Below are 57,671 nucleotides of genomic sequence, written 5' to 3'. Positions count from 1 at the left end.
GCGTCGTAGGTACAGCTATAGATGAACTGAGCACTTTTATCTCCAAGAACAGTGTTTGTACCTTTAGGGAGTGACTCAATAATATAGTCTTTGGGTACTTCGAGTTTCAAGATATACACGCTCTCCGTACTATAACCAAAGTCTACAGGATATGACCTCTCGGGTTGTTTAAAAGGATTTTCTGTTACTTTGTTGCTAAAATTTGGATTAATATAAAGCATATCCTCGTCTGTAACATCCTCGGTCGTTTCAAAATTGAAAGTAACTAGATTTGTTTTTTCTTGGTCTTCAAGGTTAGAAAAGTTTAAATTGGTAATGTTGAAGTCAGAATATTCTTTTTTGAAATCTTCTTTCATTTTTTCTAAGCCATTGTTTTTGAAGTCGTTGCGGTTAGTATAGCCGGCATAGCCAAAATGGTTTTGTTCAATTTTGCCCGTGATCTTGTTTTTTGTAAAGTCTATTTTTGCATCGACGGTTTCATTTATCCGTTGTTTTTCTGTTGGAGTGAGATCTACGAACTGGCCGCTGAACGAATTTATTTCAAAACCTTGCCCGTTGAGGCATTCGAACGGTAACATGCCCATTTTAAGGTTTTTGTCGCTTATATCCAGATTTATAAATTTTCCGTCAATTTCTACACGGCACACGACATAGTTGAAGCGATCTAAAAGCGGAAACGCCTCATTGATTTTTCCATGATTTCTTGTACTTAGTATTACAGGGTTAGCCTTTATGTCAAGTTCTCTTAGCAAGGCAGTGAACAAAAGATTCTGCTCACTGGAGCTTCCTCTTTTATTTTCCCAGACTTTCTTCAGGTCTTCACAATAAATGCTGTTGTATTCGTCGTCATTGGTAAATTGACGGTTTAAATAGTAATAAACTTTTTCTAGTCTTTCTTTTTGGTCGGTAAAAACGCCAAATTTTTCTTTTAAATCTTTAAGATAGTTGCTTTTTCTTAATCGAATACCGAAATATTCACTATCCAATAAGTATCTATTGATATCCGGCCATGTCATAGATTTTTTAACCGTGACTTGTTCAGGTAAAGAAACACTTGAGAGCTCAAAGTCAACTTTAGAAATATAATTCATTTTACTGCTAATAAATGCTTCTTCTTTAAATGCTGGGGCATTTTTAACTGCAAAATTGTATTTTATTCCGTATGTGTTTAGTTTGGTATGTCCAAAATTTACCTCAACCTTTTCCTGCTCATTCATGGCGAGTTCTAGATATCCACCCAGATTGACCTGATAATAGAAATGCGATGGTATCGTAATCATGTATTCACTCCAAAGTGCTGGTGTTGAACCCTGGAAATACCATGTGTCGGGTTTATTACTGACGGCCAAAGGTGAGGTAATAGTGTAGCTGTATTCTATTATAGCTCCTTCTTTTATTTTCGGGAAAGATATTTTGGTTTGAAAGTATTTTTCTTTCATCTTTTCTTCAAAGTAGTCTTTTTTTGTGAGTTCTAGTTTGCTTATTCCACCGTTTTCAAGCCAATAGGTTGCCCCTTTTATTTTTTCTAGTATTTGGCTGGACTCATGCGTGTTTCTATACGTTTGGATAGCTACCGTGCCAGCAGATAGTGCTGATGCTTTTAGAATTTTTTTTCGAATATGAACTGTTGATTCTAAATAAAATCCATAGTTCTCGTCGTAGTGAAATTCAACTTCACATTTTTCGAATAGAATAATCTGATCCGCAGTAGAATCAATCTCATACTTTGACTTTTTTAGTTCGTCTACTGTGACGCTCCCGAATTTTACATTGGGTTTTTGAGCTTGAACAGTTGCTATGGTCAGGGTCCAAATCAGGACAAAGAGTGCTTTGGGATAATTGAGCATGGAATACTTGAATTTTATTTGGGATTTTAAAACACAAAAAACTCCAGCAAAAATTTTACCAGAGTTTTTCAGTGAAAGAAATATATTTTTTCTAGATTTTTAAACCTTTCATGAAGGCAGCATCGTTTTTCATGGATGTGATAGAATCTACCGGATATTGCTCTTGTTCCACCAAATAGTATTTCATTCCGTTGTCTTTGGCGGCTCTTAAAAGTTTGGCGTAGTCTATAATACCATCGGCCAAGTCGGTTTGCTTAGGTTTCGGGTCTTTTTCTACCAATTGTTTTACATGGCAAAGCTCATATCTGTTGCCATATTGTTTGAGATGTTCTATGGTATTCTCGCCAGCGGCTTCACTCCAACACATGTCCAGCTCGTAACAAACAAGATTTGGATCGGTGTTGTCCAATAGTACTTTTTGCCCTTTCAGGCCATTTACAAAAGCAAAAGAGTAGGAGTGGTTGTGATAACCAAATTTCAAGCCGTATTTTTTGCATAATTCACCTTTCATATTAAACTCTGAGGCCTTTTGTTTCCATGAGTCAAGGTCTTTTTGAGGGCCAATGGCTGGGCAAATGATATATTCTAAACCCACTTTTGCAGCTTTTTCTACCAAAGCTTCATTAATATCTGCTAAACCCATGTGGGTGCTTATCATTCTTACGTCAATGTCTTTTAGAAAACGTACCGCCTCGTCGGCCGACATTCCCCAAAAAGGGTCTTTGGAGTAAGACTCAAACAGCTCATAACCCATTTTTGCCAAGGCCTCCATAGTTCCTTTGGCATCTTTGGGCATCAAATCTCTCACACTATAAAGTTGGCAGCCAAAAGTTTTAAGTTTTTTGGCAGCGAAAATATCGGTGCCAACCATAGTGGCTGCACTTAAAGCGATTGTTTTCTGTAAAAAATCTCTTCTATTCATCTTGTAAGGTTGAAATTTTGTTGGTTAATAATTATCTCAGTGTTCAAACAGATTCCCAAGACCACCTAATACGGAGCCGCTTTCTTTGCTTGCATTTCCGCCATAAGGAGAGAGCCTTTGAATGAGTTTCGATATTGGAAGGGATTGAATCCAGACTTTGCCCGTTCCGCTTAAAGTAGCCAAAAACATGCCTTCGCCACCAAATATAATCGAACGAAGCCCTCCGGCACTCTGAATGTCGAAGTTGAGCTGCGGTTCATAGGCAACCAAACAACCTGTGTCTAATCTTAGCACTTCGTTGTTGAGCGTTTTTTCAATAACCACACCGCCAGAATGGATGAAAGCTAGACCATCGCCTTGGATTCTTTCCAAAATAAATCCTTCACCACCAAACAAGCCAGCACCGAATCTTTTGTTAAAATGTATAGAGATACTCGTTCCCATGGCTGCACAAAGGAATGCGTCTTTCTGAACAATGAGTGTGTTTTGATTGATGCTAGCCAAGTCAACAGCTTTAATGGTACCTGGGTAAGGTGCTGCAAATGCTACTTTTCTTTTGCCCACGCCTCGGTTGGTAAAGTGTGTCATAAATAATGATTCGCCCATCAAAAGCCTAGAACCAGCCTGAAACATTTTGCCCAAAATGCTCTGATTTGCTTGTGAGCCATCGCCCATTTTGGTTTCAAAGCTTATGCCGTCTTCCATAAAAAGCATCGAGCCGGCCTCAGCTATTACGGTTTCGTTAGGGTCAAGTTCTATTTCTACCACTTGTATGTCCTCACCCAAAATCTTGTAGTCTATTTCATGACTTCTCATCTTCTTTCAAATGTTTTAGTTTTTTATCTTCTACTTTATTATTCAAAAAATCATTGATTTTCTCAATGTTATAGGACATCTGGATTTCTCCGAATGAGTTTATGGTGACGTCGAAACCTTCAAGGTCTTTGTGTACTTTTGGTAGGTCTACCTTTTCTTTAATTTTTTTTGCCATTTTAGCTTTCTAATTTGAAACAAAAATACAAGATTTCTCTATTTAGAGTTCTTAAAGCTATTTTTTCTTTTGAATTAAAATTCTGTTAAGTTTATTAAAATATTTTAAAAATTTAATTCAGAAATAAAGTTTTGTGCTTAATATTATAGTTTGAAATACTGAGACAATTTTTTGGGTGTAATCTAGATTCATTGTTTCGGAAATTCTTTAACAAAATACTATTCAATCAAACAAATATGGAAAAAAAGATTCTTGAGAATGGAAGGCGGGATTTCTTGAAAACTGGCTTAATGGCTGCAAGTTCATTTTTTATTGTACCAAGGCATGTTTTGGGCAAAGGCTTCAAAGCTCCTAGCGATAAGTTAAATCTGGCTGCGATTGGTGCTGGTGGTAAGGGCCGCTCGGATATTTTTAATGCCTACAACAACGGTGCTGAAAATGTTGTAGCACTATGTGATGTTGATCCGGGTCAATGCAAAGCGGCCATTGAGAAGTTTCCAAAGGCCAAGCTTTATGCCGACTTTAGGGTAATGCTGGAGCAAATGAAAGGAGAAATAGATGCGGTAACTATCTCAACCCCAGACCACATACACGGTGTGGCAGCCATGGCAGCTATGCAGATGGGCAAGCATGTGTATGTTCAAAAACCATTGACACATAATATTTACGAAACTCGTATGCTTACCGAAGCTGCCCGAAAATACAAAGTAGTCAGCCAGATGGGTAACCAAGGGGCTTCCAATCCTGGTCAGCAACAGATGATAGAATGGCACAAAAAAGGACTGATAGGTACCGTTGATACGGTGTATGTTTGGACCAACCGACCAGTTTGGCCGCAAGGGATTCCGGTGCCAACTACCAAACCCGAGCTGCCAGATACGATGAGCAGGGCCAATTGGGATTTGTTCATAGGGCCTGCAGATTATGTTGACTATCACCCGCTTTATCATCCATTCAAATGGAGGGGTTGGTGGAACTTTGGAACAGGAGCCTTGGGCGACATGGGATGTCACCTAATTGACCCTCCTTTCAGGGTTCTAGAATTGGGCTACCCAACCGAAGTTGAATGTAGTGTTGGGCAGGTATTCCTGAAAGACTGGACACCAGAATATATTCCAGAAGGTTGTCCGCCGTCGTCACATGTACAGTTGAAGTTTCCGGCATCTAAGAAAAACAAGAAGGATATCAAGATGATTTGGACAGATGGTGGCGTAAGGCCATTCCACCCAGATTTGATTCCGGCGAATGATTCTATTGGAGAAAATGGAAGTGCCAATGGTGTTATGATTGTGGGTTCAAAAGGAATTATGACTTGCGGAACATACGGACTTGTACCAAAAGTTTACAAAAATAATGGAGATGTTTTGGAAATGCCTAAGGATTACAAAACCTCGAATCCGAATGAGAAATTGCCAGAATATGGCCATCAAGTTTCATGGTGTGATGCCATCAAGGACGGTTTTGGTGGTAAAAAACACCAAGCTTTGACTTCGTCATTTGATTATTCTGGACCATTGACAGAGACTGTTTTGATGGGTAACTTGGCCATAAGAAGTTATCAATTAGGTAAAAAGAAAACGGGCGGTGGTGCTGGATTGGATTTTGACGGCCGCAAGAAATTACTTTGGGATGGTAACAATATGAAAATTACCAACTACGATGAGGCCAACCAATTTGTTTCTCGTAACTACCGCGAAGGTTGGAAGACGATTTGATTTTTGGGGATTGGTAATTGGTTTACTGGTTAATTAGTTATTGGTTTACTGGTTATTTAGTTACTGGACACTGAGCACAATGAAATTCAGATGATAATCTGAATGTAGTTGCGACCGTTAGGTCTCGAAGTGTGTATCAAGTTAATCTTTTCTGGACACTGAGCACAATGAAATTCAGATGATAATCTCAATGAAATTGCGACCGTTAGGTCTCGAAGTGTTACTGGTTATTGGACACTGAGCGTAGCCGAAGTGTGTATCTGGTTACTGGTTTACTGGACACTGAGCGAAGTCGAAGTCTTACTGGTTACTGGACACTGAGCGTAGCCGAAGTGTGTTACTGGTTACTGGACACTAAGCGTAGCCGAAGTGTGTATCTGGTTAATGTTTACTGGACACTGAGCGTAGCCGAAGTGTGTATCTGGTTATTTAGTTAGCGGACACTGAGCGTAGCCGAAGTGTGTTACTGGTTTAGCGGACACTGAGCGTAGCCGAAGTGTCATTAGTATTAAAATTTAGAAATTGGAAGCAGCAATGCTTCCTTTTTTTATACTTCTCCGAATTGTTCTCTTTTAAAACCTCTTTTAGTGATTTCTTTTAAAACGTCGAGGTTGATATCGCTGAGTTTTTTTACGTAGAGACACGATTTTCCTGTTTTGTATTTTCCGAGATTTGAAATAATATCCAAGTTTTCTTCGGAATTGGCACCAATGTAAAGAGCCAAGGCGTCTTTTCTGGGTGAAAAACCTACCCTTAACATATCGGCTTCTCGGCCGCTGTCGTATTTGTAATGGTATTTTCCGAAACCTATGATGGCTGGTCCCCACATTTTTGCAGGAGCTTGGGTTATTTCCTCCATTATTTTTACCAGTTCTAGGCTATCTTTTCTTTTAGATTCGTCGTCAACTGCGTTAATGAAGTCCGAGACAGAAACTTCATTTTCGGTTGTTTTCATTTCAACTTTTGCCATTTCCTATCTTTTTTAAAATGTGACAATCTGCATCATGAGCTCCAGAAAGATAACCTGTGCTCATCAGGAATTCGTTAACTATCTCTCCACCAGTAAATTTAAAAGTTTTTTTGAATATTTTCACCCATTCTTCTTTGGTTTTGGGGTGGTGGTGTTCTATCCAGTTTTTGAACGAACCATGCTCTTTTTGAAGTTTCTGAATCTCTTTTGCATTGTGTATGGCAGCATTGATTTTCAGTTTATTACGAATCACCCCAGCGTCACCGAGTAAGCGTTCAATCTCCACTTCGTCATAACTGGCCACCACATCAATATCAAATCTATGATAAGCTGCTCTAAAAGTTTCTTGTTTTTTCAATATCAAATCCCATGAAAGGCCGGCCTGATTAATTTCAAAAACAAATCTTTCGAAAAGCTCGTTGTCTCCATCAATAGGGAATCCGTAATGATTATCGTGGTAAATTCGGTGGTGATTATCTTCGGGAAGGGTTTTACAGTAAGTGCAATAGCTCATTTCTGGTGTTTTTTCTCAAAATTAAAAATTAATTCAACAAAAAGCGTGTTAGTATTTTAAATGATAAATAATTAAGCAAAATGATTTCAAACTTCACATTCAGGAATCCAGTAAAAATAATATTTGGAAAAGATACTATCTCACAACTGTCAAAAAACATACCTGCTGGTGCCAAAGTGTTGGTTACCTACGGCGGAGGGAGCATTTTTAAAAACGGCGTTTATGATCAAGTAGTGGCCGCTCTTGCTGGTTTTGAAATGATTGAATTTGGAGGAATTGAACCTAATCCCACTTTTGAGACATTGATGAAAGCTGTTGAATTGGGAAGAGCCGAGAAAATTGACTTTATACTATCGGTAGGTGGAGGTTCAGTGTTAGATGGCACAAAGTTTATCTCGGCTGCCATACCTTTTGAGGGCGGAAATGAATGGGAAAACATCGTTTTGGGTAAATCGAGATATAAAACAGCAACTCCTTTTGGTGCTGTCCTAACCCTACCAGCCACAGGGTCAGAAATGAACTCAGGTGGTGTAATTTCTAGAAAAGAAACCCATGAAAAGTATGGAATGGGGAGTCCATTATTGTATCCGCAGTTTTCAATTTTAGATCCTACTACTACCTATTCTTTGCCCAAAGTACAAATAGCCAATGGTTTAGCTGATGCTTTTACCCACGTGATGGAACAGTATTTGACCTACCCAGTCAATGCCCTTATTCAAGATAAATTTGCAGAAGGTGTTTTGAAAACATTGATAGAAGTTGCCCCAAAAGTGATGCACGATCAGACCAACTACGAAGATATGTCCAATTTTATGTGGGCGGCTACGGTAGCTCTGAATGGCTGGATTTCGCTGGGTGTACCGAGCGATTGGGCTACACATCAGATTGGTCACGAACTTACTGCTTTGCACGGAATCGATCATGCTCGTACCTTGGCAGTCGTACTGCCACATTTGATGAGATACAAAATGGATAATAAAAAGGCCAAAATGATCCAATATGCCAAGGAAGTTTGGGCTTTGAATGGAACGGATGATGAACTGGTGGAGGCCGCAATTCAAAAGACCACAGAATTTTATGAATCGCTGGGCATACCTACAAAAGCCTCAGCTTATGGAATAGGAGAGGAGACAGTTCAAGAAATAAAGAAAAGATTCACAGACAGAAAAGTGAAGTATGGTGAAAAATCTGATATTGATGCAGCGGCAACTGAGGCCATTTTGAGAATGAGTATTGCCTAGGTTTTGGCTAAAAAGAAAATAGAATTAAATTCACTGTACGCCAATTGGTTGACGAAGGAATTTAATTCTATTTTAACTAAAAAAGCGATTTTATAATTGCTTCTATCTCAATCTTTTAAATGAATTGATGATTTTAAAGGCTTCCTCCTCGGCATTTTCATCGTCATCGGCAAAGGTGATTGCTACAAACAAGGTAGTTTTTGTTCTTGGATCCATAAGTCCTGCAAACATAACCCGGCTACCATCTAAAAAACCTTCAACATAATATCCCTCCAGTTGATTGATTTTGGTTTCGTGTGCTTGGTCGATTTCGGTCATTTTAATTGCTTTAGCTCCAGCCACAGTGGCTTCTTCTAAGTCTTCCATGGTAATTTTTTCGGAGAAAATACTAATGGCCAAATCCATTCCATCACCTTCCATTTCAAACTCCTCATTGGTATTTTTAACGACCTCAAAATCATCTGGAACGGTTATTTGAAGTTTGTATTTGTCCCAAACATATACTTTGTCAAAAGTAAAAGAGCAAAGTGTGAGTGCAGTGAGCACGAATAATAATTTAGTTTTCATAATTTATTGGTTTAATTGGCTATAATTTTAATAAAAATAGTAGTTCGTTTTATAAATTCCAAATTAGACTTATTTAAATATCTTGAGTTCGATTTGTGTTATTAAAAAGTTGTTTAGACCTATTTATACCTTTTTAATAACAATTATTTCATTCAATAAGCCTTCAATTCCGTTGTCGCGGTCTTCCCAAGTTTGAATGTAAGGCTTTACGCCTGTACTTTTTTCAATCATCTCAACGATGTCGTATCCGTAGTGCCAAAAAACAGGCGACCCTTCTTCATTGACTGGGTTTCCGTGATATTCTGGGGTAAACAAGAATATGAGATTTCCCTTAGAGTCCAACTCTGCCCAACGAACAGTTGGATCAAATCTGTTTTCAATTGGGACTGTCAGGATATGTGCTCCACCTTTTTTTAATGTTCGGTGGATTTCTGCAAAGGCTTTTTCGGGTTGGTTTAGGTGTTCAAAAACATCTTGCGTTATTACCAAATCGAAAACCTCTTTTTGGAACTTTTGATTCTCCAGATTTTCATTTCTGACACCATTTACCAACTCTCCAAATGGATGATTTGGGAAAAATTGAGAGGCCGTATAGTTTTTATTTCCTTTATTTATTTTTACGCTTGCCCCTCTTTCAATAGGCGAAGACTCGTGAATATTTAGATTCCTCCAGTTGGGGTAAAAACGTTCAATCGCCTGCATTAAAGCTCTTTCTCTAGGTAATGAATTGCAGTTTTGACAAATATAATTACTACGGAGATAATCATTGTAGGAATAAAAAATAACCTTTTTTTCGCAACAAGAGCAGGTTCCTCTTCTTGAATAAAAGTAAGCATTGGGAAGCAGAAAACTAAGAAATGGTACTCCGAGGGTGGATTTTATCTTATTACCTATTTTTTTGTAAAGACTCATTGGGAAATGTTTAAGAGTTTTGGTGTATGGTCACCAACTCTGTGTTTAAATTTATTTTTGAGTACAATACATCAACTCAGATTTTAGAATCACCACTTCATAGAAATCAAGGAAAATAGACAAACATAAATTTTAACAAATGTAAATAAAAAATCAAGCTATTGAGCCTATATTTAGGTATTGCTGTTTTTTGCTTAAAAATATCTAATTTTACACTGCTAAGTCATCAGATAAACTTTGGATGCTTTGTAATAAAAATAGGTAGTTTGGTGTGATTGATTATATAAGGAGTCAGATAAAATAGAAGATAGAGAGAAAGTATGAGTAAAAAACAAAATCTGATCCCATGGCTTTTGGCACTTGTTCCGATTGTAGTTCACTTGGTGGTTTTGAAGTCCCAAGCGATTAATTTTCCATTCGAAGATGACCACCGAGTTTTTATGGATTTTTTCTACAATTATCTCAATGCGAGTAGTTTTGGCGAGAAGGTAATGGTTTTGTTAACACCGGATAATGAAAGTCGACCGTTTCTTATTCGCTTATCAATGTTGATTCCGATAGGCATTTTTGGAAGGATTGACTTCGGGATAATTCTCTATTTTGTAAATCTCTACACCCTTGTTTTGGTTTTGGTTTTTTATAAAAAATACAAGCATCTTCCTGTTTTTTTGTTGCTTTTGAGTTTTTTGTTGCTCAGTCATTGTAATTGGGAGATGTTTTATAGAAATGATGTAGCCTCTTATCAGTTAGCTACTGTTTCTTTTTCTTTGGTATTATTTTACTTAATAGCAAAGAGGAATTCGCTAACTAGCACTGCCCAAAGATTACTTTTTTATACTTTTCTATTTATTGTACCATTTGGTAGTGCCTTGGGGTTTATGACCGTTTTCTTGGTGTTAGGTTATGCACTTTTTAGAAAAAAGCATCCACACAGTTATATTATCTTGTCTGTTTTCGTACTACAGTTAGTCATTTATTTGAGTTCGGGAGTTAGTGGTAGCTCAAGTATTAGTATGTTCGGCAACTTGTTTAAATATAATATTGAACTGGTTTGGGGCTTTTTTATAGCTGTAGGAGGCCAGTTTAGGTTTGTTTATACCAATCTTGGCTTTTTCATATCAGGATTTTTGGGATTTATTACGTTCATTTTCAGTACTTACTTATTACTGAAAAATTGGAAGTCTGAAGATTATGATTTCGAGAAACTCATTTACCTTTTCGGTGCGGCTTCGCTAGGTATAATTGTGGTGAGTCGGTACAATTACTGGATTGTAGGATATGAAAGTGTATTAGGCCCAAGGTATAAAATCTACGGTATTTTGATTTTCTTATCTGGGATTTCGTTCGTTTTTCAGAATAATTTGTTCAAAAAGGTTCAGTGGGGGCTTTCGATTTTGTTTATGGTGTTCTATGTTGGTTGGTATCTAAAGTCGAGCGATTATCTTATTCTAAAACATGAAACCTTGATGATGGACGCCTATAATCTGGAGAATGACATGGTCCATAACGAGCGTCAGACGGTGGCTTTTGAGGCCAAAGACAAATATGATTATCTAAAAAATAGTGGTTTTTTTAATGCAAACGACTTTTATCGGACTGTTTTGGACAAGATCAAAAATGGAGTAATTGTTTCGCCCAAAACAGCTGTTTTGACCCAAGTGGATTTTGATCCTGCCTACGAGTCTGACTGGGGAGGTAAAGAGAGTAGGCTTTATAAGATTAGTTTAACTGGCGATTTTCCTCCTTCGAGTAATTATTTTATCAGATTGACGGGAGCAGACCATAAATCGGTTATTCTGAATGGACTCAGGAAGCCTTTGTCAATCGCAAAACGACTTTTCTTAAAAAAAGAACCCCTTTATTATCTTTCAAAAGAATTTGAAATGAGTCATTTCAAACTTCAAAAACCGCTAAGGTGTGAGGTGATTTGTGTAAAATCAAAATAATATATTCTGCACATTTTGTCATTTTAATAAGCCAGGATCTATTTCTACCACATTAATTGACTTCGAATCTTTAGCTAGGTGATAAGAATAACTGACAAGGATATTTCCATTTGGAGCCTGTAATAAACTTGGGTAAGAAAAGCTCATTTTCTTAGTGCTGTCGTTTTCTAGATACAAGCTGTGCTCCCAGGTTTCGCCTTCGTCTTTGGAAACATACAGGCTCAGTTTGTATCTGCCATCATCTATATCATTTCCTACAAAAATCCAACGACCATCTTGAAAAGTTAATAGTTCAACACTGGCAGTGTTGGGTAGTTTTGTTTTGGTAGCAACGGACCATGTTTCGCCGCCGTCAATGGACTCGCTCTTTTGTACCCGAGAGGGCTCATCACCACTGTCTCTCAATAATGCCATGAGATTTCCATTCTTTTTCTTACCCAGGGCAGGTTGTATGGGACCTCTTCCAACCAGCGGAGAGCCTGCTCGCCAAGTTTTACCATCATTTTCAGAAATGGCCATCAGCGACATGTTAAAACCATCAGAATAGAGAGGTAGAATGATTTTCCCATTTTTAAATACCATGGGTTTGATTCTGGTCATCCATCCGAAACTTCTTTTTGCTGGGTCTTTACTGGCTTCAATTATCATATCGTCGTATTTGGCGGCATATCCTGCCCATCCGTTGTCGGAGGCGGGCAATTCTTTGAGTTTTTTTTCTACCTCTTTAGCAAAGGATTCATCGGGTTTCAAAAGTATATTGTCTTGCCATTCCCATATTGGTGGTCCTGGGTTTAAATAGTTCGACGAGGTTCGAAATCTTAAAATGGATTGCTCCCACCTGTTGGCTTGCACGGCTATCCAAACAAGAAAGAGTTGATTTTTAGTATTTAAAAACATGACTGGGTTACAATCTGGGATATTTGGTGTGTCGGCCATTAAGAAAGGCTCGCTCCATTTGTCCTGACCTTTTGCGAGTCGGGCTCCCATAAGTTTTACATCGTCAGATGTTCTTTCTCCGCTACCTTCAAACCAAACAATCAGATTGTCCTCATTCGGTAGGACCACCAAGCTACTCGCATGAACGTGTTTTTCTTGCAATGGAAATACCAATGAACTATGTAGGATTGGTGATTTTTGAGCAAATGTCTGAATGGAAAATAAAACAAAATAGAAGATTTTAGGTCTAGCGAGTTTCATTTGATGGTTTTTGGTTGAAAAAAGGCTTACCAAACATACAAAATTTATTCTTCTTTTAGAAATATTGATTTAGCTAAGCATTTAAGATAGCTAGTTGTTATAAATAAACCTGTCCGAATGAGGCAGCAAGTCTTTGCCTGTACTCGTATTGTTTATAAACAAAACGAAAATTTAAAATTTATGATGAAGTTTAAAAGTCTATTAATCTGCATGTTTGGTCTAGTTTCTATCAACGTGAAGGCACAAAGTGAAATGCAGACCTTGTTTGGGAAATCTAAGAACAAAATTCAGTCTGTGGGATTCTATATTGCTCCAGAGTTGTCTTATGGTCAGTTAAGTGGCACATTTGCACCTATTGCTGGCAACAGCTTTATGCTAACCGTGAACAAGAAATTTGCCATTGGTGCTTCGGTTTTAGGTACAGTTCGGGATAGAAATTCAACAACGACAAGAGGGCATTTTGGAGGTTTAAAGATGGAATACACACCAAAACCCGATGCTTTGGTACATGTTTCTTTTCCTTTGCTGATAGGTGCAGGAAGTATGTCTAACAACTATGGCTTTGAAGGTTTTGACCGACGTGGAAGATATGACAATAGGTTTGAAATCGACAGAAATGGAAGTTTCGTTCTACAGCCAGGCGTAAATGTAGAAGCGAACATGTTTAAATACGCCAAAGTTTTCTTGGGAGCTAATTATCGCTTAGCAGCAAACAAAAGTGGTTATTATACTGATTTGAGTGGATTTTCAAGTTCTTTAGGTCTTAAGTTTGGCGTGTTTGATTATAAATTGAAGAAGAAAATCAAAGAAACTGTTGAACCCGTTGAAGAGGTAAAATAGTTTTTGCGTAAATGAATGAGGTCATAGTTTAAATACGTTATGACCTCATTTTTTTATTTCAATATTTTTATTTCTACCAAGTTGTTACTAGTTCTTTCTTCATAGAAAACTGTAATGGTTTTTCCATTAAATTTAACCATATCTTCGGTTACATAATATTCAAAGTCAAGGGTTTGCTCGGCATTAGAAACCGAGATTTTGTTTGGCAAATCACCTCCCGTAACTTCGTTGGCTCCATTTAAGACCCCAGTTATACTTTTCATTTCTTTGGTTACAGGAATGGCATCTGTTTTAAAAATAGACTTTCCATTGCTCTGGATGTCCATCAAAGCATTTTCAAAATTGCTTACATAAGAAAAATCCAAGTATTTGCCGATGGATTTTGAAAGTGTTTCTTGATTGATATCTTTTACTTCCTCCAAGTTAAGACTGAAAGTCTCTTCAATTTTACGTTCTGGAAATTCGATGTTCAAAGTAGCAAAAGGATAACCGCCATCTTCGTAATTCTTTAAAATTCCTGTTTCATGGACAAGCTCGCCATTTGGAAAGGACGACGCTTCGAGGTTTTCAGGATATACTGTGGTGTCTGCGGTTGCCAAAGAATCAATTTTTTCGGCGGAATTATTTTGCCCTGCGTTTTGATTACAAGCTACTAGCCCCATCAGAGCCATCATGGCTACAACATGTTTCATTTTTGTTATCATTAAATTATAGTTTTAGGTTTAAATTTTTTGCAATGTATCGAAGTCTTCTACGGCAGACAAATATAAATAATTGAGCAAGAGCCCATTGCTATTGTTTATTTTATGATGCCCTTCTATGAATGGATAAACATGTGTTGTTATTCGTTCAAATTCGTATTCCGTTCCCATTTGTTTGTTTTCAAACGATTCGATTTCAGTTTTGTCCAATTCTATTTCGCAAAAGTAAAAATACATGGCTTCGTCCGAGGTTCCCGTGCTAGGAAAAAGCCTTTTGTTAGGCGAAAGATTGATTAGGTCTTCTTCAGACACCGTAATGCCTGTTTCTTCCTTGACCTCCATTACAGCTATTTCGAGTGGTGTTTTGATGCCATCCACCATTCCGGCTGGATGCTCGTAGGTAAATCCGCCTTCGGCTATTCGTCTTTGTTTAACCAAAAGCAGGTATTTTTCTTTGGTTTCTTTATCAATCAAAACTATGCAAACACACACCACTTCGCCTTTTATGAAACATATGGGTGGAATTTTGTCGCCTTCCGGTGTTTCGGCGTCGAGCATAACCAAAGAAAAAAGTGCTTCGCCATTATAACGATGTCTGGTATAAACTTCCTCTATATTATTTATTTTTAGTCCATTAGTTTGTAAGTTGGCTTTCCAGATTTTAAATTTATGGGCATTTTCGAGCGATTCTTTCATTCTTGAAATTAATAAATTGAAAACAAAACTACTTACTCCTGCTTTTATTCTTCTCCTTTTTGGTGGTTTTTATTTCTATGGTTCGAGCGATAAAGTATTTGAGTACAAAGGTTTGAAGATGAAAGGGCTATCCCTGGTAGCACCACCCAAAGAGGTGGATACCACTTGTTTTCATTCTATTGAAAAAGTTAACGCAGATTGGGTTTCATTGATGCCTTATGCTTTTGTACCAAAAGAAATTGCCGAAGTGAGGTTTCAGATAGACACCACAAAAAAACATCAATGGTGGGGAGAAACACCAGCGGGTGTGAAAAGATGCATAGAGATGGCTCATTCTAAAGGTATAAAGGTGATGCTAAAGCCTCATTTGTGGTTAGGTTGGGGTCAGTTTACAGGCGATTTGAATTTCGAAAAGGAGTCAGATTGGAAGATTTTCGAGGATAGTTTTAAAGATTATATCTTGACTTTTGCTCGATTGGCTGAATCTGAAAAAGTAGAAGTTTTTTGTATAGCAACCGAAATGGGAAGCCACGTGCAAAGTAGAGAGGACTATTGGCTTGGCTTGATTTCTGAAATTAAAAAGGTGTACAAAGGAAAACTTACTTATGCCGAAAACTGGGATTGCTTTGACAAAGTGCCTTTCTGGCATCAGTTGGATTACATAGGTGTTGACGGGTATTTTCCGCTTTCAGACGAAAGAGATCCGAGTATCGAGGAATTAAATAAAGGTTGGAAAACTCATCTTAAAAAACTCGAAAAATATTCTTCAAAACACCAAAAGCCAATTTTATTTACCGAAATTGGTTACCGAAGTAACGACTACAGCACCGAAAAACCTTGGGAAACAGAATATTCTAAACCTAAAAACGAGAATATTCAAGCCAACGCTTATCATTCCTTTTTTGAGACTGCTTGGAAACAACATTGGTGTGCGGGTGCATTTATTTGGAAATGGTTTCCGACCGAAATTGACCACTTCCATGAAAGGGAAACATTTTCTCCACAAGGAAAAATGGCCGAGAAGGTGCTCGGAGAACATTATGGCAAATAATGCTATTTCATTTTTTTGAGCGTCCAAAGAATTTCATCCAAGCCGTTGGATTTAATCTCATAAACGGTGGAAAGTTGCATACCCAATTTACCTTCGGGAAATCCTCCCTTTCTAAGAAACCATTCTAGATAACTCACGGGCAAATCGCACAAAAGTGTGCCTTTGTATTTACCAAAGGGCATTTGGTTTTTTACAATTTCTAATAATATTTGCTTATCGGGTTGAAACATTGCGAGAACGATTTTGATTTCGTAAAAACTTGGCTTAACATGTCATCATATAGAATGCAAAAAATATGAATCTTCATTAAAAAAACGATAGGGCAAATTTAGGGTTAAAGTTTCAAGAAATATGTGTATTGTCAGTAATTGAACAAACCCTACGGCATGGGATTAGGGAGATTAAAGTATTCTTTCAGGAAATCCCGCTGCTTGCAAAAATTGATATTTATTTAAGACTGCTGAAAGCACTAATAATAGGGCCATTGATTGAGAAAATAGTTAGCCCATTTATCCATGTTTATAATGTTCTGATAATATTGTAAATGGCCTAATGGAGGCTGTAGTGCTTTAGTTCGAAAGAATATACTACCAAGGCTTCTTTTTTAATGTCTGAGGACTACTTAATGCATTGGTGACCAAATATTTTATATTTTTTTTAGAGTTTCTACGATGGTTTTGAATCTATTTTTTTTGTAAAATAAACCCTGTTCAAATATAATGGGGAGGTGATTAATGGGCTTATTAATTATATTTGAGATTCCACTTGTATCAAAAAATGAAGGAATAAACGCAATTCCTTTACCCATGCCTACCAACTGAGCCATGATTTCTAGAGACGAAACTTCCTGAACTATATTGGGCTTGCGATTAAACCCAGCCTGTATACATAGTTTTTCAACTTCATCGAGTATTGGATGAAAAGAACTGGAGATTTCTATCCAACGTTCTTGGTTCAATTGTTCTAAAACGATATTGTCCTGATGGGCTAATGGGTGATTTTTAGCCATAATAACATTTAAAACACTACTTTTTAGTAAGATAGAGTCCAATTCAATGTAGTGATGTGGCAAAACAGATATTCCGAAGTCGATAGACTCGTCTACTAGGGCTTCTTGAACTGTTAAAAAAGTAGGTAGTTCTACTATTTGTATATCTATATCAGGAAAATATCTTGAAAATAAACCTAAGGCTTCTACTATTCTTTGGTTTATTAACATTCGATAAATACCTAGTTTAAGTGTTTTATTTGTCAAGGCTCTATTTTTTATGGTGGCTTTTGCTTTATCGCATAGCTGCAATATCTTCTGTGCGTCTTTTAGGAAAAGTTCGCCTTCTAGTGTTAAGGTAACTTTACGAAATACTTGGCGTTGGATTTTAACAAATAAGTCGGCACCTAATTCTGTCTCAAGCAATTTAATTTGCTGACTTAGAGCTGGTTGTGAAATTGATAGCTTAGCCGATGCTCTAGAAAATTGTAACTCCTCGGCCACGGTAACAAAATATTTTAATTGACGTAATTCCATGAAATTTTAAGCTTAAAGGATGAAGTATATATTGCAAATTTTGGAGTTATGTATGTTTCAGTATAAGTATTTCTTATAACAAAGGTATAAAATTGTATTTGACTATACCTAAACCGGCTCATAGATTTACATAACTTTTTAATGAAATATTTATAAATAAAAAAAACTCATGAATACAGAGGCCTTAGAATCAATTCCTAAGATTTTTGAAGATGTACAAGATTTTTTGCCGATCAATGGCACAGACTATATAGAATTTTATGTCAGTAATGCCAAACAAGCCTCTTACTATTACCAAACGGCATTTGGATTTCAACCCATAGCTTATGCAGGTCTTGAGACTGGACTTATAGATAGAGAAACTTATATTTTACAGCAGGGCAAAATCCGGTTTGCATTGACATCTCCATTAAGAAGTGGGACAGAAATAGGGCGGCATATTGACAAACACGGTGATGCCATTAAGGTAATAGCCCTTTGGGTAGATAATGCCGAGGCTGCTTATAATGAAACCGTTAAACGTGGAGCTAAGTCTTATTTTGCTCCCATTATTGAAGAAGATGAATTTGGTCAAGTAGTAAAAGCTGGTATATATACTTATGGTGAAACCATTCATGTATTTATTGAAAGAACTAACTACAAAGGTGTGTTTTTGCCTGGTTTTAGACCTTGGAATCCGGGCTATAAACCTGCTACTATTGGATTAAAATATATTGACCATGTTGTAGGAAATGTGGAACTCGGAGAAATGAACGAGTGGGTAAATTTCTATGGCGACGTTTTGGGTTTTACTCAAATAGTTTCGTTTGACGATAAAGATATATCTACCGAGTATACAGCATTGATGAGTAAGGTGGTGTCAAATGGAAACGGTAGAATTAAATTCCCAATCAATGAGCCGGCTGAAGGATTAAAAAAGTCTCAGATTGAAGAATATCTTGACTTTTACGAAGGTGCTGGTGTTCAGCATCTTGCCTTGGCTACAGATGATATCATAGAGACCGTAACCCAGTTGAGAAATAGGGGAATAGAGTTCTTAACTGTGCCCCTTACGTATTATGATGACTTAAAAGAAAGGGTTGGGCAAATAGATGAAGATATTGAGATATTAAAGCAATTAAATATTTTGGTAGATCGGGATGAAGAAGGTTACCTACTTCAAATATTTACTAAACCACTAGAGCCGAGGCCGACAATATTTTTTGAAATTATTCAGCGTAGAGGAGCTACATCGTTTGGTAAGGGAAATTTTAAGGCTTTATTTGAAGCTATAGAAAGAGAGCAGGAATTAAGGGGAACTTTGTAATAGAATGGACCTAATGTTTGAATCAAACGAAATTTTAGATAAACTGCCTAAGCACTTAATGCAGTTTGTAACTACCCAAGATTACGAGTTTTATTCGCCCATAGACCATGCGGTATGGAGATACGTGATGAAAAAAAACGTGCAATATTTAAGTAAATATGCACATGAATCTTATTTAACAGGGCTTGCAAAAACAGGAATTTCTATGGATCACGTGCCTAATATGTATGGCATGAATAGAATTTTAAAAGAAATAGGTTGGGCAGCGGTGGCAGTTAATGGGCTTATACCTACAAAAGCTTTTCTTGAATTTCAGGCTCATAATGTATTAGTAATTGCTTCCGATATTAGGCAAAAGGAAGATATAGAATATACACCTTCTCCGGATATTATTCATGAATCTGCAGGTCATGCACCGATTATTGCCAATGTAGAATATGCTGAGTTTTTAAGACGCATCGGTGAAATAGGTGCCAAGGCTATTTCATCTTCTTATGATCAAGAATTATACGAAGCCACCCGTCACCTGACTAATTTAAAGGGGTCTTCTGGTGCTAATGATAAAGAACTCGCCGAAGCTGAAGAAAAGGTCAAAGACCTGCAGCATAAAGAAGTGGAGCCTTCTGAAATGGCAAAAATACGAAATTTGCACTGGTGGTCAGTAGAATATGGTTTAATTGGAGAACTAGGTGAACCCAAAATTTATGGGGCCGGGTTGCTGTCATCTATAGGCGAAAGCTCGTGGTGCATGTCAGCTAAAGTTAAAAAGCTGCCTTTTACATTAGAAACAGCCGACTATAATTTTGATTATACCAAACCACAACCACAGCTATTTGTTACTCCAAACTTCGCCCATCTAAGTTATGTTCTTGATGAATTAGCTAATTCGATGGCATTAAGAAGAGGGGGGCATAAAGGTTTGACCAAACTGATAGAATCCAAACAACTGGGGACTATTGAACTCAGTACAGGTTTGCAAATTTCAGGTCTCTTTTCGAAAATTTTACTCAACGAAGAAGGGAAAGTAGCCTATTTTCAAACCAATGGCAAAACCGCATTGGCCTACCATGAAAAAGAGTTACTTGGGCATGGCATTACAACGCATGGTCATGGTTTTGGTTCTCCCATAGGGAAACTCAAGGGAATCAATTTGGCAATTGAAGATATGTCTCCAAGAGATTTAGAGTTTTATAATATCTATGAAGGCCGTTTTGTTAATTTAACTTTTGAGGGAGATATTACTGTAGCTGGCGAGGTTATTACGGGAAAAAGGACATTGAAAGGTAAAATAATATTGATTTCTTTTAGAAATTGTACTGTAAAACATAAAGAAGTGATACTTTTTCGCCCAGAATATGGCATCTATGATATGGCTGTAGGTAAGAAAATAGTCTCAGCTTTTTCGGGGCCTGCTGATCCTAATTCATTTGACCTCACGGTACCATTGAGTTTGCCAAATGTCAAAATCCCAAAAAATAAAGAACAAAATAAGTTAGAGAATTTATATTTAGCAGTAAAAAAAATAGGTTCTAATTCAAATGAACTGCAGACCGTTTTTCGGGAAGCCCAAGAAAATTTTCCAGATGAATGGCTCCTTTATTTAGAAATACTGGACGCGATCAAAGAAGAAAATGTAAAGCTAAAAAAAGAGGTCATAAAGCATCTGAATCAAATTAAATTTAGAAATCAAAAAGTTGCTCATTTGATAGAAGTTGGGTTAAATCTTAGCTAATTCGTATATGTATCAAAGTCAAATAAATTCAATATGCCCTTATATCATAAATTAGGCAAAATGCCCCAAAAGCGACATACTCAGTTTAAAAAAACTGATGGTGGGCTATATTATGAGCAATTGTTTGGAACAATTGGCTTCGATGGTATGTCATCTCTTCTATACGAAATTCATCGGCCTACTATGGTCAAGGAGATTTTATCAGAAAAAGACGTTTCTCCTAAAATAGCCATTGAAAAAGGCATGAAAGCCCGCCTTTTGAAAGGTTTTGAGGTAAAACCGAAGGATGATTTTTTAGAAAGTCGTACCCCACTTCTGGTGAATTCAGATATTCATATTGGTTTGGCAGCACCAAAAAAATCATTGCGTGAATACTTCTATAAAAATGTAGATGCCGACGAAATGCTATTTATACATCAAGGCAGTGGTACTTTGAGAACCATGCTCGGCAATATCGCTTTTGAGTATGGAGACTATCTCATCATTCCAAGAGGTATGATTTACCAAATAGACTTCGATACAGAACAAAATCGCATTTTATATGCTGAAAGTTTTCATCCGATTTATACACCCAAACGATATAGAAATCATTTTGGCCAACTGTTAGAGCAATCACCATTTTGCGAACGTGATTTAAAATTACCCCAAGACCTTGAAACCCACGACGAAAAAGGGGATTTCATTATAAAAATCAAAAAACAAGGGATTTTATACGAAATGCTTTACCCAACACACCCTTTTGATGTGATTGGTTGGGACGGATATAATTTTCCTTATGGGTTTTCAATTCACAATTTTGAACCCATCACAGGCCGTGTACATCAGCCACCACCGGTGCATCAGACTTTTGAAACAAAGGCCTTTGTAATCTGCTCGTTCGTACCACGATTGTATGATTATCATCCACTGAGCATTCCTGCACCGTACAACCATTCTAACATAGATAGTGATGAAATGTTGTATTATGTAGATGGTGACTTTATGAGCCGAAACAACATTGAGCAAGGCCATATCACATTGCATCCGGCAGGTATACCACATGGCCCCGCACCAGGAGCCTATGAGCGAAGTATCGGTCATACTGGAACAGAAGAGTTGGCGGTAATGATAGATACTTTCAGACCTTTAAGTATAACAGAAGATGCTTTGAAAATTGATGATGGGAAATATTACAAGAGTTGGTTGGAATAGGAAAAAAACAAAAAAATAGAAAATGAAACAAGGAATCGCCTTTGGCATTTATAGTATTAAAGATAACCCGAAACGATTGGCAGCCAAAATTCAAGGGCAAATTGTTGACCTTTTTCTTTTAGCCGGAAAGAATGTTTTTGAAGACTTAAAAATTGATCAATCTGTATTTGAAAATGATTTTCTCAATGACTTTATCAGTCTTGGCAAAGACAAAACGAATGCAGTAATTCAAATTTTAAAAAACATAAATCTTGAGGAATTCTCATCTTGTGTAGTTTCTAATGAAGAGGTTTCATTGCATTTACCTGTTAGAATAGGAGATTATACAGATTTTTATTCATCAGAGCAGCATGCTTACAATGTTGGCGTCATGTTTAGAGATCCAAACAATGCACTTTTAACTAACTGGAAGCACCTGCCAGTGGCCTATCATGGGCGATCGAGTTCTATATTTGTGTCAGGTCAAAACTTTCATAGACCAAAAGGTCAGGTCAATTCCAGCGATACAACGCTACCCGGCTTTTCGGAGAGCAAAAGGCTTGATATAGAATTAGAAATGGCTACAATCATTGGTAAAAACAATGAAATTGGAAATGCCGTAGATGTTAATCAAGCTGAAGAATATGTATTTGGATTTAGCTTGTTTAACGACTGGTCTGCACGAGATATTCAAAGATGGGAATACGTTCCTCTGGGGCCTTTTTTGGCAAAGAATTTCTTTTCGTCAATTGGTGCATGGGTAGTTCCAATTGAAGAATTAGCACCATTTAGAGTAGATGCCGAGGTTCAAAATCCAGAGGTATTGCCTTATTTACAAGAGAAAAATCGCAAAAATTTCGACATCACTTTGGAGGTTTACCTTATTCCAAATGCTGATAAAACACAGACCGAAGTATTATTGTGCAGGTCAAATTTCAAAAATATGTATTGGACGGTGGCTCAGCAGATAGCTCATCATACGGTAAATGGATGTAATCTCAATGTTGGTGATGTAATGGGTTCGGGTACTATTTCAGGAAAAACGCCTGATAGTTATGGTTCATTATTGGAGCTAAGTTGGGGTGGTAAAAATCCCATTACATTGCCAGACGGCAGCACCCGGACATTTTTAGAAGATGGCGATACCATTGTAATAAAAGGATATGCCCTTAATGGCGATTATAGTGTTGATTTTGGAGAAGTAAGGACAACCATATTACCTTCGAAGTAATTATTAATTATGCTAACTATCAATCCCAAAGAAGTTTCCGTTGCAGTTTTGCATGGATATTTACAAAGCTCAATTGCTCCAAGACCTATTGCGTTTGCCTCAACTATTGATAAAGACGGAAATGTGAATCTGAGTCCATTTAGTTTTTTCAATGTATTTGGTACCAATCCGCCAACACTTATTTTTTCACCCAATAGACGTGTGAGAGATGGCAGTCAAAAACATACCCTCGAAAATGTACTGGAACACGATGAGGTGGTCATTAATATGGTTGATTTTGCCATGGTAGAACAAATGTCGCTGGCGAGTTGCGAATATGAAAAAGGAATCAACGAATTTGTAAAAAGTGGATTTACTGAGGCTGCTTCTGTTTTGGTGAAACCACCAAGAGTTCTAGAATCGAAAGCTGCTTTTGAGTGTAAAGTGAAACAAGTCGTACAAATGAGTGAGGAAGGCGGTTCTCCAAACTTAGTTATTTGTGAAATCGTTTTGGCACATTTTTCTGAGGATATTTTGGACGAAAATGGCAAAATAGATCAAACCAAAACAGATTGGGTAGCACGTTTGGGAGGCGATTGGTATGTTAGAGCCTCAGGCGATGCCTTATTTGAAGTTGCCAAACCCAGTATTCATAAAGGTATAGGTGTTGATGCCATTCCTGATTTCATCAAACACGATTCATCATTTTCTGGCAATGATTTAGGCAGATTAGGTAACATCGAAGAACTGCCCTCAGTGGAAGAAATTAACGACTTTATGTTTCAAAATCCAAATGCCAATTACAAAGAAATGGCCAAAGTTTTTTTAATAAATGGCAAGATAAAAGAAGCTTGGATGGCTTTGCTTAGCCAATAAAGGTATTAATTTTTGCTACCTTAATTGATTTGATTTTTTTTGATATTTAAAGCACCATATTGGTATTACTTTCCGATACAAAACTTTCCAAAAATATTAGCAAGCAGGTCTTCTGTCGTAATTGTTCCAGTAATTTCTCCCAAATGATGCAATGAAAGTCGGATGTCTTGGGCTAAGAAATCACCAGTAATTCCCAAATCAAGGCCGTTAAGTACTTCTGTTAGGGCTTCATTGGCTTTCAGTAAGTGTTCATAGTGGCGGAGGTTGGTGACTGTGGTGTCTTGGCTACTTTGGAGTTTTATTTTGGCTAATAGTACTTTTTTTAGATCCTCTATTCCAATGTCGTTTTTGGCAGAAATTTTAACATCTGCTTTGGATTCAAAGTCTTGATTGAGGTCTATTTTATTTTGTACCCAAAGAATTTCTGCGTTTGTGGTTTCTTTTTCTAGTTGATCTAAAAAAAGTTTATTTGCCTCATTGTCAAACAAGAAGACAATTATTTTTGCAGTATGCATGGCTTTTCTTGATCGTTCGATGCCCATCGATTCTATAATATCTTCGGTGTGCCGAATGCCCGCAGTATCGATAAATCTGAATTTTTGACCTTCAATGAAAACGATATCCTCTATTACGTCTCTCGTAGTTCCGGCGATGTCCGTTACAATGGCTTTTTCCTCATTAAGTAGAGCGTTCAAGAGGGTTGATTTACCAGCATTTGGAGCTCCGATGATAGCAACTGGAATTCCTTCTTTTATGGCATTTCCACTTTCGAAGGAGGATATTAGCGGCTCTAACTGAGATTGTAGCTCGATTATCAAAGCTCTCAAATCATCTCGGTCAGCAAACTCAACATCCTCTTCACCAAAATCGAGTTCAAGTTCAACTAAACTAGCAAAATGCACCAATTTTTCTCTTAAAATGGCTAGTTTTTTCGAAAAACCACCTCTTAGTTGATTGATTGCAATTTGATGAGAAGCTTCCGAATCTGCAGAAATCAAATCTGCAACAGCCTCGGCTTGAGCTAGGTCAAACTGCCCATTTAAAAAAGCCCTCTGTGTAAATTCGCCAGGATTGGCCATGCGGCAACCGCTTTTTATTAGAAGTTTAAGTACATATCTAACTATGTATTCGCTTCCGTGAGTTGATATTTCAACAGAATCCTCTTTTGTAAAACTTTTAGGGGATTTAAAAACACTTATCAAGACTTCATCTATCATCCTTTCACCATCCATTATTTTTCCATAATGTATGGTGTTGGCTTTGGCTTTTTCTAAATCCACGCCTCTAAAGATTTTATTGACGTTCCTGAATGTTTCTGGTCCAGACACTCGGATGATGGCCAAGGCACCGATTCCTTGGGGAGTTGCTAGAGCACAAATGGTTTCTTGTTGATTCAAATGCTTTTATTTTTATGCAAAAATAAGTCAAAAGCAGGTTTTTTATTGAGACAATTCAATTAATTTTGAACTTAAATCAAACCCATTGAAGCCCATTTATGCTTTTTAATTCCCTTCAATTTGTTTTTTTCTACATAGTTGTCACAATTCTTTACTTTTCTCTAAGACACCGGGGTAGAGTTTGGCTTTTGCTTTTGGCTAGCAGTTATTTTTACCTGGTTTTTAAGCCAGTTTATATACTTATTTTACTCGTAACCATCATTGTAGATTACTTTGCAGGTATTTGGATTAGTCAGTCTGAAGGTAAAAAACGTAAATCTCTTTTGATTCTCAGTTTGATTAGCAATGTAGGTTTTTTAGCTTTTTTCAAATATTGGAATTTTATCAATAAAAACATTTCACTTGCTCTTGGGTTAATTGGAGTAGAAAATCCTTTTCATGATTACCCGTATGATTTACCCATTGGGCTGTCTTTTCATACATTTCAAGCAATGAGCTATACCATAGAGGTGTATAGAAGAAATCAGAAGCCTGAAAAGGATTTTATAGTTTATTCGCTTTATGTGATGTTTTATCCTCAGTTGGTTGCAGGACCAATCGAGCGTCCTCAAAATCTTTTACCACAGTTTCATACCTATTTTAAGTTTGATTTCGAAAAGCTCAAATCTGGCCTGATGCTGATGGCTTGGGGTCTGTTTAAAAAAGTTGTAATTGCAGATAGGCTTTCGATAATGGTGGATTATTGTTACGATAATCCTACCCAATTTTCGGGTTTAACCCTACTTTTGGCGACTGTGTTTTTTACCATTCAAATTTACTGTGATTTTTCTGGTTATTCTGACATCGCCATTGGAGCTGCTCGAACGATGGGTTATGATCTCATGTTGAACTTTAACGCACCTTATCTTTCCAAGAGTATTTCAGAGTTTTGGCGGCGTTGGCATATTTCGCTATCTACTTGGTTTAGAGATTATTTGTATATTCCTCTAGGTGGTAGTAGGGTCAGTTCGGGCAGATTATACGTCAATTATTTGATAGTTTTTACGGTTAGTGGTTTGTGGCACGGTGCAGCTTGGACTTTCATTATTTGGGGTGCTCTGCATGGGACTTACTTGGTGCTGGCCATGATCCGTGATAAGTATTTGCCGTTTAAACTACCCAAAAATACATTTCTTTCCATTCTTTTTACGTTTGTGCTTGTCATGATTACTTGGGTGTTTTTTAGAGCCAAAGGATTGTATAATTCCAAAATTATCCTCACCAAAATCTTTGATTTTAGTAGTTATGATAGCTTTTCCATGCCATTTACGACCAACGAGTTCGTCTTTTGCTGGATATTGATGATTATACTTTTCTTGAAAGATATTTTCGTAAAAGAGATTGAAACGCAAAACACGGCCTTGTTTTATGCCAAGTTTGTAGGTCTGATTTTGGTTTGTTATTTCTTCGGGATATTTTCTTCCAATCAATTTATATATTTCCAATTTTGATGATGAAAATACTTAAATATGTCACGCTCATTTTATTCGCATTTCTTTGGTTTTTGGGTTGTTCCAAAACTGTCTCGAAGTATGCCTATGACCACCATATAGTTGAAGATGACTATCGTTACGGCGATTTGTATCGGATGTCAAATTTGGGTGAATTTAGAGAAAAAGTAGAAAAGTGTGATCAAAATTTTACCGGTAAGAAGTCAAATGTGGCTTTGTATTTGGCAGGAGATAGTTTTACCGAAGATGGTAGATTGGCAGGTGATAATTTTGCGACCGAAACCTATTTGAGAGGTTTTGTGGCCGAACCAAATAAAGGATTTGCTCTTAAGTCAGGCAAGAAAATATTGGTTATCGAGACGGTGGAAAGGCATTTTAGAGAACGTTTTCAGAAACCTTGGAAAAACTGGGATGTGTCTACCGGAAAGGAAATAGTAAGTGAGCAAACTTTGGAGGACAAACTGCTGGGAATCAAGGTGCCATACAATACTCAGATGCACGAATCTCTGCTTTTTGGCTCAGATTTTATGATGAAAATTAGAGAATTCAAGGCTGAATTAAACCTTTGGCTTTTTGGGAAAACGGACGAAAAGGTCAAACTTCATAATGGTCATTTGCTCTATTATTTGGATCTAAATCCAGGTATCAGTAGTTGTTTTGATGCAATACAGGAAAGCGAAATAGAGGTTATGGTTAAGAATGTTAACCTTACTTATGATTATTACAAAGGTTTGGGATTTGACGAGGTTTATTTAAGCATTATTCCGAATAAGGCCAGTATTTTAGCCCAGGATTTGGGTGAATACAATCATTTGATAGAGAGAATCGAAGGAAACAATAATCTTAAAATGCCTGTAATTGGTGTATATCAGGAATTAATTAAGAAAAATATGTATCTGAAAGGCGATTCACACTGGGACTGTGAGGGCCAGCAAATTTGGGTAGATAAGGTAAATGAGAAATTGTTAAACATTCAGTAAAGTACTTCCGAAAGCCTCTAAATCGTGCGTCTGTTTGTAAAATGAGCCGTCAATTTTTCTTTCGTTAGGGTTTTCTAGGTAGAAAACAATACTGTCTTTAATGGCGTAGATATCATAAGGGTCTATGATACTTCCAAGTTTATATTTTTCTACTTGTTCGGCCATTACGCCATTGTTGGATACAATACAGGGTTTATTGTGATTTGCAGCTTGGCCAACTATACCACTCGAACCAAAGAAATTGATGTTCATTCTTAGAATCACATCTGACTGCTTAAAGGTGGACTCCATCTCTTCATCACTCACAAACTCGTCTTTTATAATGGTTTGATATTTTGCATTTTCAGGAATCAGCTTCTTGATTTTCTCCAGATAGCCGTCTTTGAACTTTCCGATTATGATTAAAGTGATTTTTTGTGCTTTAATTGGATCTAAACTATTCAAGGCAGCAATGATATTTTCATTGTTTTTGCGTTCGTCCATGTTGCCGAACTGAAGCAAAATCAAATTCTCTTTGGGTATAATATATCTTTCTCGAAGGTCAAAGCTTTCAATAGTTTGATATTCAAAATAGGGGTCTGGAAGGTAGAAATACCGTCTGTTGTCTAGCCAATTCGGCATGGCTTCGTCGTTGAGAATAAATACTTTTTTTAGGTTTTTATTCATCAGAGCCCATTTGATGGTCAGTTTTTTCTGCAAAATAGTTCTCCAGAAAACAATTTGATTCCTTAGTCCTGGGCCTTCTTTTTTCATTCTTGCATAAGGTCTAAACCAAATACCAGCAATGCTGTAATTCGTTTTTGTTTTGCCTATTTCAACCTGATAAGGGTCTAATTCCATCAAAACAAGATGATTGATTTCCTTATGGAGGCATTCTTGATGTATGATTTTCCATTCTTCCGCAGACTTCTGGAAATAGTGTTTTTGTGATGTAATGACAAGCTGTTGTTCCTCGGTAGTCGTGAGAATTTTAATGTTTGGTTTATTGGTTGTAAGTTTAAATTCTCTAGAAAAATTTACCAGAATAAAGTATTCATTATCAGTGTCTAGGCCTTCAATATATTTCAATAAATTGCTGACATAGCCAAATTTATGCCCATCCAATTTGATGTTTAAATCCGTAATTAAAATCCTCATTTATCGTGATAAACTGTTTTAGAAGGTACTCTCATCAATAGTATAAAACCTAAGAAGAAGGCCACCATTAGGAATAAAATGGAGGTTCTCATGCTGCCGGTTATGGCATTGAGGTATCCGAAAATAAAGGTCCCTGTTGTAATGGATGCTTTTTCCAAAATATCATAAAGCGAAAAATACGAAGCCGTGTGTTTTATGTCTTCGGGAATCAATTTGGCAAAAGTGGAACGTGAAAGCGATTGAATGCCGCCCATAACCAAGCCCACCATTCCTGCAATGACATAAAACTGGGTAGCGGTAGTGGTAAAATAGGCACCGAGTGGCACCAAAAACCATATGAAAACTTGAATTCTTAGGCCCACAGAATTACCAAATTTCTTGGATAAATAAGAAGCTAAATAACTTCCAGGAATAGCTACCAATTGTATAACTAAGAGTGTGGCTATCAGGCCATCACGAGGTATTTTGAGTTCGTCTTCGGCAAATAAAGTGGCTACATAAATTACCGTCATTACACCCAAGTAGTAAGTAAAGTAAGCGGTAAGGAACTTGGTTAGAATTTTGTTTTGTCTTACTTCAATGATTACCGAACGCAACTCTTTTATTCCTTTTTTTATCCAACTAAGCTCAAACTTTTTGCTGTTGTCTTTTGGTAAGAAATAAAACGGAATTTGAGCAAATCCAAACCACCAAATACCCACTGTTAGGAAGGCTATTCTTGAAGTTAATCCCGATTTGGAATCCGCCTCTGAAAGTCCAAAAAGTTCTGGTTTAAGAATCATTAATAGGTTAAATACTAGTAGTATAACGCTACCAATGTAGCCAAATACGAAGCCTTTGGCACTTAGTTTGTCAAAATTATCTTCTGTCGCAATTTGCGGGATGTATGAATTGTAGAAAACGATACTTCCTCCCCAGCCAACTATAGAGAGCCCAAATGCTATCATCACACTGTTAAGGCTTTCTTTGGTGAAAAAATAAAAATAGGCACATGAGGCGGCTCCTAAATAACAAAAGAACTTCATGAACATTTTTCTTCTGCCCGAATAGTCTGCGATAGATGTAAGAATGGGCGATAAAAGCACCAAGGTCATGGCCGCTGCTGATATTGTAAAGCTATAGAGAGAGTTATTATTGACTTCGAATCCGAAAAAAAGGACTTTGTCACTTCCATCTACTCCTACCGCTGTGGCATGGTAATAAATCGGGAAAATGACAGTGGTAATGACCAAATTATGCACTGAGTTTGCCCAATCGTACATTGACCACGCATTCCAGATTCTTTTGTTATTGATAAAATTCATGTATAGGGTTTTAAAAGCTTTGTTACAAAATTAAGAATAAAAATCCATTTTAGGTCTTTCGGAAATCGCTCGGCGAAACACCTACGTTTTTCTTAAATAATCTCGTAAAATACGCTGGATCATTAAAATTCAGGAAATAGCTAATTTCTGAAATAGAATATGTAGTGTTTAAAAGGTATTTTTTAGCTTCGGATACCACTTTTTCATGGATAATTTGAATAGGCGATTTGTTAACTATCGACTTACAAACTCTGTTCAAATGCATGGTGGTGATACCTATTTCTTTTGCATATTGACTTATAGTTTTAGTTTCAGAAAAGCCTTGTTTTATGCTTTTTTGAAAAGTTTGAAAGTATGCTAAGGTTTTATTGTCAGTTACTTCTGTAATTGATTTCTTTTTTTGATTAATTCTGAAAATAACTAAGAAAAGGGTTTGAAATAAAGCATAAATGAAAGTGCGTTTTTCGATGTTTTCTTCACTTAGTTCTTTTATTATCATTTGTTTTAATGTCGTTATTTGGTGAAATTCTATGCTTTCATTTTCAAAATTAAAACATTGAAGACGACTTAAGTCAAACACAATTCGTTGGTTATTTTTAAAGTTATTTTCGAGGTATGAATCGGCAAAGGTTATTACTTCTCCCTCTACATTATCTCTAAAAACGAAGCCGTGCAAGGTATTTGTTGGGATGTAAATCATACTTGGGCCGGTTATTTTGGTTTCTGTCTTCTCTGAGATCAAAATTCCTTCACCTTTCTCAATTACAAAAAGCTGTGCAAGATCAGTATGTAAATGCTCTTTGATTTCCCAATTGTACATCTTGCTTCTTGACTCCAAGGCCTCGGAATGAATGAATTCGAGCATTGGTGAATTATTGTTGTCCCCATAAAGTCCATTATAAATAATCAGCTCTTCTTTCATGTTATAAATGTGCTTTTAAATTTGCGGTAGTGCCTCTGAGCTTTCTCTAAATAAATAATTGAATATTAGCATTATAGGTTATTATTGTCGGATGTGCTTTCCTTTTACTATTTCAGTATAGATATAATGATGTTATAAATATACAAACAAAATTTTAATTTGTCCAAGAAAAACTTATACTTTCTGGATACCTTTGGGCTCATCGTTCAATTTTAAATACAAAGTTTATGAGTCAATTGATTTATAATCCATTTGACATGGAGGTGCATCCACCTAGGTTGTCGCCTGACTACAAATCAACCATTCTTCGAGCTCCAACCAAACCTCTTGTTCTTCTTAAACAATCTTTGGCTGAACTTTCAGGGCCGGTTTTCGGAGACTTTAATTTGGGAGAATTTGACCATGATTTAACCAAGAATTCAATTAAAAATGGTGAACCTTTGGGCGAACGTATAGTGGTTCATGGTACTGTTTTTAACGAAAATGGACAACCTATTCCGAATACATTGATAGAAATTTGGCAAGCCAATTCTTGTGGACGTTATGTGCACAAGGTGGATCAGCATGATGCCCCTCTTGATCCAAATTTTTTGGGTGCAGGGCGTTGTATGACAGACAAAAATGGCAATTACAAGTTCTACACCATCAAGCCAGGAGCTTATCCTTGGGGCAATCATTATAATGCCTGGAGGCCTAATCACATACATTTTTCACTTTTTGGGGCGAATATTACCAATAGATTGGTAACACAAATGTATTTCCCGGGAGATCCGCTTTTGCAGTACGATCCTATTTTTCTTGGGGTTCCACCCAAAGGTAGAGATTTGCTGATTTCTAAATTTGATTTGGATGCCACTGAACCTGATTTTGCTTTAGGTTATAGATTCGATTTTGTACTAAGGGGGCATCAGACTACTCCATTTGAGAAAATTTAAAATTTGAAAACATCATGTTAAAGCAGACACCATCGCAGACAGTAGGGCCGTATTTTGCCTATGGCCTCACTCCAGAGCAATATTTATACGATTTTAAAAGCTTGGCTCAGAATGAATTGGTTTCTATAGACGACAATCCCATTACAATAAAAGGAAAAGTTTTTGACGGAGAAGGAAATGTGATTCCAGACGCCATGTTGGAGATTTGGGACAATCAAAATAACCTTTTCGGGAGATTTGGAACTGGTACCGAAAAAGACCATAGTTTTGTTTTCAAAACAGCAAAGCCAAAGCCGATTGGCACAAATGCCCCGTTTCTTTCCGTCATTTTATTTATGAGAGGGCAATTGATTCATTCTTATACCAGAATCTATTTTTCTGATGAAGAAAATAATGATTCTGATGAAGCTCTTAAACTGGTTCCAGTTGAAAGAAAAAATACACTAGTAGCTCAGAAAAAAGAGAATTATTATCATTTCGACATACATATGCAGGGAGAAAATGAAACCGTGTTTTTTGATATTTAAACGGATAAAATAATTATGAGTTTATATTCTGAGTTGTTTTATTGTCAAGATGTTAATGAGTTTTTTTCAGATCGAAACGCCATTCTAGCCATGCTCAATGTAGAGGCAGCGTTGGCTCGATCTCAGGCTATTCATGGTATTTTTGACACTGAATATGCCAAAATTATTGCTGGCTGTTGTACTCCTGAAAACATTGATATCTCCAAACTCAAAAAAGAAATAAAACTCGGAGGAAATGCCGCCATTCCCTTGGTGAAACAATTGACAAAAGCTGTAAAAAATCGTGATTTTGAGGCGTCCAAATTTGTTCATTTAGGTGCAACCAGCCAGGATATAATAGATACGGCCACAGTTTTGCAGATCGGTCAATTTATTAATTGGTTAGATGAAAAATTGTTAAAGTTAAAAGTCGAACTTGCCAAATTAACAGAAAAGCACAAAAATACCGTAATGGTTGGCCGTACATTGTTACAGCAAGCTCGTCCTATAACTTTTGGGTTAAAGACAAGTGCTTGGTTAGAAGGTGTTTGTAGGTCCATTGAGCGTTTGTGCGAGATGAAATCTAGGCTTTTGGTAATGCAACTTGCTGGTGCGGTAGGAAGTCAAAACTCAAATCTTACACACGAAGTTAGACAAACTTTTGCTGAAATTTTAAAGCTAAATCATGCTTATTCTTGGCAATCTCAGAGGGATAACATTAATGAATTGGCAACGAATTTGGGTATTTTGAGCGGTACATTAGGTAAAATTGCAAAGGATATTTCTCTATTGATGCAAACGGAGGTAGGAGAGGTGTTTGAGGGTGCTGCCGAGGGAAAAGGCGGCTCCAGCACCATGCCTCATAAAAGAAATCCAGTGACATGTGCAGCAATTTTGGCCAACGCTACAAGAGTACCACATTTGGTAGGAAGTATGCTTTCATCGATGATTCAGGAACATGAGCGTTCGGCAGGTAATTGGCATGCAGAATGGGAAGTGCTTACTGATATAATTTGTCTTACGGCGGGTAGTCTAGAAAAGACAATTGAGCTGATTTCTGGCTTGGAAATCGATGAGAAGCGAATGTTGGCTAATATTGAAATTAGTCAGGGGTTAATTTTTGCCGAAAATGTATCATTAGCTTTGGCGAAAAGAATTGGTAAAATTCAGGCTCATGAACTGGTTGAAAAAGCATGTAAATCAGCAATCTCTAAAAATAAACATTTGAAAGAAGTTTTGAAAGAGAATAATGTTGAAATAGAGAACATGGATGGGTTATTTAATCCTGAAAATTCGATTGGAAATAGTGTGGAGATAGTGGATGCTTTATTAAAAAAGTATGAATAATAATGTTTCAAAATCCCCCGATGGGGGTATGAGGGCTTTCAAAATACAAGGTACTCCAAATAGCCCCGTACTAATTTTTTCAAACTCATTAGGTTCTGAAATGATGATGTGGGATGAATTGATTCCCTATCTTTTGCCCTATTTCAGAATAGTACAATATGATACACGTGGGCACGGAAGTTCTAAAAATAGTATAGGCCTAGAGGGCTATTCAATAGAGCAATTAGGTAGAGATGTTATTGATTTGATGGATGAGCTCCAAATAGGAAAGGCCTATTTCTGCGGTCTCTCGATGGGCGGTTTGATTGGGCAATATCTTGGCATAAATCACCCAAATCGCTTCAAAAAAATAGTTTTAAGTAATACCGGAGCAAAAATAGGTAATGACGAACGTTGGAATGGCCGTATAGAGACCATAGGTAAAAACGGTATGCAGGCTATTGTCGACGATACCATAGAGCGTTGGTTTACAGAAGAATTTAGAAGTCAGAAACCTGAAAAAGTAGCTGAAACTAAAGCTATGTTTTTGAGAAGCGATATAGTAGGCTATTCTAATTGTTGCTGTGCCATTCGTGATGCCGACTTTAGAAATCAACTTCAAAATATGAATGTTGAAACACTTGTAATTACAGGTGATGAAGACCCGGTAACAAACATTGAGCAGGCTGAATTTTTAGTTTCAAAAATACCAAAATCAAGATTGAAAGTTTTGCATGCAAGACATTTGGCCGCAACTGAACTACCGAAAGAGTATGCCCGAGTTTTAATAGATTTTTTTGTAGGGGAATCAACTTTTGACAAGGGCATGCACGTTCGCAGGAGTGTTTTGGGGGACGCCCATGTCGATAAAGCCAATAGCAAAATCAATGATTTTAATGCTGATTTTCAGTCTTTTATTACCAATTATGCTTGGGGTGAAATTTGGACAAGACCAGGTTTGTCTAAACACAATAAAAGCCTAATTACTATGGCGATGTTAATAGCTTTAAACAGGCCAGCTGAATTTAAAATGCATGTAAAGGCTGCATTTAATAATGGAGTTACGGTGGATGAAATCAAGGAAGTTATCATGCAATCAGCATTGTATTGTGGATTACCAGCTGCAAATGACGCATTTCATTTGGCTTTGGAAGTTTTTATAGAAAATGATATTAATTATTAAAACATGAGGACTCAAGTAGGAATTATTGGAGCGGGGCCGGCAGGATTGACTTTGGCTCATTGGTTGAAAAAACATGGAATTTCATCCGTGATTCTAGAGAATAGAAGTAGGGAATATGTAGAATCTAGAGTTAGAGCTGGTCTTTTGGAGCAAAATACAGTTGATATTTTTAAAGACCTTGGTTTAGCTGATAGGCTATTAAAAGAAGGACAGGAGCATCACGGAGTTTATTTAAATTTTGATAATCACAGGATTAGGGTCCCTTTTGGTAATCTTACAGGTGGTAGAAATATTACGATTTACGGCCAACAGGAAATAGTAAAAGATATGACCGATGTATGGCAAAGTGACGGAGAGAAATTGTTTTTTGAAGCTGAGGCAACTGAAATAATCGATATAGAAACTTCAAATCCCAAAATAAACTACACTTTCGAAGGTGAAAGTCATACTTTATCATGTGATTTTGTGGCGGCGTGTGATGGTTTCCATGGTTTAGGCCGAAAAACTATGCCTAAAGATAGCTATGGTGAATATCAAGTGACGTATCCTTTTAGTTGGTTGGGTATATTGGCCAATGTGGCTCCGTCTTCCGAAGAACTCATTTACGCTTATCATGAGAGGGGTTTCGCTTTGCATAGTTTGAGATCAAATACCGTAAGTAGACTTTATATACAGGTAGACAATTACGCAAAAGTAGAAGATTGGCCAGACGAAAGAATTTGGGAGGAACTTTCATTAAGATTGGCAACTGAAAACTGGAAGCTAAATTCAGGGCCAATATTCGAAAAAAGCATTACGCCTATGAGGAGTTATTTTATTGATAAAATGCAATACGGGCGGCTGTTTTTGGCAGGCGATGCAGCACATATTGTTCCTCCTACTGGCGGTAAGGGTTTAAATTTGGCCGTGGCAGATGTAAAACATTTGGTAGACGGACTCGTGGATTATTATAAAAACGATTCGATTAAAACGTTGGATAATTATTCCAGTCAAGCCTTGAAAAGAATTTGGAGAGCACAAGATTTTTCAAACTTCATGACTACTCTGTTTCACAAACAAGATGAGCATGGTTCTTTTCAGTACCAATTACAAAAAGCAAAGTTTGATTATATTACTATCTCAGAGGCATATAAAACAACGATTGCAGAAAATTATGTGGGATTGCCATTTGAGGCGTTTTAGACCCGTAACCGAATCGTCGGACCATCCCGAAGGGGGAACTATAAAATTTAAATTGTTTTAAAAATCGATTGGAAAAAGTATATGAAAAAAGTCCCTGTTTTAAGTTTAAGTGAGGCGGTTAAATTTGTAAAAGACGGAGATATCCTCCTTCAAGGTGGCTTTGGTATGACAGGTAATCCAGTGCATTTGATGCATGCTTTGGCAGAAACAAGTACTAAAAACTTAACTTTTATTGGAAATAATACGGGCGAACCTGGATTGGGTGGCGATAGATTATTGGCCAATGGTCAGTTAAAAAAAGTAATTGGTTCGTTTTTTACATCAAATCCGAATGCTGTAAAGGCCGTTCAGGCGGGATTGGTAGAAGCAGAACTCCTACCCCAAGGTATTTTGGCAGAAGCCATTCGTGCGGGCGGTGCTGGTATTGGTGGTTTCTACACCAAAACTTCGGCAGGAACCAAGATTGCCGAAGGTCGTGAAACCAAAATCATCGATGGTGAAGAGCAAGTTTTCATAAAAGGCATTCGTGGTAACGTAGCTTTCATACGTGCGTGGCGTGCCGATACGGCTGGAAATTTACAATACCGCATGACGGAAAATAACTTCAATAAAGCTATGGCAACTGCTGCAGATTTGGTCATTGCTGAAGTAGAAGAAATTGTGCCCGTTGGTGAAATAGTACCTGAAAACGTGCACACTCAAGGCTGTTTTGTAGATTATTTGGTACAAGCTACGCTTACTTTGGAAGATCTGGGGACTTCTGCATCGGTATCGTCCTCAAAAAAAGTAGATGAGGTTAGAATGAATATGGCTCGCCGTGCATTGGCCGAACTGAAATCAGGTGATGTTGTAAATTTGGGTATCGGAATCCCAACTTTAGTTGCCGATCTAATCACTGAAGAGCACGGAATCATCCTTCATACAGAAAACGGTATGTTGGGCGTTGGGCCTATGCCAACTGACGGTGGTGGGGCTATGAATTATCCGGTCAATGCCGGCAAAATTCCTGTGACTGCCCTCAATGGAAGTAGCTATTTCGATAGCTCAGAATCATTTGCTATGATTCGCGGTGGACACATTGACGTAGCCATTATGGGTGGATTAGAATGCGACGAAGCAGCAAATCTGGCCAACTGGGCAGTTCCTGGCAAGCCACTTTTGGGCGTAGGCGGAGCAATGGATTTGGCTGTTGGTGCAAAACGGTTGATCATAACCATGACCCATACAAATTCCGACGGTTCACCTAAAATTGTTCCATCGTGTGTATTGCCATTGACGGCCTCTGGTGTAGTAGACATGATAATTACCGATTTGGCGGTGTTTTCTTATTCAGATGGGGTTTTAACATTGATAGATTTACTGCCAAACGCCACTTTAGAGGAAGTTCAAGCAAAAACCAGTGCAAAATTTAATATTGATTTGAAATGATAACTCACCGGAATAACTCTCTGTGAATTGTAAAAAAATATTTAAACAGAAGTTTAGGAGCAAAAAGGACTAATTTTGCCTCATAAAAAAACTCATGATGTCTTTAGTAAATATTTTTAAAAACCGGTGTCCAAATTGTAAAAAAGGTTATGTTTTCATTAATAACAATCTTTTTTCTTTCATGCGATTAACGGAGATGAATCAGAAATGTCCAAACTGCAATTACAACTTTTTTCCTGAAAATGGCTTTTATTGGGGAGCCATGTTTGTCAGCTACGGTTTGGCCAGTTTGGAAGGTATGTTAGTAATATTTGCATGCGTGTTGTACGGGAATGAGTTGTTCGATTATGCTAACCTTTTGATCATCATCGCTTTTATGATAATTCTGTTTCCTTTTAATTTTCGACTTTCAAGAATTATTTGGTTATATATTTTTGGCAACAAAACAAAATAAAGAAATAAAATGAAAGATGCTTTTATAATAGATGCAGTCAGAACTCCAATTGGGAGTCTTGGAGGTAGTTTGTCTTCAGTTCGAGCAGATGATCTGGCGGCAATACCAATCAAAGAATTAATAAAAAGAAATCCAAATATTCCTTTAGAAGCTATCGAGGATGTTATTTTGGGCTGTCATAACCAAGCTGGTGAAGACAATAGAAATGTGGCCCGCATGGCCTTGCTTTTGGCCGGTTTGCCCTTTACAATACCAGGTGAGACGGTCAACAGGCTATGTTCATCAGGTATGTCGGCAGTTATTCATGCTAGCAGAGCCATAAAAGCTGGTGATGGCGAAATACTAATTGCTGGAGGTATGGAGCACATGACTAGAGGTCCGATGGTGATGAGCAAGTCTTCAAAGCCCTTCGGTGGAGATGTTCAGTTGTTTGATTCCAGCTTCGGTTGGCGATTTGTGAATCCATTGATGAATAAATTGTACGGCACTGATGCCATGGGAGTTACTGCTGAAAATTTGGCTGAAATGTATAATATAAGTCGGGAAGATCAGGACTTATTTGCGTATAATTCCCAACAAAAAGCCTTCACTGCACAGATTAATGGGGTTTTAGAAGAAGAAATTGTGCCCGTTGAGTTAGTAGACAAAAAAGGAGTAGTGACCATGTTCGCCAAGGATGAATTTGTTAAAGGAGCCACAAGTTTAGAAACTTTATCCAAATTAAGGCCAGTTTTCAAAAAAGAAGGTGGAACTGTTACTGCTGGAAACGCTTCAGGCCTGAATGACGGTGCTGCAGCTATGTTTATTGCTTCAGATAATGCTGTTAAATCTTATAATCTGGTTCCAAAAGCAAGAGTCGTTAGTTCGGGAGTGGTAGGAGTGGAGCCAAGAATTATGGGCATTGGGCCAGTTGGAGCTTCGCAAAAAGCTTTACAAAAAGCAGGTTTGACTTTAGCTGACATGGATGTAATTGAGTTTAACGAAGCATTTTCAGCACAGTGTTTGGCTGTTTCCAGAAATCTTGGTTTGGCTGATGATGATGAAAGAATCAATCCAAACGGTGGAGCCATTGCCCTTGGTCATCCGCTTGGGATGTCAGGTACAAGAATCATTCAAGCGGCTGTAAATCAATTGCAAATAACTAAAAAAAGATATGCTTTAGCCTCTATGTGTGTGGGAGTAGGCATGGGTTATTCTGTAGTTTTGGAAAGGGTTTGAGATTTGAAGAAAAATACCATGGAAATTAGAAATCAGTAAAATCCGTGGTATTTTTAATATCCGTGTCATCCGTGTTCAATTAGCATGCTACTTAAAATCACTTCAACCCCAACATCCGAATCGCATTTTCTTTCAAAATTAAAGGTTTTACTTCCTCTTTAAATCCTGCATCGGCAAAGTCTTTCATCCATCTTTCAGGTGTAATTAGCGGGAAATCTGTACCAAAAAGCACTCTGTCTTTGAGCATGGTATTGGCATATTGTACCAACTGCTTTGGAAAGTATTTTGGCGACCAGCCACTCAGATCTATATAAACATTCGGCTTGTGCATGGCTACCGAAAGAGCTTCATCTTGCCACGGCCAACTTGGGTGGGCAATAATGATTGGGCAATCCGGAAAATCAATTGCCACGTCATCTAAATGCATGGGATTGGAATATTCAAGTCTCAGACCGCCACCACCACGTACGCCCGAACCAAATCCCGAGTGACCTGAATGAAAAAGCATCGGTAATTTGTATTCTGCAATGACTTCATAAAGATGATAAGCCATTTTATCTTGCGGATAAAAGCCTTGAACCGTTGGGTGAAATTTAAAACCTTTGACTCCGTAATTTTCAATTAAATCTCGTGCCTCGCGTGCACCCATACGGCCTTTGTGAGGGTCTATACTCGCAAAGGCTATCATTACATCGTCGTTTTTCAGAGCAGCTTCGGCTACTTCGATATTTGGGATTCTTCTTTTGCCTACATTGTGCTCAGAATCAACCGTAAACATCACAAAGGCCAGGTTATTATCCCTGTAAAAATCGGCGGTTTCTTGAATGGTAGGCCTTTTGTCTGATTTGAAGTATTTCGCAAATGCCTCATCCAGTTCAGGACGATAGTCATCATGAGGTTGGCAGCATGATACTTCAGCATGGGTATGAACGTCAATTGCGATTACTTTTTTTATATCTATCATGATTAATCTAAATGGTCAGTATTTGGGTCAAAAATGGTTAAGCTGTCCGTTTGAAAAAGAATTTCGGCTAATTGGTCAACTTTACTTAATTCATATTTAAAGAAAAACTTCATGGTTTCGATTTTTGAAAGATAAAATTTGCTTTCGGTATCGCTATTGTGGATATTCAATTCGGCTATTTCCGACATTTTCAGCCATTGCCATGCTACATTTAATAATCCAAAAAGCTCCATGTAAGTAGTGGCATCCTTTATGAATATTTCCACATCTTTTTCTTTCGATAACTTTTCTAAGTGCTCGTTGACTTTATCGAAAATACTCAGTTTTTTTTCAAAATCATCCAGGAATATCTTAAGCTTAGGCTCTTTTCTGACTTTCTCTAAAGTTTCTTCAACCTCAGAGTACCAATATTTCAGAGCAATTTTGTCATTTCTAAAAATCTCTCTGCCCAAAAGTGCCAAAGATTGAATGCCGGTAGTTCCTTCATAAATGCTGCAAATTCTGACGTCTCTGGCCAGTTGTTCCAAGGGAAAATCTTCAGTATAGCCATAACCGCCCAAGACCTGCAAGCCTTGATTTACAGACACAATTCCCATTTCTGCACCAAAGGTTTTGGCAACAGGAGTAAGGAGCTCAAGCAAAGTTTCAAAATATGCTTTTCTATCTGGATTCACACGAGTTTGATCAATGTAAAAATAGCATTGTATCATAAATGCCAAGCCGCCTTCTACAATCGCTTTCTGTTTGAAAAGCATTCTTCTTACATCAGGGTGCTCAATGATGTTGGAAGGTACTAATTTAAGGTTTTCATCCAATCGTTTTCCTTGAATACGTTCCTTTGCATACTTTAGAGAATGATGATATGCCGCCGACGCACAAGCGATTCCGGTCATGCCCACTCCTAAACGGGCACTGTTCATCATTTTGAACATTTGGGTTAGACCTTGATTGGGTTCCCCTAAAAGATAGCCAACACAATTGTCGTTTTCGCCAAAAGCCAAATGCATGGCCGGCGTAGCTTTTTGGCCCATTTTATGATAAATGCCTATAGAGGTAACATCATTGGAGACCTGCAAATCATCCACACGATTCTTTGGCACAATAAACAAAGAAATGCCTTTTACGCCTGCCGGAGCACCTTCAATACGGGCTAAAACCAAATGAATGATATTAGGTGTAATGTCATGGTCTCCAGCAGAAATAAAAACTTTTTGTCCAGAAATTTTGTAGGTTCCATCAGTTTGAGGAATGGCCTTAGTGGCAACATCGGAGAGTGAACTGCCCGCCTGAGGCTCGGTAAGACACATACTGCTGAGCCACTCTGCTGATAGTAACTTAGTGACATATTGGTCCTTTTGCTCTTGAGTACCGAAAGTAGCTATCAGATTGGCACAACCATTGGCCAGATCGGTGAACATCATGAAGCTATTATGGGCACTTAATCCGATGTATTCTGATGCAGCATATACCGTTTTGGGTAATTGTTGGCCATCAAAGGACTCATCAAAAGTAGCAGAAATCATCCCAGCCTCAGCATATGTTTTTACGAAAGTATGCACACCTGAATGTACGCTCACTTGACCATCAATCAGTTGCGGCTGATTTCTATCGCTATCGACAAAAGCAGGTAAAGAAGTTTTTTGACTGATTTCATCGGCCATATCAAGCACCAAATCGAAGGTCTCTTTCGAATGATTTTTAAAATAATCATCCTCGCAGAGTTCTTCTACTTTCAGCACTTCGTGCAATATGAAATCAATATTTTGTCTAGCGTATAATTGCATCTTTATTTTATTTTGTGACTGGTTGGAACACGGATTTTATGGATTTGACACGGATTTTTTAATAAAAATTACAATACCTTTCAAATAAAATAATCAGTGAAAATCTGTCAAATCCGTGTCATCTGTGTTCTATAAAAACACAAGCAAATCAGCTTTCGCCCCACACTTTTATGGCTGTATTTACTACCAATTCCATTTTTCGCCATTGGTCGTCTTGGCTCATGTCGTTGCCGTGGTGTGTGCTAGAGAATCCACATTGCGGACTTACACACATATTTTCCAATGGCATATATTGAGCGGCTTCGTCAATTCTTTTGCAAAGGTCATCAATGTTCTCCATTTCTCTTTTTTTCGATGAAATGATTCCCAAAACTACTTTTTTGTTTTTCGGAACAAAACGCAAGGGAGCAAAGTCTCCGGAACGTTCGTCATCGTATTCCAGAAGATATCTGTCCACATTAATTTCGTTGAACAAAATTTCGGCAACAGGCTCATAACCTCCCTCGGCAAACCAAGTGCTGCGGTAATTGCCTCTGCACAAGTGAATTCCTACTGTCAAATCGTCTGGTCTTCCGTCGATAACAGAATTGATCAATGCAGCATAAGTTTTAGGTAATTCATTCGGGTCTTCACCTCTTTCAGCTGCTGCTGCACGCATTTTTGGGTCACAAAGGTAGGCCAAATTGGTGTCGTCTAATTGCAAATAACGTAAGCCTGCCTTGTAAAGATGATCGATTTCTTCTTTGTAAGCCACTGACAAATCATGGAAAAACTCATCCATGTCCGGATATGAATTGATATCTATAGATTTTCTACCTCCACGGAAGTGAATCATGGTAGGGGATGGTATCGATACTTTTGGAGTGGCCTTAACGATTGATTTTAAGAAATTAAAATCATCTACCTGGATATCATGCTGGTGTTTAAGTTTACCAGTTACACTTAATACTGGCGGGGTAAACCCATCGGAGGCAACTTTGGCTTGTCCACCTCCTACACCTCCGGTGACAGTTACCCCTGCTAGTTCCTTGAGGAAATCAAGATGGAAATAGTCTCTTCTGAATTCACCGTCGGTAATGGCTTTCATGCCTGTGGCCTCCAGTTTTTTTACCGTTTCGGTAATGCCGATATTCTCAATTTCTCTCAATTCTTCGGCCGATATTTGGCCATTTTTCCATTTATCTCTGTTTTCTTTTACTTCGGTAGTTCTTAACAAACTACCCACATGATCCGCTCTGAAATTGTTGTTTTTCATTCTGTTATATTTTTTTTAAGATTTTTATTTTATGTATCCTGCTTGAGCTTTTTTGCCTGTTTTCACCCAGGCTCTGAGTTCGTCAAATGCCTGTCCGGTTTGTGCTTCTGTAAAGTTACAGTGCCCTTGTCCATCCGTGTATTTTACCGTGAAATAATCCTGTTTCCCTTTTTCTTGAATCAAATTTTCATATCTGCCAATTGCCATTTCGGCAGGAATGAGTTGATCATAAACCGTATGCAAAGCCAGAGTCGGTTTGTCTATATTTCCAGTTCGGTCATATTGTGCAAAAAGTTTGTCTTGGGCAATGTTTGCTGTCAATCTTTCCACTTTTTGATTCACCTGGAGATTGTCCCTGAATCCGCCATAAAGCGTATTTGTATTGTCGTAAGGGTTTCCGCCACCTTTGATGGCTATGTCTCTTAGTACATTTTCGCCAAAAGCCAGAGCAAAAGGCAAATCGTCGGGTTTCAGATCAAATCTGTCTGCAATATCGGCGGCAAGTAGTGAGTCTTTGGCGAAAATCTCTTTTTTGATTTTCATGGCTTTGCCAAACGCAACATTCATGGGTACGGGTTTGGTTGATTGATTTTTATCTAATATTTCTCCTAAACTGGGCATATATCCGGGAAACAGTGCATTGAATGCGGCTATCAGGTCAAACTCTTTTTTGGTTTGGAGGTAAATTCTGCCTGCCAATGGGCACATAGGAAAGCCACCTACATAATTTTTACCAAAATTCTCCAGGGTAGCAATGGTGATGCCACCGCCCATAGAATGCCCCGCTATAAAAGTAGAATCGGGCTTTCCATATTTATTCACAAAATATTGTCGAAGTGCTTCGGTATCATCGACTCCTTGAACCAAGGCCAGGCCTTGATTTCGATAGTCGGAGGCTGCTACGGCAAAACCTCTTTCTGTAAATGGTTTCATTCTAGAAATCCACTCCGGATTTTTACTTTGTAAAGGACTCCCCATAAACTCATATCCATGGGCATACATCACGAGTTTTCCTTTCCAGTTTTCAGGGAAAACAATTCGGAAAGCAGCACCATTTATTGCTCCAGAGTCTATTTTAGCGATTTTTTGTGCAAAAACTGCATTTGTAAATAAAAGAAGAGCTATAATTTTTTTCATATTTATAGGTTGGTTTAATTTTATTTTGCTCCCATTCTTATGGCTCCGTCGAGTCTGATTACTTCTCCATTGAGCATCTGATTTTCTATGATATGTTTTACAAGATTTGCGTATTCGGTGGGTTGACCTAATCTTGGAGGAAATGGAACTTGTTTTCCTAAAGATTCTCTAACATCATCAGGCATGGATGCCAATAAAGGAGTTTCAAAAATCCCTGGGGCAATAGCCATTACTCTAATTCCCATTCTGGCCAGTTCTCTAGCAATCGGCAAAGTCATGGCCACTATTCCCCCTTTTGAAGCTGAGTATGCGGCCTGACCGATTTGCCCATCAAATGCTGCCACAGAGGCTGTATTGATAATTACGCCTCTTTCACCACCTTCATTGGGCTCATTGTTTTGCATCACGTTTGTGGCTAATCGTAATACATTGAAAGTGCCGATGAGGTTGATATTGATTACTTTAGAAAAGAAATCGAGTGCATGTGGACCATTTTTACCAACAACTCGCATGGCTGGGCCTATTCCTGCACAATTGGCTACGCCATTTATCGCACCAAAATGATGAATGGCTGTATCAATTGAGTTTTGAACATCGGCTTCGCTGGTAACGTCGGTTTTGACAAATAAGGCATTTTTGCCCAATTCTCTTTCTGCTATTTCGCCAGCTTCTGCATTTACATCCAAAAGGACTGCATTTCCACCGTTTTCAAGAATCATTTTGGCAGTAGCATATCCCAAACCAGATGCTCCACCTGTTATTACGAATGTTTTATTTTGTATTTTCATTTTTTTGTTTTTACGGATGGCACGCTGATAAAACGGATGTTCCAACGCAGATTTTACGGATTTTATTTTTGATTATCATTCAATTTTCTTGTTTCAAATTTTTCCTTGAATTTTCAAATACTTTCCTTTTGAATTCTGGTTTAATGCCGAAATTTAAAAGGAGTCCAACTTCTTTATCAGTACCTCTCAAATAGTTAATTAATTGACTTTCAAATTCAGGAACAATAAATTCGGCTGCTTTTAATTTCAATATTATTTTTTCATCTACAACTAAATCTGCGTAATATTCACCTACCTCGAAACCTTTGAAATTCACTTTAATTTGCTTTTGAGCTTCAACATGAAAACCTCTTGACCTCAATTCTAAAAATAGTGAATTTTGATAAACTTTTTCTAAAAAGCCAAAACCTAGTTCATTGTAAACATCATAAAATGTTTTTAAAACCTTATCAGTTAGTCCTTGTATAGTAATTCCATATTTGTACATAAATAATTTTCATTAAAAAATAGAGTACATCTTAATGTTGTTAAACCCAGATTAAATCCGTTTTAATCAGTGTTCGAAGATCAGCGTCATCAGCGTGCCATTTGCCACTAATCATTTTGTTGTCACGCTGATAAAACGGATATAAACACTGCTGATTATTAAATCCGTGTCCATCAGCGTTCGGAGATTAGCGTCATCAGCGTGCCATTATAGACTTATCTGAACATTTCCTCCACCAAATCTGCCCTGTGCTTCAAAACGGCCCTTTGATTAAGAGAGCCTTTATCGGTTATTTCCCCCAAATCTATCGAAGGGGGCTCCGTCGCAATGATTATCCTTTCCACTTTTGTTGAACTTCCAGTAGATTGTGAATTGAATTTTTCGAGCATTTCACCCAAAAAATGATGCACTTTTTCGTGCAAATAGGCTTCTTTGTAGTCCAAATTTTCTCCAATCAAATTTCGACAAGAATCTCCATTTAAAAACAAAATCGCTCCTATATACTCTTTATCCAATCCGGCAATGACCACGTCCTGTACAATGGGTGAACCTGCTGAAATAATTTTGGCTTTCAAAACGCCTACATTTACCCAAGTGCCGGTAGATAGCTTAAAATCCTCGGCAATTCTGCCATCAAAAACCAAACCTTTGTTCGGGTCATGTTCGTCCACAAACTTTACGGCATCACCGGTTTTGTAATAGCCTTCTTCGTCAAAAGATTTAATCGTTTCTTCCTCGTTTCTCCAATAGCCCGGTGTTACATTCGGAGCCTTGTATCTGGCCTCCATTTTGTCGCCATCTGGCACCAATTTCACCTCCATTCCTGCGACAGGCACACCCAGGAGACCCGAAAAACTACCTCCCCAGCTGGCAAACATGGCCGAAGGACCCGATTCGGTGCAACCGAGGCCTGTAATAATTGGTATTTTTTCGCCTATGGTTTCCATGGCCAATTCCTCTAACCGATTCCAAACGGGTTGGGCCAAACTCGCTCCTGCGTAAAACAAAATATTGAGATTTTTAAAGAATTTACCTCTCAATTCGGGTTCTTTTTCAAAATAGGGGATCAACATTTCAAAACCTTTTGGCACATTGAAATAGGCGGTCGGTGAAATTTCTCTAAGATTTTGAACAGTGCTCTCTATTCCTTTGGCGGTCGGTTTTCCTTCATCAAGATATAGTGTTCCTCCATTGTAGAGTGTGAGTCCGAAATTGTGATTTCCCCCAAAAGTATGATTCCAGGGCAGCCAATCAATAAATACTGGCGGTTCTTCCTGCATAAAAGGAAAAACTTGTGTGATTTGCTGCAAATTAGCACACCACATTTTTTGAGTGTTTATCACACCTTTAGGTAACCCGGTTGAACCTGATGTAAATAAAACCTTAGCAACAGTTTCAGGTTTAACTTTCGAAAATGCCTGATCAACGCTTTCGTTATAAGGTGTATTTAAGAGTTCAGAAAAATCTATCTCCGTAGATTGTTCGGCAGTAACTATTTGAATATTAGGAAATAACTGTTTAGTTAATTCAATTGCATTTGCATAATTTTTGGCGTCTTGTGCAAAGACTAATTTTGGGGTCATTAGTTCCAAACAATGCTTGAGTTTGCCAAAGTCATTTGAAATTAAGGAATAAGGTGGCGATATTGGAGTATAAGTAATACCAACATGCAATGCTGCCAATGCTAAAAAGGCATGTTCAATACTGTTTTCTGATAATATTACGATGGTTTCGTCCTTCGAAAAATTTAGATTTAAAAGGTATTGAGCAATTGATTTTACTTTTTCCAAGGTTTCAAAATACGAAAACTCCTTCCATTCATTGACATGGTTTCTACGTGCAATGAAAGTTTTGTCTGGAGTTTTATTTGCCCAATAAATCAATTTTTCGTTGATTTTCTCTGGAAAATCTTCAAGTGATTGGTTAAGTTTGAACAAAATAGAGCCGTCATCACGAATGGTTTTCGTGGTCGAGGTCGGTCCAAATTTTGTTTTTTTAAACATATAGAATTTTTAAAATTTTAAAAAGTATTGTGGTTTCGGCTTCGCTCAATCATTGGGTTTTGGCTTCGCTCAACGACCGGGTTTCGGCTCCGCTCAACGACCGGGTTTCGGCTTCGCTCAACCACCGGGTTTCGGCTCCGCTGAACCACCGGGTTTCGGCTTCGCTCAATCATTGGGTTTTGGTTTTATTCAATCCTTTTTCGAAAAATCAACAATCGTCAATCAAAAATCAATTCAATCGAATCAATCAACTCATTCTCCAACCTTTTTGGCTCTGCCTTCCAAAAAGTCATTCAATCGTTTTTTGGCTTCTGGCGACGACGAAGAAATAGTAGCTATTAGCGATTCCATCATCAATCCTTCCGTTTGCCCTGAATCCACTATCCTCGGTAAAACATGCATCAAGGCATAGTTGGTTGTTGATGCATTTTGGGCTATTTTTTTTGCAATTTCTATTCCTTTTTCTAATCCTTTTCCTTCATCGGTTACATATTGAGAGAAGCCCATTGGCATGCCTTCTTCGGCAGAAATTACCCTTCCTGTAAACATCATATCGGCCATGCGGGCCATTCCGATGAGCTTTGGTAATCGCACTGAAGCTCCACCTCCCACAAAAATCCCCCTCTGACCCTCAGGCAAGGCATAGAAAGTACTTTTTTCGGCTACTCTTATATGGCAAGCCGAGGCAATCTCCAAGCCTCCTCCTACACAAGCCCCATGTAAAACGGCTACTACGGGCACGGTACCAAACTGAATTTTTTCCAAGGCTCGGTGCCAAATTCTTGAGTGGTGCAAACCTTCTATGATATCTCTTTCTTTGAGTTCTGATAAATCGAGTCCGGCACTAAAATGCTGACCCTCGCTATAAATAACTGTACACTTTACACCATCTGGAATATTAGAAAAAACGCTTTCCAAACCTAAAACCAATGCATCATTAATGGCATTCCTTTTTTCGGTACGGTTGATTTTTACCAAAAGAATGTCCTCTTTCTGCTCGATAATTAGCGATGATGGCAAGTTCATAAATGTGAAAACTATTTAAAAAGAATAATTAAATATAAGAATAATACAAATGTACTTGAATTATTTCTTTTCGGAATAGGCGGAAAATGTCAATTTATATGCAGAATCAATCAATATTGAAGAAAATTGGTCCAAATATAAAAATTTTCTATGCTTTCCTGTATTGATTTGGGGTGGTGCCAGTTTTAGATTTAAAAAACCGTGCGAAATCCGAGGGATCTTCTTTTCCAATGGTTTCTGCTATTTCGCTGATGCTTTTCGTGGTTTGTTTAAGGAGAACTTTGGACTCCAATATCCGCATTTCTTCTAATAATTCATGGGCGGTTTTTCCTGTGGTGGCTTTAACACATTTTAAAAGATGGTTTGGTGTAACTGATAGATATTCAGCATATTCGGTAACTGTTTTTTTTGTGTAAATAAATTCCGAAAGGGCGTTTTTGTATCGCTGGGTCAATACTGAAGAAGCATCTTTTTTGTAATATTGAGTGATTGTTGCTTGGCTTTTAATTTCTGTTAAAAGGGTTGTTACATAAAGTGGCAAACCAACTTTATTCTCGTTAAGGTGTTCAGCTATGAGTAATTCGAAAAGATTTTCAATTTTTTTAGCCTCTGTTATTTCGAATACGGGTTCAATGAAATGTGAAAATAATGGAAAGTCTTTTTCAATTTCTACTTTTAGGTTTGGGTGATTGAAAATTTCGGGAAGGAAATGCATGTAAAATCCGGTAGCATCATCACTAACATAATCGATACTGGTGATTTGATCAGCAGAAAGGCAAAAACACGAGTTTTTCTTGAGTTCGTATTTGTTCAAGTCTTTACGCCTTACCACAATCCCATTGGTAATAAATAATAGAAAGTACACCGATCTGCGATGCGGCGGGGTAGGTAGTTTTAGGTGTTTCTTGTAATCTTCTATTCTAGAAACATGGAAGTTTTCGTAAAGACTTGTTATAGGAGCCTTCCAATCAGCAAAAAGGTAATCGTCAAACTCCGAGGGTTTTACGGTTGGGACTTTTATGTGGTCAACTCTGGCCAAATTTATAAAAGTTTCCAAACTTTTATACTCACATTGTCAGGGTTGCGTTCGCCTGTACACACAAACAAGGCGTTGTTCATCCAATCATATTTACCCGTTGGGGCCTCAAATTTAGGTATCGCCCTGAAATAATATTCTGATGGACTCACTTGTTCTCCTTTTCCAATTTTTGCAGCTACCTCTGGAGAAGCTACTCTCAAGCCTATGTTTTTAATATAAATTGTAACTCCATCGTCAGTTTTCATTTGGTAATGTGCCTCAAGTTCTGCTACTCCGTCTTTTCTAACGATTTGCCAATCAGCACCACCGGGAAGAATTTCTGCTTTGATTTTTGGGCCGTCTACGGTACCTCCAATTATAGGTATGATTCGTCTTAAACCATGTGGTGTTTCTCCTACAACATAAGGCGGATTTAGTTTGACTTTAAGCTCGCAAACATATTCAAGACCCGGTGCTTTTGGTGTATTTTGCCCGAAGGCTATAATTGATGTAAAAAAGAAAAGGACAAAGAGGCTATTTTTCATGTTCAAGGTTTTTTATGCAATATTAGGAAAACCCAAAAACTTAAAAACAAATATCTGTAAATTTCTTTTTGTTTTTCATCTATTCAATTTCAGTGCGTCAGATATATAAATGAATGATTTAATTCATAAAGTATCATGCTAATAATTAAAAATGATTGATTTTGAATATTATTTGCTTTTTATTGACTAACAATTGATGGATAATGGGCTTAATTTTGTTCAAAAAATAATAGGATTTATCCTAAACAATTGATTGGATTATGATATTAGAAATAGCAGAGTTTGATGTACTCGCAGGAAAAGAACAAATGTTTGCGGAAGCTAGCCATGCGGCCTCGAAAGTTATTTCTCAATCAAAAGGTTTCATCTCAGTTGAGTTTAATCAATGTCTTGAAAAACCTACAAGATTTTTAGCTTTTATTAGATGGCAAACCTTAGAGGACCATACAATTGGTTTTAGAGAATCACCTTTATTCACTGAATGGAGAGCCATATTATCCCCATTTTTCAATACCGCCCCGGTAGCTTTACATTACAATATTGTTTAAATATGAAAAGAATTTTGAAGTCGGCCATTGCTTTGTTCGAAGCTGAATCAAATGACAAACAAGTGCGAGAAACTGTTGAGGGTTTTATTGAGCAAATAAAAACTGGAGGCGATAAGGCAGTAACCGAGATTTCAAGAAAGCTTGACAATTGGTCTCCTGAGAGTTTCAAGCTTTCTAAAAGTCAGATAATAGATATCATCGCAGGTTTGCCCTCACGGGTTATTGAAGATATTGAGTTTGCTCAAACGCAAATCAGGAATTTTGCTCAGCATCAAAAAAATGCCCTGAAAGACATTGAAGTTGAAACCCTCCCTGGAGTATTTTTGGGTCATAAGAATATTCCCGTTAACAGTGTCGGATGTTATGTTCCTGGGGGAAGATATCCGATGGTCGCATCGGCTCATATGAGTGTGCTTACTGCAAAAGTAGCTGGTGTAAAGCGAGTTATAGCATGTACTCCGCCCATCAAGGGTGAAATTCCTGCCGCTACAGTTGCAGCCATGCACATGGCAGGGGCAGACGAAATATATCTTTTGGGTGGTGTGCAGGCCATTGCTGCTATGGCTTTGGGAACTGAGACTATCGGGGCGGTAGATATGATTGTTGGTCCGGGAAATGCCTATGTGGCTGAGGCTAAGCGTCAACTATTTGGTAAAATTGGAATTGATTTGCTCGCTGGCCCAACCGAGACTTTGGTAATTGCAGATGACACCAGCGATGCAGAAATTTGTGCCACAGATTTGCTCGGACAAGCTGAGCATGGCCCAACTTCACCAGCCATTTTGTTGACTAATTCGGAGAAATTGGCAAAAGAAACCATTCTTGAAGTTGAAAAACAACTGAAAACACTTCCAACGGCCGATATTGCAAGTGTATCTTGGAGAGACTACGGCCAAGTGATAGTGGTGGATACTGTAGATGAAATGGTAGCTGAGGCTGATGCCATTGCTAGCGAACATGTGCAAGTTATGACAGCTGATCCCCGATATTTTTTAGAAAAAATGACTAACTATGGTGGGCTTTTTTTGGGGCAGTATACCAACGTGGCTTATGGCGACAAGGTCATTGGAACCAATCATACCCTACCAACGAAACATGGAGCCAAATATACTGGAGGTCTTTGGGTAGGTAAATTCATGAAGACCTGTACATACCAAGAAATCAGAACTCCGGAAGCAAGTGCCATGATTGGTGAATATTGTTCGAGATTATGTGAAATTGAGAATTTTGCAGGACACAAAGAGCAAGCGGATATTAGGGTTAGGCGGTATTCTTGATTTACGTTTAATTCGAATTACGATTCAAGATCAATAATTTAAGATTAAGGATTTAGGATTTCAGATTAAAAAAAGTTTTATGAGAACAGTTTTGGTTACTGGAGGTGCTGGAGAAATTGGTTCGGCCATTTGTAGAAAATTTGCAGAAAATGGATATAATGTTATCGCAACTTATAACTCGAACTCTGCAAAGGCAGAAAAGTTATTAGCTGAGCTAAATGATGTAATTCCCCCATCGGGGCTTAGAGGCCTTCACAATATTTTCCATGCCCCAACCACTGATGCACAGAAACTAATTGATTTAAAGGCATTTGTGGCAGAGAAATATGGTAAAGTTGATGTTTTGGTGAATAATGCAGGAATTACGACACCTGTTCAGCACGATGATTTAGATGGCTTGACAGACGAGTGGATTGATAAAATCATGCAAACAAATTTCAGAGGTAGTTTTGCAATGGTAAGAGCAATGAGGGATTTGTTAAATAAAGCGTCTGACGAAAGCAATGAGTCTTCTTTAATAGTAAACATTTCATCTATTGCAGGAATTTACGGCATCGGAAGTAATGTTGCGTACTGTGCTTCAAAATCGGCCATTGATTCCATGACACGTTCTTTAGCAAGGGCTTTAGCTCCAAAAATCAGGGTTGTATCGGTTTCACCGGGCTTTGTAGAAGGAGAATATACCAAAAATTTCGACCCAGCTTATTTGCAAAATCAAATGGATAATACACCATTGGGGCGTTTTGCAAATGGTGTTGATGTGGCGAATGTGGTTTTTTCGCTTGCCACTTCCATGACATTCTCAACTGGAAATATCATTACAGTTGATGGTGGAAGGTTATTGAAATAAAATTTTGAATTGGATACTTGAATAAAGCCAATTAAACCAATGACCAATTAACCAGTAACTAAATTACAAATGAAGATAATAGACCTTTCTGTAACTATTTCAGAAAAAATAAAAGAGCCGCTTCCGACCAAAATTAGTTATGAAGACCATGCAGAAGGGGCAAAAAAAATGGGTGCGATGCTTTTTGATGGCATGACCGATTGTTTTGTGAATAATAATGGGCCAGCTGGTGAAACCTTAACGGTAACCAGTCATTGCGGAACGCACGTAGATGCACCTTATCATTATTACCCGACCTGCGAAGGCAAACCTTCACGTACCATAGACGAAATGCCCTTGGAGTGGTTTTTTCAAGATGGCGTTGTGCTTGATTTTACCGATAAACCCGATGGCTATATGTTTGAGCCTGAAGATTTAATCGAAAAACTAGCCGCTATCAATTATACCCTAAAACCTTTGGATATTGTGTTGATTCGTTGTGATGCCGATAAGCGTATTCATAATGATGATTTTGTGAAAATCCATGTTGGAGCATCGGCAAAAGCTACACACTGGCTCATCGACCAAGGTATTAAAGTAATGGGAACCGATGGTTGGGGTTGGGATATTCCATTGCATATTCAAGCGGCTGATTATAAGGCAAATCCAAGACAGGGGGTGATTTGGCAAGCACATTATGTAGGTATTGAAAAAGAATATTGTCAAATCGAAAAATTGGCAAACCTTGACCAATTGCCACCTTTTGGCTTTAAAGTAGCATGTTTCCCCGCAAAAATCGAAAAGGCAAGTGCTGGCTGGACAAGAGCGGTGGCAATTTTTGAGTAAATGAGTTTGGTTATTAGCGGAGTTACGGTCACGTAGGGAAGCCGAAAGGGCCTTAATGCCAAAATATGAAAAAAGATATAAACATACCAGTAATAGAACCCAACGGAATGGATTCGTTCCATTTCAGTGGAGTGAGCTGGCCTTTTAATGTAAGCAAGGATCACAATCTTTTTCATATCAATCGTATCGAGAATTATAGAGATAAACTCTCTTTCCCTCTACCACCTCATCGCAAAACTGTATATGATTTGATTTTTCTCACCAAAGGAAGTTCCATCAGGAGCAAAGGCTTGGCAAACTATGAGTTTGGAGTTGGTCAATTTTTCTTTTTGCCACCTTATCAAATCACCTCACATGAGTTTATGAGCAAAGATGCCCAAGGCTACTTTGTGCATTTTGATATTGATATTTTGAAGCACTACTCTTTGGACAAACACCTCAATAAATTCAATTTCTTGAATTTTCTTTCTAATCCTGTAGTGTCTGTTTCGACCGAAGCCGTTGATCCGATTTTAAATATCTTTCATAGATTAGAGGTGTTAGACCAAGAAACGGAAAACAAACAAATGGAGTTGATAGCTTTTTACGTTTTTGCATTATTGAAAGAGGCCTCATTGTTTGCTGGAAATGATTTGAAACCTCAAAAAAATGCGGCCGCAAGTCTAGTTCAACGCTACAAAGAGGCACTTTCGCAATTTATTTATCAAAAGCAGAAGGTAAGCGACTATGCTGATTATCTGCATGTAACGCCCAATCATTTGAATAAATGCGTTAAAAGCATTACCATGAAATCATCGCAAGATTTATTGAACGAAATGATGATTTTAGAGGCCAAATCCTTGTTAAAATATTCTAATCTGCACATAGCGGAAATCGCCATAAAATTGGGAAATCAAACTCCAAGTAATTTTGCAAGGTTTTTCAAGAGCAAAACAGGCATGATGCCAAAGGAATATAAATAAAATCCTCCAAGAATCAACAGTGTAGGTTCGTTTGCATATTTGGTTCTATTCAACTTGGCTATCTCTATTCGGAGTTATAGCTTCTTTTTTCATTAAAAATTTAGATAAAGGGATTTAATTTCCTCCACCAATATTTCTTAAAACACTTTTTTAATACTTTTATGTGAAATAATTGACAAATACACATTGGACAGAAAACTAGATAATACCCATTTTGAAAATCAGGTTGCCATAGTCACGGGTGCAGGAGTAGGAATAGGTTTTGAGATTGCAAAACAGTTGGCCGAAAACGGAGCAAAAGTGATCTTGAACGATATAGACCAAGATTTGGCTGAGAAAGTAAGCAAAACAATTTCTGAGAGCGTAGGAGTCTGCAAGGCATTTGCAGGAGATATTTCAGAAATGTCTGTTATTCAAAATATTGTAAAATTTGCAGTTGAAAGTTTTGGTAGATTAGATATACTTGTGGCCAATGCCGGGATCACTACTTTTGGAGATTTCTGGGAGTATCAGCCCGCTTCTATGCAGCATTTGTTGCAGGTGAATCTTTTTGGAACGTTTTTTCTGACGCAAGCGGCCACAAAACAAATGGTTGCACAAGGTAATGGTGGAAGTGTTTTACTTACCTCATCGGTTACGGCACATGCTGCCCATAAAAACTTGGCAGCATATGGTATGACAAAGGCTGCTATAGATCAACTCGCAAAAAATCTGATTGTGGATTTGGCCCCGAATGGTATTAACATTAATACGATTGTTCCCGGAGCTACCCTCACAGAGAGAACCTTGGAAGATTCGGAATACATTGCCACTTGGTCAAGGATTACGCCTTCTGGTCGACCAGCCACCATCCAAGACATCGCACATGCGGCTTTATTTCTGGTTTCGCCCCTTTCAAGGCAAATTATGGGGCAAAATGTGGTAATAGATGGAGGGTGGACTTCGGTGGGAGTTTCGCCTTATGAACAATAAATACAATAAAACAGACCTTACATAAAAAAATGATACGACACTCCGTAATTCTAAAATTAAAAAACACCATTGGCGTCGAAGAAAAACTAGCCTTTTTTGATGCGGTAGATAAATTGAAAGATATCCCAGATGTCAAGAGATTTGAGGTTATGAATCAAATTAGCTCCAAAAATAAGTTTGAGTATGGTATTTCTATGGAGTTTGATATACAGGAACAATACGATACCTACACCAACCATCCATTTCATGTGGCTTTTGTTCAAAACTTTTGGATTCCTAATGTCGAGGATTTTTTAGAGATTGATTATACACCTTACAACCATTTATAGAATGAATAAACTATTGTTCTTTACAGTTTTAGCCATTGTTTTCTGCTCATGTGGCGAGTCTAAACTCAAAAATAAAGTCGATTATGAGGTGAAGATCGACAAGATTGATTCCACTTCTTACAGAGAATTGACCGATTTCAAGGTAAAGCAAATGTCGAGTAATATCATCGGTTTGGACGAGAGTACCGACTTCAAATTTTATTTTTCTGGTTTACAAAAGGTGGATTCTCTTAAGTCAAATCAAGCTTATGACTCTTATTTGAAGTCCATTAAGAATGGAGAAGTTGCTGATGCAGGAGCTTATCAAGTGAAAACTTTATTTAAAAGCAAAACAGAAAGATATGAACTATGGAAACTACAGTATGTCAGCGTGGACGCCTCTCCAAATTTTTATGGTTCACATGTTTTTTTGAGTTATTTCAGAAATGATAGTTTAAAAAATACCTACGAAGTGGCCAACAGTTCGACAGCCGGTCGCTCATCCAACTCTACAATTACAAAAGCCAACGCACACATTAAATCTGACAGCGTTTTGGTGTCTTTAGTAAAAATTACCAAAATGGCTGATAAGTCGGATACAGCGAAAATAGATAAAATCATTATGGTTAAATGATTTAACGGCATTTGTGAACGTTCTTTTTCAAAAGTAAATTTTTAGTTACGAATTTTAGAATTAGTTTTTTTAATAAAATTGCCATCTTCTTTATCAATTGTCCTTTTAAATTTAAGGTGCTATGTTGAATTAAGTGGGTAAGATAAAATTTGTTTCTGATATTTGTTCAATGAATAGTGAACAAATATTTCAATTGGCTTTAGGTTTAAATGAGCCGTGGTATGTTTCAAAAGTAGAGTTTTTGGATGGGGATTATCAAAAAGAGCTTCATTTAACGATTGACTACAAAGTTGGATTTTTTATTGATAAGACTGGCAAGAGTACTGTACATGATAGAGTAGATAGGAAGTGGCGGCACCAGAATTTTTTTGAGCATAAGTGTTACCTACATTGTAAAATACCACGTGTAAAAACTGTTGAGAATAAGGTTGAACAAGTCTCAGTACCGTGGGCACGGGAAGGTAGTGGTTTTACACTTCTGTTTGAGGCATTTAGTATGTTGTTAATAGAGCAAGAAATGCCAGTCAACAAGGTAGGCAAAGTGATTGGAGTTTACCCCAATCGCATCTGGAATATCTTTAATTATTGGCTTGGAATTGCTTATTGTGGTGCAGATCATAGTGATATTTCAACATTGGGAATAGACGAGACAAGTTCTAAAAAGGGGCATGATTATATAACCGTTGCGGTGGATATGAAAACTTCAAGGGTAGTACATGCAACTGAGGGCAAGGGAGCAGACACCATTACGAAAATAGCTGATTATCTGGAAACTAAAGGTACCCAGAGACAGAATATCAAGCAAGTTTGTATAGACTTATCACCCTCTTTTATCAGTGGTGTGGAGTCAGAATTTTCAAATGCTCAAATAGTATTTGATAGGTATCATGTCAAAGC

The 57,671-nt window shown here is 37.7% G+C and carries 56 protein-coding genes (1 of these 56 running past the window's edge); 29 read left to right on the top strand and 27 right to left on the bottom strand.

Going from position 1 to position 57,671, the window contains the following annotated elements:
* The 4 genes from EGI31_RS01395 to EGI31_RS01380 all read right to left on the bottom strand — a co-directional run.
* A protein-coding gene (locus EGI31_RS01395; RefSeq protein ID WP_255035335.1) for a DUF3858 domain-containing protein crosses the window boundary here: on the bottom strand, window positions 1–1,847 show its 5' portion. It extends 142 nt beyond the left edge of the window; the window shows 1,847 of its 1,989 coding nt (coding positions 1–1,847); the start codon lies at window positions 1,845–1,847; its stop codon lies beyond the left edge, outside the window.
* A 91-nt stretch (window positions 1,848–1,938) separates the two neighbouring features.
* On the bottom strand, window positions 1,939–2,769 hold the full coding sequence (locus EGI31_RS01390; RefSeq protein WP_255035334.1) for a sugar phosphate isomerase/epimerase family protein: 831 nt from the start codon (window positions 2,767–2,769) through the stop codon (window positions 1,939–1,941).
* Between the two features lie 36 nt (window positions 2,770–2,805).
* The gene (locus EGI31_RS01385; protein ID WP_255035333.1) at window positions 2,806–3,585 is read right to left on the bottom strand and encodes a TIGR00266 family protein; all 780 of its coding nucleotides are present in this window, start codon (window positions 3,583–3,585) and stop codon (window positions 2,806–2,808) included.
* Window positions 3,572–3,760, bottom strand: coding sequence for a hypothetical protein (locus tag EGI31_RS01380; RefSeq protein WP_255035332.1), 189 nt, complete (start codon window positions 3,758–3,760; stop codon window positions 3,572–3,574). Before EGI31_RS01380 ends, EGI31_RS01385 begins: the two co-directional genes overlap by 14 nt.
* A gap of 236 nt (window positions 3,761–3,996) precedes the next feature.
* Between EGI31_RS01380 and EGI31_RS01375 the strand changes: the two genes are divergently transcribed.
* Window positions 3,997–5,475: a Gfo/Idh/MocA family protein gene (locus EGI31_RS01375; protein WP_255035331.1), complete on the top strand. Its 1,479-nt coding sequence runs from the start codon at window positions 3,997–3,999 to the stop codon at window positions 5,473–5,475.
* A 547-nt stretch (window positions 5,476–6,022) separates the two neighbouring features.
* Here EGI31_RS01375 and EGI31_RS01370 read toward each other — a convergent pair.
* On the bottom strand, window positions 6,023–6,445 hold the full coding sequence (locus tag EGI31_RS01370) for a DUF1801 domain-containing protein (RefSeq protein WP_255035330.1): 423 nt from the start codon (window positions 6,443–6,445) through the stop codon (window positions 6,023–6,025).
* Window positions 6,432–6,959 (bottom strand): DNA-3-methyladenine glycosylase I, encoded by a 528-nt coding sequence (locus tag EGI31_RS01365; protein ID WP_255035329.1) that lies wholly within the window; start codon window positions 6,957–6,959, stop codon window positions 6,432–6,434. Before EGI31_RS01365 ends, EGI31_RS01370 begins: the two co-directional genes overlap by 14 nt.
* A gap of 80 nt (window positions 6,960–7,039) precedes the next feature.
* Between EGI31_RS01365 and EGI31_RS01360 the strand changes: the two genes are divergently transcribed.
* Entirely contained in the window at window positions 7,040–8,200 is a 1,161-nt protein-coding gene (locus EGI31_RS01360; protein ID WP_255035328.1) for an iron-containing alcohol dehydrogenase, read from the top strand.
* 102 nt (window positions 8,201–8,302) lie between these two features.
* Here EGI31_RS01360 and EGI31_RS01355 read toward each other — a convergent pair whose 3' ends face one another.
* Window positions 8,303–8,767, bottom strand: coding sequence for a hypothetical protein (locus EGI31_RS01355; protein WP_255035327.1), 465 nt, complete (start codon window positions 8,765–8,767; stop codon window positions 8,303–8,305).
* Window positions 8,768–8,890: 123 nt separating this feature from the next.
* On the bottom strand, window positions 8,891–9,679 hold the full coding sequence (locus EGI31_RS01350; RefSeq protein WP_255035326.1) for a methyltransferase domain-containing protein: 789 nt from the start codon (window positions 9,677–9,679) through the stop codon (window positions 8,891–8,893).
* 320 nt (window positions 9,680–9,999) lie between these two features.
* Between EGI31_RS01350 and EGI31_RS01345 the strand changes: the two genes are divergently transcribed.
* Complete coding sequence (locus EGI31_RS01345; RefSeq protein ID WP_255035324.1) at window positions 10,000–11,625, top strand: hypothetical protein; 1,626 nt, start codon at window positions 10,000–10,002, stop codon at window positions 11,623–11,625.
* Window positions 11,626–11,643: 18 nt separating this feature from the next.
* Here the strand turns inward: EGI31_RS01345 and EGI31_RS01340 are convergent, their stop codons facing one another.
* Window positions 11,644–12,822 carry a sialidase family protein gene (locus EGI31_RS01340; RefSeq protein WP_255035323.1) on the bottom strand — a complete coding sequence of 393 codons (1,179 nt, stop codon included), beginning with the start codon at window positions 12,820–12,822 and terminating at the stop codon, window positions 11,644–11,646.
* A 180-nt stretch (window positions 12,823–13,002) separates the two neighbouring features.
* Here EGI31_RS01340 and EGI31_RS01335 point away from each other — a divergent pair, with 180 nt between their 5' ends.
* Entirely contained in the window at window positions 13,003–13,662 is a 660-nt protein-coding gene (locus EGI31_RS01335) for a hypothetical protein (RefSeq protein ID WP_255035322.1), read from the top strand.
* 53 nt (window positions 13,663–13,715) lie between these two features.
* Here the strand turns inward: EGI31_RS01335 and EGI31_RS01330 are convergent, their stop codons facing one another.
* Both EGI31_RS01330 and EGI31_RS01325 read right to left on the bottom strand, forming a co-directional pair.
* Window positions 13,716–14,354, bottom strand: a complete 639-nt coding sequence (locus tag EGI31_RS01330; RefSeq protein ID WP_255035320.1) for a hypothetical protein — start codon at window positions 14,352–14,354, stop codon at window positions 13,716–13,718.
* Window positions 14,355–14,384: 30 nt separating this feature from the next.
* Entirely contained in the window at window positions 14,385–15,059 is a 675-nt protein-coding gene (locus EGI31_RS01325) for an NUDIX domain-containing protein (protein ID WP_255035319.1), read from the bottom strand.
* A gap of 16 nt (window positions 15,060–15,075) precedes the next feature.
* Here EGI31_RS01325 and EGI31_RS01320 point away from each other — a divergent pair, with 16 nt between their 5' ends.
* The gene (locus tag EGI31_RS01320; protein ID WP_255035318.1) at window positions 15,076–16,110 is read left to right on the top strand and encodes a glycoside hydrolase family 113; all 1,035 of its coding nucleotides are present in this window, start codon (window positions 15,076–15,078) and stop codon (window positions 16,108–16,110) included.
* Window positions 16,111–16,112: 2 nt separating this feature from the next.
* Here EGI31_RS01320 and EGI31_RS01315 read toward each other — a convergent pair whose 3' ends face one another.
* Both EGI31_RS01315 and EGI31_RS01310 read right to left on the bottom strand, forming a co-directional pair.
* Window positions 16,113–16,340 carry a DUF3820 family protein gene (locus tag EGI31_RS01315; RefSeq protein ID WP_255035317.1) on the bottom strand — a complete coding sequence of 76 codons (228 nt, stop codon included), beginning with the start codon at window positions 16,338–16,340 and terminating at the stop codon, window positions 16,113–16,115.
* A gap of 416 nt (window positions 16,341–16,756) precedes the next feature.
* On the bottom strand, window positions 16,757–17,635 hold the full coding sequence (locus tag EGI31_RS01310) for a LysR family transcriptional regulator (RefSeq protein ID WP_255035316.1): 879 nt from the start codon (window positions 17,633–17,635) through the stop codon (window positions 16,757–16,759).
* 169 nt (window positions 17,636–17,804) lie between these two features.
* Here EGI31_RS01310 and hppD point away from each other — a divergent pair, with 169 nt between their 5' ends.
* From hppD to EGI31_RS01285, 5 genes are read left to right on the top strand one after another with little or no spacing between them, the layout of a single operon-like run.
* Entirely contained in the window at window positions 17,805–18,941 is a 1,137-nt protein-coding gene (gene hppD, locus EGI31_RS01305; RefSeq protein WP_255035315.1) for a 4-hydroxyphenylpyruvate dioxygenase, read from the top strand.
* Window positions 18,942–18,954: 13 nt separating this feature from the next.
* Window positions 18,955–20,673, top strand: a complete 1,719-nt coding sequence (locus EGI31_RS01300; RefSeq protein WP_255035314.1) for an aromatic amino acid hydroxylase — start codon at window positions 18,955–18,957, stop codon at window positions 20,671–20,673.
* 33 nt (window positions 20,674–20,706) lie between these two features.
* The gene (locus EGI31_RS01295; protein WP_255035312.1) at window positions 20,707–21,864 is read left to right on the top strand and encodes a homogentisate 1,2-dioxygenase; all 1,158 of its coding nucleotides are present in this window, start codon (window positions 20,707–20,709) and stop codon (window positions 21,862–21,864) included.
* Window positions 21,865–21,886: 22 nt separating this feature from the next.
* Window positions 21,887–23,074: a fumarylacetoacetase gene (gene fahA / locus EGI31_RS01290; protein WP_255035311.1), complete on the top strand. Its 1,188-nt coding sequence runs from the start codon at window positions 21,887–21,889 to the stop codon at window positions 23,072–23,074.
* Between the two features lie 9 nt (window positions 23,075–23,083).
* Window positions 23,084–23,929 (top strand): flavin reductase family protein, encoded by an 846-nt coding sequence (locus EGI31_RS01285; RefSeq protein ID WP_255035310.1) that lies wholly within the window; start codon window positions 23,084–23,086, stop codon window positions 23,927–23,929.
* 65 nt (window positions 23,930–23,994) lie between these two features.
* Here EGI31_RS01285 and mnmE read toward each other — a convergent pair whose 3' ends face one another.
* Window positions 23,995–25,326: a tRNA uridine-5-carboxymethylaminomethyl(34) synthesis GTPase MnmE gene (gene mnmE / locus EGI31_RS01280; RefSeq protein ID WP_255035309.1), complete on the bottom strand. Its 1,332-nt coding sequence runs from the start codon at window positions 25,324–25,326 to the stop codon at window positions 23,995–23,997.
* A gap of 98 nt (window positions 25,327–25,424) precedes the next feature.
* Between mnmE and EGI31_RS01275 the strand changes: the two genes are divergently transcribed.
* Window positions 25,425–26,816, top strand: coding sequence for an MBOAT family O-acyltransferase (locus EGI31_RS01275; protein ID WP_255035308.1), 1,392 nt, complete (start codon window positions 25,425–25,427; stop codon window positions 26,814–26,816).
* On the top strand, window positions 26,816–27,796 hold the full coding sequence (locus EGI31_RS01270; RefSeq protein WP_255035307.1) for a hypothetical protein: 981 nt from the start codon (window positions 26,816–26,818) through the stop codon (window positions 27,794–27,796). The genes EGI31_RS01275 and EGI31_RS01270 overlap by 1 nt, the downstream gene beginning before the upstream one ends.
* Here EGI31_RS01270 and EGI31_RS01265 read toward each other — a convergent pair.
* From EGI31_RS01265 to EGI31_RS01255, 3 genes are read right to left on the bottom strand one after another with little or no spacing between them, the layout of a single operon-like run.
* The gene (locus EGI31_RS01265) at window positions 27,782–28,933 is read right to left on the bottom strand and encodes a glycosyltransferase (protein ID WP_255035306.1); all 1,152 of its coding nucleotides are present in this window, start codon (window positions 28,931–28,933) and stop codon (window positions 27,782–27,784) included. The genes EGI31_RS01270 and EGI31_RS01265 overlap by 15 nt on opposite strands.
* Window positions 28,930–30,237: an MFS transporter gene (locus EGI31_RS01260; RefSeq protein ID WP_255035305.1), complete on the bottom strand. Its 1,308-nt coding sequence runs from the start codon at window positions 30,235–30,237 to the stop codon at window positions 28,930–28,932. The genes EGI31_RS01265 and EGI31_RS01260 overlap by 4 nt, the downstream gene beginning before the upstream one ends.
* Before the next feature lie 49 nt (window positions 30,238–30,286).
* A complete protein-coding gene (locus EGI31_RS01255; RefSeq protein WP_255035304.1) occupies window positions 30,287–31,159 on the bottom strand; it encodes a helix-turn-helix domain-containing protein in 873 nt (290 codons plus the stop codon).
* A gap of 227 nt (window positions 31,160–31,386) precedes the next feature.
* Between EGI31_RS01255 and pcaH the strand changes: the two genes are divergently transcribed.
* From pcaH to pcaF, 8 genes are all read left to right on the top strand, one after another.
* Window positions 31,387–32,094, top strand: a complete 708-nt coding sequence (gene pcaH / locus EGI31_RS01250) for a protocatechuate 3,4-dioxygenase subunit beta (protein WP_255035303.1) — start codon at window positions 31,387–31,389, stop codon at window positions 32,092–32,094.
* A gap of 14 nt (window positions 32,095–32,108) precedes the next feature.
* Window positions 32,109–32,621 carry a peptidase associated/transthyretin-like domain-containing protein gene (locus EGI31_RS01245; RefSeq protein ID WP_255035302.1) on the top strand — a complete coding sequence of 171 codons (513 nt, stop codon included), beginning with the start codon at window positions 32,109–32,111 and terminating at the stop codon, window positions 32,619–32,621.
* Window positions 32,622–32,636: 15 nt separating this feature from the next.
* Window positions 32,637–33,947 (top strand): 3-carboxy-cis,cis-muconate cycloisomerase, encoded by a 1,311-nt coding sequence (gene pcaB, locus EGI31_RS01240; protein ID WP_255035301.1) that lies wholly within the window; start codon window positions 32,637–32,639, stop codon window positions 33,945–33,947.
* Window positions 33,940–35,109, top strand: coding sequence for a bifunctional 3-oxoadipate enol-lactonase/4-carboxymuconolactone decarboxylase PcaDC (pcaDC, locus tag EGI31_RS01235; RefSeq protein ID WP_255035300.1), 1,170 nt, complete (start codon window positions 33,940–33,942; stop codon window positions 35,107–35,109). The genes pcaB and pcaDC overlap by 8 nt, the downstream gene beginning before the upstream one ends.
* A gap of 3 nt (window positions 35,110–35,112) precedes the next feature.
* A complete protein-coding gene (locus tag EGI31_RS01230) occupies window positions 35,113–36,291 on the top strand; it encodes a 4-hydroxybenzoate 3-monooxygenase (RefSeq protein WP_255035299.1) in 1,179 nt (392 codons plus the stop codon).
* Between the two features lie 81 nt (window positions 36,292–36,372).
* On the top strand, window positions 36,373–37,719 hold the full coding sequence (locus EGI31_RS01225) for a 3-oxoacid CoA-transferase (protein ID WP_255035298.1): 1,347 nt from the start codon (window positions 36,373–36,375) through the stop codon (window positions 37,717–37,719).
* A gap of 181 nt (window positions 37,720–37,900) precedes the next feature.
* The gene (locus EGI31_RS01220; protein ID WP_255035297.1) at window positions 37,901–38,173 is read left to right on the top strand and encodes a hypothetical protein; all 273 of its coding nucleotides are present in this window, start codon (window positions 37,901–37,903) and stop codon (window positions 38,171–38,173) included.
* Between the two features lie 9 nt (window positions 38,174–38,182).
* Window positions 38,183–39,391, top strand: coding sequence for a 3-oxoadipyl-CoA thiolase (pcaF, locus tag EGI31_RS01215; RefSeq protein WP_255035296.1), 1,209 nt, complete (start codon window positions 38,183–38,185; stop codon window positions 39,389–39,391).
* 97 nt (window positions 39,392–39,488) lie between these two features.
* On the opposite strand, the gene EGI31_RS01210 is transcribed toward pcaF, so the two are convergent.
* The 10 genes from EGI31_RS01210 to EGI31_RS01165 form a co-directional block, all read right to left on the bottom strand.
* Window positions 39,489–40,355, bottom strand: coding sequence for an amidohydrolase family protein (locus tag EGI31_RS01210; protein WP_255035295.1), 867 nt, complete (start codon window positions 40,353–40,355; stop codon window positions 39,489–39,491).
* 2 nt (window positions 40,356–40,357) lie between these two features.
* Window positions 40,358–42,139: an acyl-CoA dehydrogenase family protein gene (locus EGI31_RS01205; protein WP_255035294.1), complete on the bottom strand. Its 1,782-nt coding sequence runs from the start codon at window positions 42,137–42,139 to the stop codon at window positions 40,358–40,360.
* Window positions 42,140–42,287: 148 nt separating this feature from the next.
* Entirely contained in the window at window positions 42,288–43,394 is a 1,107-nt protein-coding gene (locus EGI31_RS01200) for a 5-methyltetrahydropteroyltriglutamate--homocysteine S-methyltransferase (protein WP_255035293.1), read from the bottom strand.
* 24 nt (window positions 43,395–43,418) lie between these two features.
* Window positions 43,419–44,531: an alpha/beta hydrolase family protein gene (locus tag EGI31_RS01195; RefSeq protein ID WP_255035292.1), complete on the bottom strand. Its 1,113-nt coding sequence runs from the start codon at window positions 44,529–44,531 to the stop codon at window positions 43,419–43,421.
* Window positions 44,532–44,551: 20 nt separating this feature from the next.
* Window positions 44,552–45,319, bottom strand: a complete 768-nt coding sequence (locus EGI31_RS01190; protein WP_255035291.1) for a 3-hydroxyacyl-CoA dehydrogenase — start codon at window positions 45,317–45,319, stop codon at window positions 44,552–44,554.
* Window positions 45,320–45,398: 79 nt separating this feature from the next.
* Window positions 45,399–45,806, bottom strand: a complete 408-nt coding sequence (locus EGI31_RS01185; RefSeq protein ID WP_255035290.1) for a GxxExxY protein — start codon at window positions 45,804–45,806, stop codon at window positions 45,399–45,401.
* A gap of 215 nt (window positions 45,807–46,021) precedes the next feature.
* A complete protein-coding gene (locus EGI31_RS01180) occupies window positions 46,022–47,809 on the bottom strand; it encodes a feruloyl-CoA synthase (protein WP_255035289.1) in 1,788 nt (595 codons plus the stop codon).
* Between the two features lie 252 nt (window positions 47,810–48,061).
* On the bottom strand, window positions 48,062–48,835 hold the full coding sequence (locus tag EGI31_RS01175; RefSeq protein WP_255035288.1) for a crotonase/enoyl-CoA hydratase family protein: 774 nt from the start codon (window positions 48,833–48,835) through the stop codon (window positions 48,062–48,064).
* A gap of 148 nt (window positions 48,836–48,983) precedes the next feature.
* Entirely contained in the window at window positions 48,984–49,892 is a 909-nt protein-coding gene (locus tag EGI31_RS01170) for a helix-turn-helix domain-containing protein (RefSeq protein WP_255035287.1), read from the bottom strand.
* Window positions 49,877–50,398 (bottom strand): DUF3237 domain-containing protein, encoded by a 522-nt coding sequence (locus EGI31_RS01165; RefSeq protein WP_255035286.1) that lies wholly within the window; start codon window positions 50,396–50,398, stop codon window positions 49,877–49,879. The genes EGI31_RS01170 and EGI31_RS01165 overlap by 16 nt, the downstream gene beginning before the upstream one ends.
* Before the next feature lie 260 nt (window positions 50,399–50,658).
* Here EGI31_RS01165 and EGI31_RS01160 point away from each other — a divergent pair, with 260 nt between their 5' ends.
* From EGI31_RS01160 to EGI31_RS01120, 9 genes are all read left to right on the top strand, one after another.
* On the top strand, window positions 50,659–50,946 hold the full coding sequence (locus EGI31_RS01160) for an antibiotic biosynthesis monooxygenase family protein (RefSeq protein ID WP_255035285.1): 288 nt from the start codon (window positions 50,659–50,661) through the stop codon (window positions 50,944–50,946).
* Window positions 50,947–50,948: 2 nt separating this feature from the next.
* Window positions 50,949–52,223, top strand: coding sequence for a histidinol dehydrogenase (gene hisD, locus EGI31_RS01155; RefSeq protein WP_255035284.1), 1,275 nt, complete (start codon window positions 50,949–50,951; stop codon window positions 52,221–52,223).
* A 79-nt stretch (window positions 52,224–52,302) separates the two neighbouring features.
* Window positions 52,303–53,073 (top strand): SDR family NAD(P)-dependent oxidoreductase, encoded by a 771-nt coding sequence (locus tag EGI31_RS01150; protein ID WP_255035283.1) that lies wholly within the window; start codon window positions 52,303–52,305, stop codon window positions 53,071–53,073.
* 69 nt (window positions 53,074–53,142) lie between these two features.
* The gene (locus EGI31_RS01145; protein WP_255035282.1) at window positions 53,143–53,898 is read left to right on the top strand and encodes a cyclase family protein; all 756 of its coding nucleotides are present in this window, start codon (window positions 53,143–53,145) and stop codon (window positions 53,896–53,898) included.
* Window positions 53,899–53,963: 65 nt separating this feature from the next.
* Window positions 53,964–54,860, top strand: coding sequence for a helix-turn-helix domain-containing protein (locus EGI31_RS01140; protein ID WP_255035281.1), 897 nt, complete (start codon window positions 53,964–53,966; stop codon window positions 54,858–54,860).
* A 186-nt stretch (window positions 54,861–55,046) separates the two neighbouring features.
* Window positions 55,047–55,832: an SDR family NAD(P)-dependent oxidoreductase gene (locus EGI31_RS01135; protein WP_255035280.1), complete on the top strand. Its 786-nt coding sequence runs from the start codon at window positions 55,047–55,049 to the stop codon at window positions 55,830–55,832.
* 29 nt (window positions 55,833–55,861) lie between these two features.
* Entirely contained in the window at window positions 55,862–56,161 is a 300-nt protein-coding gene (locus EGI31_RS01130; RefSeq protein WP_255035279.1) for a Dabb family protein, read from the top strand.
* 1 nt (window position 56,162) lies between these two features.
* Window positions 56,163–56,774, top strand: coding sequence for a hypothetical protein (locus tag EGI31_RS01125; RefSeq protein ID WP_255035278.1), 612 nt, complete (start codon window positions 56,163–56,165; stop codon window positions 56,772–56,774).
* Between the two features lie 169 nt (window positions 56,775–56,943).
* A partial coding sequence (locus EGI31_RS01120) for a transposase (protein WP_255035277.1) occupies window positions 56,944–57,671 on the top strand: 728 nt, incomplete at its 3' end.

Origin of the sequence: Lacihabitans soyangensis (genome assembly GCF_024343775.1) — a bacterium.
Classification (GTDB): domain Bacteria; phylum Bacteroidota; class Bacteroidia; order Cytophagales; family Spirosomataceae; genus Leadbetterella; species Leadbetterella soyangensis.
This window is presented reverse-complemented; position numbering and strand designations above follow the sequence as displayed.

Excerpts from the sequence above, each read along its gene's own strand:
- EGI31_RS01390 (WP_255035334.1), bottom strand. The coding sequence starts at position 2,769 with ATGAATAGAAGAGATTTTTTACAGAAAACAATCGCTTTAAGTGCAGCC.
- EGI31_RS01385 (WP_255035333.1), bottom strand. The coding sequence starts at position 3,585 with ATGAGAAGTCATGAAATAGACTACAAGATTTTGGGTGAGGACATACAA.
- EGI31_RS01380 (WP_255035332.1), bottom strand. The coding sequence starts at position 3,760 with ATGGCAAAAAAAATTAAAGAAAAGGTAGACCTACCAAAAGTACACAAA.
- EGI31_RS01375 (WP_255035331.1), top strand. The coding sequence starts at position 3,997 with ATGGAAAAAAAGATTCTTGAGAATGGAAGGCGGGATTTCTTGAAAACT.
- EGI31_RS01370 (WP_255035330.1), bottom strand. The coding sequence starts at position 6,445 with ATGGCAAAAGTTGAAATGAAAACAACCGAAAATGAAGTTTCTGTCTCG.
- EGI31_RS01365 (WP_255035329.1), bottom strand. The coding sequence starts at position 6,959 with ATGAGCTATTGCACTTACTGTAAAACCCTTCCCGAAGATAATCACCAC.
- EGI31_RS01360 (WP_255035328.1), top strand. The coding sequence starts at position 7,040 with ATGATTTCAAACTTCACATTCAGGAATCCAGTAAAAATAATATTTGGA.
- EGI31_RS01355 (WP_255035327.1), bottom strand. The coding sequence starts at position 8,767 with ATGAAAACTAAATTATTATTCGTGCTCACTGCACTCACACTTTGCTCT.
- EGI31_RS01350 (WP_255035326.1), bottom strand. The coding sequence starts at position 9,679 with ATGAGTCTTTACAAAAAAATAGGTAATAAGATAAAATCCACCCTCGGA.
- EGI31_RS01345 (WP_255035324.1), top strand. The coding sequence starts at position 10,000 with ATGAGTAAAAAACAAAATCTGATCCCATGGCTTTTGGCACTTGTTCCG.
- EGI31_RS01340 (WP_255035323.1), bottom strand. The coding sequence starts at position 12,822 with ATGAAACTCGCTAGACCTAAAATCTTCTATTTTGTTTTATTTTCCATT.
- EGI31_RS01335 (WP_255035322.1), top strand. The coding sequence starts at position 13,003 with ATGATGAAGTTTAAAAGTCTATTAATCTGCATGTTTGGTCTAGTTTCT.
- EGI31_RS01330 (WP_255035320.1), bottom strand. The coding sequence starts at position 14,354 with ATGAAACATGTTGTAGCCATGATGGCTCTGATGGGGCTAGTAGCTTGT.
- EGI31_RS01325 (WP_255035319.1), bottom strand. The coding sequence starts at position 15,059 with ATGAAAGAATCGCTCGAAAATGCCCATAAATTTAAAATCTGGAAAGCC.
- EGI31_RS01315 (WP_255035317.1), bottom strand. The coding sequence starts at position 16,340 with ATGTTTCAACCCGATAAGCAAATATTATTAGAAATTGTAAAAAACCAA.
- EGI31_RS01310 (WP_255035316.1), bottom strand. The coding sequence starts at position 17,635 with ATGGAATTACGTCAATTAAAATATTTTGTTACCGTGGCCGAGGAGTTA.
- hppD (WP_255035315.1), top strand. The coding sequence starts at position 17,805 with ATGAATACAGAGGCCTTAGAATCAATTCCTAAGATTTTTGAAGATGTA.
- EGI31_RS01300 (WP_255035314.1), top strand. The coding sequence starts at position 18,955 with ATGTTTGAATCAAACGAAATTTTAGATAAACTGCCTAAGCACTTAATG.
- EGI31_RS01295 (WP_255035312.1), top strand. The coding sequence starts at position 20,707 with ATGCCCTTATATCATAAATTAGGCAAAATGCCCCAAAAGCGACATACT.
- fahA (WP_255035311.1), top strand. The coding sequence starts at position 21,887 with ATGAAACAAGGAATCGCCTTTGGCATTTATAGTATTAAAGATAACCCG.
- EGI31_RS01285 (WP_255035310.1), top strand. The coding sequence starts at position 23,084 with ATGCTAACTATCAATCCCAAAGAAGTTTCCGTTGCAGTTTTGCATGGA.
- EGI31_RS01275 (WP_255035308.1), top strand. The coding sequence starts at position 25,425 with ATGCTTTTTAATTCCCTTCAATTTGTTTTTTTCTACATAGTTGTCACA.
- EGI31_RS01270 (WP_255035307.1), top strand. The coding sequence starts at position 26,816 with ATGATGAAAATACTTAAATATGTCACGCTCATTTTATTCGCATTTCTT.
- EGI31_RS01265 (WP_255035306.1), bottom strand. The coding sequence starts at position 28,933 with ATGAGGATTTTAATTACGGATTTAAACATCAAATTGGATGGGCATAAA.
- EGI31_RS01260 (WP_255035305.1), bottom strand. The coding sequence starts at position 30,237 with ATGAATTTTATCAATAACAAAAGAATCTGGAATGCGTGGTCAATGTAC.
- EGI31_RS01255 (WP_255035304.1), bottom strand. The coding sequence starts at position 31,159 with ATGAAAGAAGAGCTGATTATTTATAATGGACTTTATGGGGACAACAAT.
- pcaH (WP_255035303.1), top strand. The coding sequence starts at position 31,387 with ATGAGTCAATTGATTTATAATCCATTTGACATGGAGGTGCATCCACCT.
- EGI31_RS01245 (WP_255035302.1), top strand. The coding sequence starts at position 32,109 with ATGTTAAAGCAGACACCATCGCAGACAGTAGGGCCGTATTTTGCCTAT.
- pcaB (WP_255035301.1), top strand. The coding sequence starts at position 32,637 with ATGAGTTTATATTCTGAGTTGTTTTATTGTCAAGATGTTAATGAGTTT.
- pcaDC (WP_255035300.1), top strand. The coding sequence starts at position 33,940 with ATGAATAATAATGTTTCAAAATCCCCCGATGGGGGTATGAGGGCTTTC.
- EGI31_RS01230 (WP_255035299.1), top strand. The coding sequence starts at position 35,113 with ATGAGGACTCAAGTAGGAATTATTGGAGCGGGGCCGGCAGGATTGACT.
- EGI31_RS01225 (WP_255035298.1), top strand. The coding sequence starts at position 36,373 with ATGAAAAAAGTCCCTGTTTTAAGTTTAAGTGAGGCGGTTAAATTTGTA.
- EGI31_RS01220 (WP_255035297.1), top strand. The coding sequence starts at position 37,901 with ATGCGATTAACGGAGATGAATCAGAAATGTCCAAACTGCAATTACAAC.
- pcaF (WP_255035296.1), top strand. The coding sequence starts at position 38,183 with ATGAAAGATGCTTTTATAATAGATGCAGTCAGAACTCCAATTGGGAGT.
- EGI31_RS01210 (WP_255035295.1), bottom strand. The coding sequence starts at position 40,355 with ATGATAGATATAAAAAAAGTAATCGCAATTGACGTTCATACCCATGCT.
- EGI31_RS01205 (WP_255035294.1), bottom strand. The coding sequence starts at position 42,139 with ATGCAATTATACGCTAGACAAAATATTGATTTCATATTGCACGAAGTG.
- EGI31_RS01200 (WP_255035293.1), bottom strand. The coding sequence starts at position 43,394 with ATGAAAAACAACAATTTCAGAGCGGATCATGTGGGTAGTTTGTTAAGA.
- EGI31_RS01195 (WP_255035292.1), bottom strand. The coding sequence starts at position 44,531 with ATGAAAAAAATTATAGCTCTTCTTTTATTTACAAATGCAGTTTTTGCA.
- EGI31_RS01190 (WP_255035291.1), bottom strand. The coding sequence starts at position 45,319 with ATGAAAATACAAAATAAAACATTCGTAATAACAGGTGGAGCATCTGGT.
- EGI31_RS01185 (WP_255035290.1), bottom strand. The coding sequence starts at position 45,806 with ATGTACAAATATGGAATTACTATACAAGGACTAACTGATAAGGTTTTA.
- EGI31_RS01180 (WP_255035289.1), bottom strand. The coding sequence starts at position 47,809 with ATGTTTAAAAAAACAAAATTTGGACCGACCTCGACCACGAAAACCATT.
- EGI31_RS01175 (WP_255035288.1), bottom strand. The coding sequence starts at position 48,835 with ATGAACTTGCCATCATCGCTAATTATCGAGCAGAAAGAGGACATTCTT.
- EGI31_RS01165 (WP_255035286.1), bottom strand. The coding sequence starts at position 50,398 with ATGAAAAATAGCCTCTTTGTCCTTTTCTTTTTTACATCAATTATAGCC.
- EGI31_RS01160 (WP_255035285.1), top strand. The coding sequence starts at position 50,659 with ATGATATTAGAAATAGCAGAGTTTGATGTACTCGCAGGAAAAGAACAA.
- hisD (WP_255035284.1), top strand. The coding sequence starts at position 50,949 with ATGAAAAGAATTTTGAAGTCGGCCATTGCTTTGTTCGAAGCTGAATCA.
- EGI31_RS01150 (WP_255035283.1), top strand. The coding sequence starts at position 52,303 with ATGAGAACAGTTTTGGTTACTGGAGGTGCTGGAGAAATTGGTTCGGCC.
- EGI31_RS01145 (WP_255035282.1), top strand. The coding sequence starts at position 53,143 with ATGAAGATAATAGACCTTTCTGTAACTATTTCAGAAAAAATAAAAGAG.
- EGI31_RS01140 (WP_255035281.1), top strand. The coding sequence starts at position 53,964 with ATGAAAAAAGATATAAACATACCAGTAATAGAACCCAACGGAATGGAT.
- EGI31_RS01130 (WP_255035279.1), top strand. The coding sequence starts at position 55,862 with ATGATACGACACTCCGTAATTCTAAAATTAAAAAACACCATTGGCGTC.
- EGI31_RS01125 (WP_255035278.1), top strand. The coding sequence starts at position 56,163 with ATGAATAAACTATTGTTCTTTACAGTTTTAGCCATTGTTTTCTGCTCA.